General features: G+C 35.0%; 57 protein-coding genes, 1 tRNA gene and 3 pseudogenes (1 of these 61 running past the window's edge). 38 read left to right on the top strand and 23 right to left on the bottom strand.

Annotation, left to right across the window (positions count from 1 at the left end; translation table 11 throughout):
* The 10 genes and pseudogenes from mog to CCZ01_RS02860 form a co-directional block, all read left to right on the top strand.
* Positions 1-73 (top strand): annotated as a pseudogene (gene mog, locus CCZ01_RS10225) (molybdopterin adenylyltransferase) (its annotated part extends 455 nt beyond the left edge of the window); the annotation flags it as partial.
* A 33-nt stretch (positions 74-106) separates the two neighbouring features.
* Positions 107-652, top strand: a complete 546-nt coding sequence (gene moaC / locus CCZ01_RS10220; protein ID WP_146745210.1) for a cyclic pyranopterin monophosphate synthase MoaC — start codon at positions 107-109, stop codon at positions 650-652.
* 10 nt (positions 653-662) lie between these two features.
* Positions 663-860: pseudogene (tatB, locus tag CCZ01_RS11000) on the top strand (Sec-independent protein translocase protein TatB); the annotation flags it as partial.
* Between the two features lie 418 nt (positions 861-1,278).
* On the top strand, positions 1,279-2,034 hold the full coding sequence (gene tatC, locus CCZ01_RS02890) for a twin-arginine translocase subunit TatC (RefSeq protein WP_112051734.1): 756 nt from the start codon (positions 1,279-1,281) through the stop codon (positions 2,032-2,034).
* On the top strand, positions 2,034-3,068 hold the full coding sequence (gene queA, locus CCZ01_RS02885) for a tRNA preQ1(34) S-adenosylmethionine ribosyltransferase-isomerase QueA (RefSeq protein WP_112051733.1): 1,035 nt from the start codon (positions 2,034-2,036) through the stop codon (positions 3,066-3,068). Before tatC ends, queA begins: the two co-directional genes overlap by 1 nt.
* Before the next feature lie 10 nt (positions 3,069-3,078).
* Positions 3,079-3,693, top strand: coding sequence for a 16S rRNA (guanine(527)-N(7))-methyltransferase RsmG (rsmG, locus tag CCZ01_RS02880; RefSeq protein ID WP_181566286.1), 615 nt, complete (start codon positions 3,079-3,081; stop codon positions 3,691-3,693).
* A complete protein-coding gene (locus CCZ01_RS02875; protein ID WP_220106532.1) occupies positions 3,686-3,898 on the top strand; it encodes a PP0621 family protein in 213 nt (70 codons plus the stop codon). The genes rsmG and CCZ01_RS02875 overlap by 8 nt, the downstream gene beginning before the upstream one ends.
* 3 nt (positions 3,899-3,901) lie before the next feature.
* Entirely contained in the window at positions 3,902-4,276 is a 375-nt protein-coding gene (locus CCZ01_RS02870) for a hypothetical protein (RefSeq protein WP_112051731.1), read from the top strand.
* Between the two features lie 101 nt (positions 4,277-4,377).
* On the top strand, positions 4,378-5,850 hold the full coding sequence (locus CCZ01_RS02865) for a hypothetical protein (protein WP_112051730.1): 1,473 nt from the start codon (positions 4,378-4,380) through the stop codon (positions 5,848-5,850).
* The gene (locus tag CCZ01_RS02860; protein WP_112051729.1) at positions 5,847-6,599 is read left to right on the top strand and encodes a tetratricopeptide repeat protein; all 753 of its coding nucleotides are present in this window, start codon (positions 5,847-5,849) and stop codon (positions 6,597-6,599) included. Before CCZ01_RS02865 ends, CCZ01_RS02860 begins: the two co-directional genes overlap by 4 nt.
* Here CCZ01_RS02860 and CCZ01_RS02855 read toward each other — a convergent pair.
* The 10 genes from CCZ01_RS02855 to CCZ01_RS02810 all read right to left on the bottom strand — a co-directional run bounded on the left by CCZ01_RS02855 (position 6,488) and on the right by CCZ01_RS02810 (position 16,582).
* Positions 6,488-6,829 (bottom strand): FAD-dependent oxidoreductase, encoded by a 342-nt coding sequence (locus CCZ01_RS02855; protein ID WP_112051728.1) that lies wholly within the window; start codon positions 6,827-6,829, stop codon positions 6,488-6,490. The two genes, CCZ01_RS02860 and CCZ01_RS02855, sit on opposite strands and share 112 nt — an antisense overlap.
* A 510-nt stretch (positions 6,830-7,339) precedes the next feature.
* The gene (locus tag CCZ01_RS02850; protein ID WP_112051727.1) at positions 7,340-7,906 is read right to left on the bottom strand and encodes a tetratricopeptide repeat protein; all 567 of its coding nucleotides are present in this window, start codon (positions 7,904-7,906) and stop codon (positions 7,340-7,342) included.
* A gap of 2 nt (positions 7,907-7,908) precedes the next feature.
* Positions 7,909-9,225, bottom strand: a complete 1,317-nt coding sequence (locus tag CCZ01_RS02845) for a TolC family protein (RefSeq protein WP_112051726.1) — start codon at positions 9,223-9,225, stop codon at positions 7,909-7,911.
* Entirely contained in the window at positions 9,215-10,561 is a 1,347-nt protein-coding gene (locus CCZ01_RS02840) for an HlyD family type I secretion periplasmic adaptor subunit (protein WP_112051725.1), read from the bottom strand. Before CCZ01_RS02840 ends, CCZ01_RS02845 begins: the two co-directional genes overlap by 11 nt.
* Before the next feature lie 8 nt (positions 10,562-10,569).
* Entirely contained in the window at positions 10,570-12,288 is a 1,719-nt protein-coding gene (locus tag CCZ01_RS02835; RefSeq protein ID WP_112051724.1) for a type I secretion system permease/ATPase, read from the bottom strand.
* A 117-nt stretch (positions 12,289-12,405) separates the two neighbouring features.
* Positions 12,406-12,930, bottom strand: coding sequence for an adenylyl-sulfate kinase (locus tag CCZ01_RS02830; RefSeq protein ID WP_112051723.1), 525 nt, complete (start codon positions 12,928-12,930; stop codon positions 12,406-12,408).
* Complete coding sequence (locus tag CCZ01_RS02825) at positions 12,927-14,042, bottom strand: DegT/DnrJ/EryC1/StrS family aminotransferase (protein WP_112051722.1); 1,116 nt, start codon at positions 14,040-14,042, stop codon at positions 12,927-12,929. The genes CCZ01_RS02830 and CCZ01_RS02825 overlap by 4 nt, the downstream gene beginning before the upstream one ends.
* Entirely contained in the window at positions 14,033-14,695 is a 663-nt protein-coding gene (locus CCZ01_RS02820; protein ID WP_112051721.1) for an O-methyltransferase, read from the bottom strand. Before CCZ01_RS02820 ends, CCZ01_RS02825 begins: the two co-directional genes overlap by 10 nt.
* A gap of 24 nt (positions 14,696-14,719) precedes the next feature.
* A complete protein-coding gene (locus tag CCZ01_RS02815; RefSeq protein WP_112051720.1) occupies positions 14,720-15,886 on the bottom strand; it encodes a pyridoxal phosphate-dependent aminotransferase in 1,167 nt (388 codons plus the stop codon).
* 132 nt (positions 15,887-16,018) lie between these two features.
* Entirely contained in the window at positions 16,019-16,582 is a 564-nt protein-coding gene (locus tag CCZ01_RS02810) for a Crp/Fnr family transcriptional regulator (RefSeq protein WP_112051719.1), read from the bottom strand.
* Positions 16,583-16,648: 66 nt separating this feature from the next.
* On the opposite strand from CCZ01_RS02810, the gene asnB reads away from it, so the two are divergent.
* Both asnB and CCZ01_RS02800 read left to right on the top strand, forming a co-directional pair.
* Positions 16,649-18,331: an asparagine synthase (glutamine-hydrolyzing) gene (gene asnB / locus CCZ01_RS02805; RefSeq protein WP_112051718.1), complete on the top strand. Its 1,683-nt coding sequence runs from the start codon at positions 16,649-16,651 to the stop codon at positions 18,329-18,331.
* The gene (locus CCZ01_RS02800; protein WP_112051717.1) at positions 18,328-19,416 is read left to right on the top strand and encodes a DUF354 domain-containing protein; all 1,089 of its coding nucleotides are present in this window, start codon (positions 18,328-18,330) and stop codon (positions 19,414-19,416) included. The genes asnB and CCZ01_RS02800 overlap by 4 nt, the downstream gene beginning before the upstream one ends.
* A 313-nt stretch (positions 19,417-19,729) precedes the next feature.
* On the opposite strand, the gene CCZ01_RS02795 is transcribed toward CCZ01_RS02800, so the two are convergent.
* On the bottom strand, positions 19,730-21,355 hold the full coding sequence (locus CCZ01_RS02795; protein WP_181566285.1) for a sulfatase-like hydrolase/transferase: 1,626 nt from the start codon (positions 21,353-21,355) through the stop codon (positions 19,730-19,732).
* An 86-nt stretch (positions 21,356-21,441) separates the two neighbouring features.
* Positions 21,442-21,852, bottom strand: a complete 411-nt coding sequence (locus tag CCZ01_RS02790) for a hypothetical protein (RefSeq protein ID WP_112051716.1) — start codon at positions 21,850-21,852, stop codon at positions 21,442-21,444.
* A gap of 79 nt (positions 21,853-21,931) precedes the next feature.
* Between CCZ01_RS02790 and CCZ01_RS02785 the strand changes: the two genes are divergently transcribed.
* The 11 genes from CCZ01_RS02785 to CCZ01_RS02735 all read left to right on the top strand — a co-directional run bounded on the left by CCZ01_RS02785 (position 21,932) and on the right by CCZ01_RS02735 (position 33,859).
* Positions 21,932-24,151, top strand: coding sequence for an RNA ligase (locus CCZ01_RS02785; RefSeq protein ID WP_146745208.1), 2,220 nt, complete (start codon positions 21,932-21,934; stop codon positions 24,149-24,151).
* 98 nt (positions 24,152-24,249) lie between these two features.
* Positions 24,250-25,191 (top strand): ferrochelatase, encoded by a 942-nt coding sequence (gene hemH, locus CCZ01_RS02780; RefSeq protein WP_112051714.1) that lies wholly within the window; start codon positions 24,250-24,252, stop codon positions 25,189-25,191.
* 3 nt (positions 25,192-25,194) lie between these two features.
* Positions 25,195-25,794, top strand: a complete 600-nt coding sequence (locus CCZ01_RS02775; RefSeq protein WP_112051713.1) for a SoxW family protein — start codon at positions 25,195-25,197, stop codon at positions 25,792-25,794.
* Positions 25,791-28,586: a c-type cytochrome biogenesis protein CcsB gene (gene ccsB, locus CCZ01_RS02770; protein WP_112051712.1), complete on the top strand. Its 2,796-nt coding sequence runs from the start codon at positions 25,791-25,793 to the stop codon at positions 28,584-28,586. The genes CCZ01_RS02775 and ccsB overlap by 4 nt, the downstream gene beginning before the upstream one ends.
* The gene (locus CCZ01_RS02765; protein ID WP_112051711.1) at positions 28,579-29,307 is read left to right on the top strand and encodes a tRNA1(Val) (adenine(37)-N6)-methyltransferase; all 729 of its coding nucleotides are present in this window, start codon (positions 28,579-28,581) and stop codon (positions 29,305-29,307) included. Before ccsB ends, CCZ01_RS02765 begins: the two co-directional genes overlap by 8 nt.
* A gap of 12 nt (positions 29,308-29,319) precedes the next feature.
* The gene (locus tag CCZ01_RS02760) at positions 29,320-29,697 is read left to right on the top strand and encodes a YkgJ family cysteine cluster protein (protein WP_112051710.1); all 378 of its coding nucleotides are present in this window, start codon (positions 29,320-29,322) and stop codon (positions 29,695-29,697) included.
* Positions 29,673-31,043 carry a tetratricopeptide repeat protein gene (locus CCZ01_RS02755; RefSeq protein ID WP_112051709.1) on the top strand — a complete coding sequence of 457 codons (1,371 nt, stop codon included), beginning with the start codon at positions 29,673-29,675 and terminating at the stop codon, positions 31,041-31,043. Before CCZ01_RS02760 ends, CCZ01_RS02755 begins: the two co-directional genes overlap by 25 nt.
* The gene (trpC, locus tag CCZ01_RS02750) at positions 31,044-31,823 is read left to right on the top strand and encodes an indole-3-glycerol phosphate synthase TrpC (RefSeq protein WP_112051708.1); all 780 of its coding nucleotides are present in this window, start codon (positions 31,044-31,046) and stop codon (positions 31,821-31,823) included.
* Between the two features lie 3 nt (positions 31,824-31,826).
* Entirely contained in the window at positions 31,827-32,474 is a 648-nt protein-coding gene (locus CCZ01_RS02745) for an amino acid ABC transporter permease (protein WP_112051707.1), read from the top strand.
* Positions 32,467-33,123 (top strand): amino acid ABC transporter permease, encoded by a 657-nt coding sequence (locus CCZ01_RS02740; protein ID WP_112051706.1) that lies wholly within the window; start codon positions 32,467-32,469, stop codon positions 33,121-33,123. The genes CCZ01_RS02745 and CCZ01_RS02740 overlap by 8 nt, the downstream gene beginning before the upstream one ends.
* 1 nt (position 33,124) lies before the next feature.
* Entirely contained in the window at positions 33,125-33,859 is a 735-nt protein-coding gene (locus CCZ01_RS02735) for an amino acid ABC transporter ATP-binding protein (protein ID WP_112051705.1), read from the top strand.
* A 77-nt stretch (positions 33,860-33,936) separates the two neighbouring features.
* Here the strand turns inward: CCZ01_RS02735 and CCZ01_RS10995 are convergent.
* Positions 33,937-34,276 (bottom strand): annotated as a pseudogene (locus CCZ01_RS10995) (5-methyltetrahydropteroyltriglutamate--homocysteine S-methyltransferase); the annotation flags it as partial.
* 43 nt (positions 34,277-34,319) lie between these two features.
* On the bottom strand, positions 34,320-34,631 hold the full coding sequence (locus tag CCZ01_RS10990; protein ID WP_112051704.1) for a hypothetical protein: 312 nt from the start codon (positions 34,629-34,631) through the stop codon (positions 34,320-34,322).
* A gap of 234 nt (positions 34,632-34,865) precedes the next feature.
* Here CCZ01_RS10990 and CCZ01_RS02715 point away from each other — a divergent pair, with 234 nt between their 5' ends.
* Positions 34,866-35,279, top strand: a complete 414-nt coding sequence (locus CCZ01_RS02715; protein WP_112051702.1) for a TOBE domain-containing protein — start codon at positions 34,866-34,868, stop codon at positions 35,277-35,279.
* A gap of 187 nt (positions 35,280-35,466) precedes the next feature.
* Complete coding sequence (locus tag CCZ01_RS02710; protein ID WP_112051701.1) at positions 35,467-36,165, top strand: sulfite exporter TauE/SafE family protein; 699 nt, start codon at positions 35,467-35,469, stop codon at positions 36,163-36,165.
* On the opposite strand, the gene CCZ01_RS10920 is transcribed toward CCZ01_RS02710, so the two are convergent.
* Complete coding sequence (locus tag CCZ01_RS10920; RefSeq protein WP_112051700.1) at positions 36,162-37,496, bottom strand: methyl-accepting chemotaxis protein; 1,335 nt, start codon at positions 37,494-37,496, stop codon at positions 36,162-36,164. The genes CCZ01_RS02710 and CCZ01_RS10920 overlap by 4 nt on opposite strands.
* A 335-nt stretch (positions 37,497-37,831) precedes the next feature.
* On the opposite strand from CCZ01_RS10920, the gene CCZ01_RS02700 reads away from it, so the two are divergent.
* Genes CCZ01_RS02700 through CCZ01_RS02690 form a run of 3 tightly spaced genes read left to right on the top strand, consistent with a single transcriptional unit; the run spans position 37,832 to position 40,791 of the window.
* On the top strand, positions 37,832-39,109 hold the full coding sequence (locus tag CCZ01_RS02700; RefSeq protein WP_112051699.1) for a potassium/proton antiporter: 1,278 nt from the start codon (positions 37,832-37,834) through the stop codon (positions 39,107-39,109).
* Entirely contained in the window at positions 39,109-40,257 is a 1,149-nt protein-coding gene (tgt, locus tag CCZ01_RS02695) for a tRNA guanosine(34) transglycosylase Tgt (protein WP_112051698.1), read from the top strand. Before CCZ01_RS02700 ends, tgt begins: the two co-directional genes overlap by 1 nt.
* Positions 40,258-40,791 carry a hypothetical protein gene (locus tag CCZ01_RS02690; protein WP_112051697.1) on the top strand — a complete coding sequence of 178 codons (534 nt, stop codon included), beginning with the start codon at positions 40,258-40,260 and terminating at the stop codon, positions 40,789-40,791.
* Here CCZ01_RS02690 and CCZ01_RS02685 read toward each other — a convergent pair.
* Genes CCZ01_RS02685 through napA form a run of 5 tightly spaced genes read right to left on the bottom strand, consistent with a single transcriptional unit; the run spans position 40,748 to position 46,073 of the window.
* Positions 40,748-41,146 (bottom strand): 4Fe-4S binding protein, encoded by a 399-nt coding sequence (locus CCZ01_RS02685; RefSeq protein ID WP_220106531.1) that lies wholly within the window; start codon positions 41,144-41,146, stop codon positions 40,748-40,750. The genes CCZ01_RS02690 and CCZ01_RS02685 overlap by 44 nt on opposite strands.
* Positions 41,147-41,161: 15 nt before the next feature.
* A complete protein-coding gene (locus CCZ01_RS02680; protein WP_112051695.1) occupies positions 41,162-41,695 on the bottom strand; it encodes a nitrate reductase cytochrome c-type subunit in 534 nt (177 codons plus the stop codon).
* The gene (gene napH, locus CCZ01_RS02675; protein WP_112051694.1) at positions 41,682-42,488 is read right to left on the bottom strand and encodes a quinol dehydrogenase ferredoxin subunit NapH; all 807 of its coding nucleotides are present in this window, start codon (positions 42,486-42,488) and stop codon (positions 41,682-41,684) included. The genes CCZ01_RS02680 and napH overlap by 14 nt, the downstream gene beginning before the upstream one ends.
* Entirely contained in the window at positions 42,488-43,273 is a 786-nt protein-coding gene (gene napG, locus CCZ01_RS02670; protein ID WP_112051693.1) for a ferredoxin-type protein NapG, read from the bottom strand. The genes napH and napG overlap by 1 nt, the downstream gene beginning before the upstream one ends.
* 13 nt (positions 43,274-43,286) lie before the next feature.
* Positions 43,287-46,073, bottom strand: coding sequence for a nitrate reductase catalytic subunit NapA (gene napA / locus CCZ01_RS02665; protein WP_112051692.1), 2,787 nt, complete (start codon positions 46,071-46,073; stop codon positions 43,287-43,289).
* Positions 46,074-46,432: 359 nt separating this feature from the next.
* Here napA and CCZ01_RS02660 point away from each other — a divergent pair, with 359 nt between their 5' ends.
* The 4 genes from CCZ01_RS02660 to dapF all read left to right on the top strand — a co-directional run bounded on the left by CCZ01_RS02660 (position 46,433) and on the right by dapF (position 49,387).
* Complete coding sequence (locus CCZ01_RS02660; RefSeq protein WP_112051691.1) at positions 46,433-47,521, top strand: glycosyltransferase family 8 protein; 1,089 nt, start codon at positions 46,433-46,435, stop codon at positions 47,519-47,521.
* 111 nt (positions 47,522-47,632) lie between these two features.
* Positions 47,633-48,013 (top strand): class I SAM-dependent methyltransferase, encoded by a 381-nt coding sequence (locus CCZ01_RS02655; protein ID WP_112051690.1) that lies wholly within the window; start codon positions 47,633-47,635, stop codon positions 48,011-48,013.
* A complete protein-coding gene (gene coaE, locus CCZ01_RS02650) occupies positions 48,010-48,630 on the top strand; it encodes a dephospho-CoA kinase (protein ID WP_112051689.1) in 621 nt (206 codons plus the stop codon). The genes CCZ01_RS02655 and coaE overlap by 4 nt, the downstream gene beginning before the upstream one ends.
* The gene (gene dapF / locus CCZ01_RS02645) at positions 48,620-49,387 is read left to right on the top strand and encodes a diaminopimelate epimerase (protein WP_112051688.1); all 768 of its coding nucleotides are present in this window, start codon (positions 48,620-48,622) and stop codon (positions 49,385-49,387) included. Before coaE ends, dapF begins: the two co-directional genes overlap by 11 nt.
* Positions 49,388-49,449: 62 nt before the next feature.
* Here dapF and CCZ01_RS02640 read toward each other — a convergent pair.
* Positions 49,450-49,526 (bottom strand) — tRNA-Met (locus CCZ01_RS02640).
* A gap of 131 nt (positions 49,527-49,657) precedes the next feature.
* Entirely contained in the window at positions 49,658-50,092 is a 435-nt protein-coding gene (locus tag CCZ01_RS02635) for a hypothetical protein (RefSeq protein ID WP_112051687.1), read from the bottom strand.
* Positions 50,093-50,253: 161 nt separating this feature from the next.
* Here CCZ01_RS02635 and ilvD point away from each other — a divergent pair, with 161 nt between their 5' ends.
* Genes ilvD through CCZ01_RS10300 form a run of 6 tightly spaced genes read left to right on the top strand, consistent with a single transcriptional unit; the run spans position 50,254 to position 56,510 of the window.
* On the top strand, positions 50,254-51,948 hold the full coding sequence (ilvD, locus tag CCZ01_RS02630; protein WP_112051686.1) for a dihydroxy-acid dehydratase: 1,695 nt from the start codon (positions 50,254-50,256) through the stop codon (positions 51,946-51,948).
* On the top strand, positions 51,911-52,951 hold the full coding sequence (locus tag CCZ01_RS02625) for a DNA cytosine methyltransferase (RefSeq protein ID WP_343216158.1): 1,041 nt from the start codon (positions 51,911-51,913) through the stop codon (positions 52,949-52,951). The genes ilvD and CCZ01_RS02625 overlap by 38 nt, the downstream gene beginning before the upstream one ends.
* Positions 52,932-53,945 carry a DNA adenine methylase gene (locus CCZ01_RS02620; RefSeq protein WP_112051684.1) on the top strand — a complete coding sequence of 338 codons (1,014 nt, stop codon included), beginning with the start codon at positions 52,932-52,934 and terminating at the stop codon, positions 53,943-53,945. Before CCZ01_RS02625 ends, CCZ01_RS02620 begins: the two co-directional genes overlap by 20 nt.
* A 9-nt stretch (positions 53,946-53,954) precedes the next feature.
* A complete protein-coding gene (locus CCZ01_RS02615) occupies positions 53,955-55,058 on the top strand; it encodes an HNH endonuclease (protein ID WP_112051683.1) in 1,104 nt (367 codons plus the stop codon).
* 14 nt (positions 55,059-55,072) lie between these two features.
* Positions 55,073-56,251, top strand: a complete 1,179-nt coding sequence (locus CCZ01_RS02610; RefSeq protein WP_112051682.1) for an Eco57I restriction-modification methylase domain-containing protein — start codon at positions 55,073-55,075, stop codon at positions 56,249-56,251.
* A gap of 46 nt (positions 56,252-56,297) precedes the next feature.
* Positions 56,298-56,510: a hypothetical protein gene (locus CCZ01_RS10300; protein ID WP_181566284.1), complete on the top strand. Its 213-nt coding sequence runs from the start codon at positions 56,298-56,300 to the stop codon at positions 56,508-56,510.
* Positions 56,511-56,699: 189 nt separating this feature from the next.
* On the opposite strand, the gene CCZ01_RS02605 is transcribed toward CCZ01_RS10300, so the two are convergent.
* Positions 56,700-57,671, bottom strand: a 972-nt coding sequence (locus tag CCZ01_RS02605; RefSeq protein WP_146745207.1) for an RNA-guided endonuclease InsQ/TnpB family protein, incomplete at its 5' end; no start/stop codon positions are given.

The following is a 57,671-nucleotide window of genomic DNA, read 5'->3' as shown; positions in this document are numbered from 1 at the left end:
TTGCATAGATTTGATTGGCGGTGCTTACATTGAAGCTAACGAAGATGCTATCACCGTATTTCGCCCAAAACAAAAATCTACATTTGCAATCAAGGAACGCGGAAAAATGGAGGTAGCCCCCTTTATAAATTCTCCCACAATACCACAAACGATCCAAACACCAAAAAAATTAACCCATTTGAATGCAAACCTACATCCAACAATGGTTGATGTCAGCCATAAAGAATCCACCATTCGCAAAGCAACAGCTTGCGGAAAAATCACAATGAGCCAAGAGGCTTTTTTAAGTGTTGTTGAGGAAAAAAATAAAAAAGGCCCAGTGTTGCAAACCGCTATCATTGCAGCAATTATGGGTGCAAAAAAAACAAGTGATTTAATTCCTATGTGCCATCCCTTGCTTTTAAGTGGAATTGAGTGCAATATCAAAGAAGATAAAGAATCTTGTGCATTTTGGCTCTTTGTAGAAGTCAAGAATCAAGGCAACACAGGAGTGGAAATGGAGGCATTAAGTGGTGTCAGTATTGGACTTTTAACAATTTATGATATGGTTAAAGCGATTGATAAGGAAATGTGTATCAGCGATATTATGCTTTTACAAAAAAGTGGTGGGAAAAGCGGAGATTTTGTGAATACGCACATTCAAGAAAGATAAAGGGGCATTTATGTTTGGAATGGGTTTTACAGAAATTCTTTTGGTTGCAGTTGTCGCCATTATTGCTTTGGGCCCTGAAAAGCTACCTAAAGCAATGGTGGATATTGTACGTTATTTTCGTGCATTCAAGAAAACATTAGATGATGCAAAACAAACTATTGATAATGAAATGCGCTTGAGTGAGTTAAAGGAAGAAGCATTAAGTTATAAAAATAGCATCCAAAAAAGTTTAACAAATGTTACGCAACAAATCAATTTAAATGAAATCAAAGAATCTGCAAATCTTAAAGAAATTATGCAAGAAAAAATCGATATTTCCCCTTCAACACAAGAATCAAATCATATCAAAACAAAAGATGCAGAGATTTTGGAAAGCCATTCTCAATCCCAAATGTCCGCCCAAACAACGCACCCACAAACGCAAAATATTCAAGAATCTACCCCAAATAAGATTCAGCAACAAGTTGTGAATATTCCACAAACACCAAAATCTATAGGATTCAAGACACCAAAGCCCTCCATTTCCACAGAATCATTCGCTAATTCAGCCATTACGACAGGGGCATTGCACTCAAGCCTTGAATATTTAAACCAGGAGGAAAACTCCAACAAACAAGAGGAAAAAGATGTTTGAAGATTTAAAGCCTCACATTCAAGAGCTACGCAAACGGCTTGTCATTACCCTGATTGGCTTTGTGGCTGTTTTTTTGGTTTGCTTTGCTTATTCACAGATTCTTATTGACTGGATTAGTGCACCTCTTAGCAGTGTTTTACCAAATGGTAGTGCAATTATTTATACTGATATGCCCGAACCTATTTTTACTGCCTTGAAAGTTTCATTATTTGCAGCTTTTATTTTTTCTCTCCCTTTGATTTTTTGGCAAACTTGGCTTTTTGTTGCACCCGGATTATACCTGCATGAAAAACGGCTTGTGATTCCTTTTGTCATCTCCGGAACAGGAATGTTTGTTGCTGGAGCAGCATTTGCGTATTATATTGTTTTCCCTGTTGGCTTTCATTATCTCATCTTATTTGGAGCTGATTATAACTATACGGCAATGCCTAAAATTGGCGAATATGTCGAATTTTTTACTAAATTAATGATTGCTTTTGGTATCACTTTTGAACTACCTGTCATTACCTTTTTCTTGGCAAAAATGGGTTTAGTAACTGAAAAAAGCATGAAAAGCTTTTTCCGTTATGCTATTGTCTTAATTTTTATTATAGCAGCAATCTTAACCCCTCCTGATGTCATTTCGCAATTCTTAATGGCATTACCTTTAATTGTGCTTTATGGCGTTTCCATTATTGTCGCGTGGATTGTGAACCCATCATCAAAGGAAGAAGATAATGAAGAAGAAGCACAAGAGGAGAATCAGTAATGGGTACTTTGAATCCAAAAAGGTTAGATTCCTATGATTATGCACTCCCAAAAGAACAGATTGCATTATATCCGCTACCCAACAAACAGGAAGCAAAATTACTTGTTTATGAAAAGAGTAGTGAAAAAATTATACATTCGTCTTTTCGCCATTTTGTATCTTGGATTCCAAAAGATACTTTAATTCTTTGTAATGATACACGTGTTCTGAAAGCAAGATTTTATGCACAAAAGCCACAAACTCAAATACAGCGGGAAGTTCTTTATCATGAGCATCTTGATGATGTTTATTTTTTAGCACAAATCCGCAAGAAAGTTTCCGCTGGTGATTCTTTTTGCCTCCCCTATGGATACCAGTTGAAAATTGTAGAACTTTTTGATTCAGGCTTACGCAAAATGTGTATTTTGGATTCAAGGGGCAATCAGATACAACAAAATACATTTTTGGAACTTTTAGAAAAAATTGGAGAAATGCCTATTCCACCCTACCTAAAACGCAAAAGTGAGGAAATAGATAGCAATGAGTATCAAAGTGTTTTTGCAAAAAATATTGGAGCAGTTGCCGCACCCACCGCTTCCTTGCATTTTAGTCAAGAGGATTTTTCAGAACTACAACAATGTTTTGAGATTGCGTTTGTAACATTACATATTGGGGCAGGAACATTTATGAATGTTGAATCTGAATATATTACAGAACACATTATGCACAAGGAAAGATTCTTTATTTCCAAACAAACATTACAAAAAATTAATGATTATAAGCACATTCTGCCTATTGGAACAACAGCAATGCGTGTGCTAGAAGAATGGGCTAGAAGCCAAAAAACACAGGGACAAACACAATTATTCTTAAATCCACAAAATCCACCACTAAAAACACAAATGCTCCTCACAAACTTTCACCTACCCAAAAGTAGTCTTTTTATGCTTGTAAGTGCGTTGGTAGGTTTAGAACAAATTCACAGAATTTATGCAGAAGCCATTCAGTATAACTACCGATTTTACTCATACGGCGATGGAATGCTTATATTATGAAAGAATAAAAATGTTAAAAAATATAAAACGGATTGAAGAATTTTTATATCAAATTCAACTCCCTAAAGATACTATAAATTCAGGATTGGAGCATTTAGAAAAGTATCGCCAGCACTTCTTTAAATGGAATCAAACACATAGCCTAAGTCGCATCCAGACACAAGAAGAATGGGTGGACTACTGCCTTGACTGCCTGTATCCTCTTTCTTTTATCTCCCCTTTAGAGTCAGTATTAGATGTAGGTTCAGGCTCAGGAATTCCCGCCCTTGTATGGGCTGTTTTCTTTCCTCATATCCCATTTGTGCTTGTTGAATCTAAAGGAAAAAAAGTAGCATTTTTAAAGATAGCTACCTTATCTGCAGGGCTAAAAAATGTAAGCATTCAGCATTCACGTATTGAGGATTTAAATTTTTCAAATAGTTTTAAATTAATTACATTTAGGGCAGTAGGTAGCATACAGACTTGTTTACAGCTTATTGCTCATCTGCGACAACGCGATATTTTACTATTCAAAGGACAATCAGCAATGCAAGAAACCTACAACTCAAAAACGCATCATTTTAAATTTTATCCGCATGGACGAATGCTCTATTTGTATCATCAAGAAGGAGAGAATTATGGTTAAATGGTTATTAGTTGTTGTTATTATTTCAGGAATTATTTATTTTTTTATGCGCAATAAAACTATAGGATCAAAAAAAATGGACAGCTTCGAGGGCGATAATATGTATGAATGTAAACAATGTGGTACTTATGTCAGCGAACGAGAAGTAATTGCAAAAGGTGGATACCATTATTGCTCCCCTGAATGCGCCAAAAGCAAAGGTTGAAAAATGTTAATGTTTGGATTTAGCGGAATTCCTTCCCCAGTCTTTTTTAATATCAACTCACCAGTACAAATACAAGATAGCCCCCCAAATAGTGTGATTACCTTTAATTGGGAACTCCAGCTTGCAGGAGAATGCTTAAAGCAAGAAATATCCTTTGCAACAAGAATCAGAAAAGATATAGAATTAATTTATGCCTTAAATCTAAAAGCGACATACATCATTGCTCCCTACGATACTCCCCTATCAACTCTAAATAGATGGCAGAGTATTTTACAAGATTATGTCTGCGACATGCGATTACTGAGAGAAATTCACACAGATGATGAGATATTAGAATCTTTGCATAATCGTTTAGATGGTGTTATCAAAATAAAATAATAAAGTATTTTTTATAAGATTTTTTCAAGAATTCATTTTTTAAATTTTATTCCAGCTTTAATTTGTTACAATAGCGACACAATTAAAAATAAGGAAAATCCATGCATGGAAAAATTGTAAGCTTTCAAAATGCAACAGGCAGAGGAGTTGTGACGACCGTTTCAAAAATGTTATTTGAATTTAACAAAGAAACTTGGCATGACAAAAGGGTGATTCCTGCCATTGGAATGTTTGTTGAATTTCGTGGTGACAATAAATATATTACAGATGCACACGCATCCAAATTCCAAATTTTTGACGAAAACAGTCTTGTTAGCGAACGTGATTTTTGGCACACAAATAGTGATGAAGAATTAGAAACCCTTGAGGAAAAGGCACGTTTTGCGACGGTACAGAATATTTTTTCTTCTACAAACTATGAAACAATACGAGAAGTTCCAGTAACAATTAATGTCGCTGAAGCAGCAAAAAACTATTTTTTTTCAGAAGCAACAGCAGTGAACGCTATTGATGAATTAAACCATGACTCAAACATTTTACTACTTGATTATAACCAACTAAAAAGGTTTATTGCAAAAACACTTGAAACGCTTTTGTTTGCAGATAAATCCATCACACGCGATAAATTCTCCGAATATTTAGGTATTTTAACACGTCTGGAGAATTCTTATGAGGGGATGCTCAAATATCAACATGTAAATATGGAAAATTTATTTAATGATTATTTTTTAAAATTTCAATGCCATTATCAGGCATTATGTTCGGCTATTGAGGGGAGAAAAGAAAAAATTACTCTTTTCACAAGGCAAGAAAAAGGCTTTAGCAGTGAAATTAATATGCTCTTAGGAAGAATCGAAACAAAAAGAGGCGATGAGGCAAAAAATAAAGAAAAGCTACAAAAAGTACAGGTTGCTTTGCAAAGTAGTATAAAAGAACATGAACGTATTAAAAAAAGTCTGGAACAACTTGAGAAAATTAAGGAGGATTTTTACAAACAACATTTTGACGCATTTAGCGTTGTATTTCAAAGCACTTTCAATCGTTTTTTTAAAAAAATTAAAGATGGGCTGGATATTTGTGGCACATTATTAGATGAGCAAATCTGGAAATTTTCTGTCAACTCTGTCGCACTCAAAAACTATCATTTTAAAAATGGGGCTGAAGAAAACTTTTGTGCAGTGAATTTTGCGTTACAATATTTAAGTCGCCTTAATAAAAGTTTATTGCACGGTGCTGACCAAGATTTATATAATTATTGTCACAAACTACAAAAGGGTGTTCGCAAGTATTTCTTGATTGTTTCGGAAAATATTGAGATGACAAAAGAGCTAAAAGTAATGATCTTAGCAAAAGAAAAATATTATGTTGTAAAACATGCACCTAAGATTATCAATCTACAAAGTTTGTTACGCGACTTTAGTTTTGAACAAATCTATATTGATGAAAAACTAGAATGGGGAAATAAGGACACGATTAAAGAGGAAATCAAAGGATTCAAAAATAATATTGGTGTTGAAATTCTTATTACTTCTGAACAAGAAATACGCAAAATCCTAAGGGAGAGAAAGAAATGAAAAAATGGCTTATCTTTGTAATGTTGATTGGTATAGCCCATACTGAACCAGGAGATATTGTTTATAGTAGTTCTCCAGAGGAGAATTCTACAGAACAGCCAACTCTAACCCTCACTCCAGAACAAATGCTCCAAAAAGTGGGTGAGGCATATAAGTCCCATCATTATGATGATGCAATCGCTTATGCACAAGCAGCTTGTAATGCTGGGAATGCAACCGCTTGTGGAGCATTAGGGAACTTATATTCTAGCGATTTAGAAGAAATGAAAAATAAGAAAAATTTGAAACTTGCCGCTGATGCTTATTTTAGGGCTTGCCAGGGTAATGTAGGAGCAGCTTGTTTTTACTTAGGCGTTTTTCACTCTAATGGAACAGGCGTACAACAAAATTATCATTCTGCTAAAGGTTTTTTTGCAAGGGCTTGTGAATTAAACGATCCAGAAGGTTGTGATGCTTTAGGAAATTTCTTTGCAAATCCTGATCCAAAAATTAATCCAAAACAGGATTACACACAAGCAGCAACATATTATCTGAAATCTTGCAATAGCGAAAAAGGGGCAATGTCTTGTTTTAAATTAGGCACACTCTATGAGCTAGGACAGGGTGTTAAAAAGGATATTACCATTGCGAAAGATTTTTATGGAAAATCTTGCAAACTTGGTAACACCAATGGCTGTGATGCATATTGGAGTATCGACGGGTCACAAAAAGGGGGGAATATGACACAGGGAAATAGCCAACGCAGATAGAGGATACGGATAAATTCAGCAGAGCGTTTCATATCAGTGCGTGAATCTCCCCAGTCAAGCTCATGTAATCCTGCATCAATCAACATTCCCTTGCGTTTGAAGCAAGTCGCACAACCCCCAATAAGATTGTGTTGTTCTAAAACTAATACTTTTTTACCATTTTTTGCTAGAGTGGCCCCGCAAGTAAGTCCGCCTAAGCCAGAGCCAATAATTATTGTATCATATTTCATAAATTGCCTTCATATTTGTAAAATAAGTGCTTAATTGTATCTTAAAATATCATAAACTAATAAATAGCAAACACATTGTGATATTCTATACAAAACTTACAATATTCCAATCAATAAATAGGTATCATTCTTAAATAAATTAACTCCTCTAACAAAAATATATTTTATAGACTTTTTTATTTGTGAAGCTCATTATTAATTATAGATTTGTCTTCCATCCTAAATATTTGCTTACAAAACAATTACACCATTCTCCATATTTTAACAAAGCTATATCACTTTAGATAAATACCATAGATATGCAAATTTTTATTTTGAAACACAGAGCTACAAAAATATTACAAATATTTCTATATTGAGGAATCTAAACTAAAAGCTAAAATTTTTACCCTCAAAAACTTCCAAATTATATTTATTTTAATTTTATAAATATATTAATATCTCTGCCTAAACAACCTCAATCCACAAAGTAGGCTATTTATTTCATAGATTTAAATAAAGAGTAAACTCCTAATCACTTTGCTTTTGTTCAGCGACAGTGATATTTTTGAGAGCATCCTCGTAACTTGGCTTCACATCTAAGGCTTTTTGAAAATAAGCTTGTGCAATATTCCATTCTCCTTTTTGTGCATAGATTACACCAATATTGTTGAGTGATTGTGAATGCGAGGGATTTGTTGCCAAAATAATTTCATAGCAATGCAGTGCTTTTTCATTCGATGCAAGCATTTGATATAAGAGAGCAATTTCAAAAAGGGTTGTGTGACGTGGAGAAATTTCATAGGCATTCAAAAAGTGTTCTAAGGCTTTTTTATGCTGCCCATAGTGCTTATAATGATGGGCAATATTAGAATAAAAAAGGGGGGAATTCGGACAAAGCCGAATAGCCTTTAAAATCATTTCAAAACCCTCTTCTCTCCCCTCTTTCAATTCAATCAACCCAAGTAAATGCCAAGCATCAGCATTATTCTCATCATCAATTAAAATATCCATATACAAATCTCTTGCTGCAGCTAAATTTCCCTCTTTATGATAAACAATAGCTTCCTGCATTCTCTCTTTACTAGTAGAATTCAAAACTAACTCCCCAATAGATTCAATTTACGCTCAATCTCATAAATACGTTCGCTACTCAAAGTACCTGTTACATCCATTAAACTAAGCTGATTTACAACCAAATTATAAACAGCATCGATTAAATCCCTACGTGCTTGATAAAGCTTAGAACGTGCTTCTAGTAAATCAAATAAACTCTTTAAACCACGCTCATAACCCTGCTCCACGCTTGTTAAATAAAGTTGTGCCGAATATTCTGTTTCGCGAATAGCCTTTACAGACTCAATCATCAATCTTTGTTCTGAAAGATAGCTTTCCAATTTTAATTTTGCTTCTCGTTTATAATAATTTAATTCTTCGATCGCTGCACTCTCTAGCTTCATTCCCTCACGTATCCGTGATTGTGTATAGCCTCCTTGATAAATCGGTACACTCAAGACCAACAAAGCTCTTAAGTCATCTTCACGTAAACTTGTATCTTTTGTTTCTGTTTTACGCCCAGAAATTTGAAAATCTGCAACCGGATAATGCGACCAGCGACGAATAGAAAGATCGTCTTGTGTAACTTTTAAATTCTGTTCTGCAAGCTTAACATCAGGATTTGACTCTAAACCTTGATTCCAATCATAGGCTGCGATTGTTAAAGCATCAGGATTCAGCCCTTCTAAAGGAATTTCAGCAATACGATTATCTGTGATTTTCTCACCAATCATAAACTCTAAAGTCATTCTTGCAACACGGTGACGTTGTTCTTCTGCAAGAAATTCTGCCCTTGATTGGTCATAAGCCACTTTTGATTCTAACGCGTCCATACGCGTACTTAAACCACTTCTTAGCATATTATTAAGTTGATTATATTTTGCTTCATTCGCCTCCATTAATGAACGTGCCAAAACAAGATTCTTCTGTGCACGTACAAAATTAAAATATGCCTTTGCAAGCTCCAATCCCAATGTATTTGCATAACGTTGATACTCATATTTAGCACCCTCATAGCGATTCTTTGCTTGCCTTAAACCCACATAAAGCTCTGGACGAAAAACAGGGATATAGGCACTCACACCAATATCCTGGTAAGGTTCACTCACTTCTGGTGTAGGATAATTAGGCTGATATTTATTGTATCCAACAGAAATATCGGCTCTAATTTGTGGATAAAGTTGTGCATAAGCCTGCTCAATACCTTCTTGTGCCGCCTCTGTACGATACTGCTGTGCAAGAATTTGGGATTCATTCTTCAGGGCTTTTTCATAAGCCTTAGAGAGTGTAAGAATATCTGTTTGGGGTGCTGCAAAAAGGTGGGCGGTACAAATCACCCACAAAAAAAACTTATTGCTCACGGAACCCCCTAATAAACATATTTCTGAAAGGTTGAGTAATATATTCTAAAAGAGTACGTTCACCCGTTACAATCATCGCATCAGCGGGCATACCAGGTTTAATTTCTAAATGATTACGTTTTAATTCTGCTTCACCCTCCTTGGTGACTCTAATTTTTACTGCATAATAAGGAACTTGCGTACGTTCATCAACCAGAGAATCAGCTGAAACCTCATATAATGTACCCTTCACAACCTTTAATGAACGAACATGTGCAAAACCTGCAAAATGTATATCGGCAGACATTCCCTCATGAATGTAATTCACCTCGTGTGTCGCTACGCGTCCATCAATAATCAGCATTTCACCATCAGGTACAATATCCAAAATAGGGCGTCCAGATCCAACAACAGCACCGATTGTATGAACTTGCAAATTCACAACAATACCGGCAACAGGGGAACGGATTTCACTTCTGTCTAATGAATCCTGCAAAGTAATTTTTCTTGCCTTCAATTCAGCCAAACGTCTTTGCGTTTCACTTAATTCTGCAAGAACACTACGCAAAAACTCCTGCCTCTTTACAATCATTTGTGCTTCAATTTCACTCACTTGTACGCCAATTTTTGCAATTTCTGCTTTTTGGCTTGCAATTTCACCCTCAGAACGTGTTTTCTCGCGCACAACATCACGCAAACGTAATTTATCAATTAATTGCTGCTCATATAAATTTTCCCACTCAGAAATTTCCTCAATATACGAATTTAGTAAATCTTGCTTACTAATAACAATTGCCTCGATTCCACTACTTTGATTGCGTAATTGCTCAATGCGTTGCTTAGATACAATTTCATCATCTTCTAATAATTTGCGCCTTGCATTAAATTCACTCTGCTGGGCAACAATTAAACGTTCTGTAAGGGGATCTTGACTTTGCAGTAATTCTTCAGATAAAGCAATTTCAGGTAAATTATCCCTTTCAGCTAGTAACCGTGCTTCCTTAGCTAAAGATTCAAGATACTGTGCAGAAACAATTTCTAATTCTGCTTTAAAACGTGTCTCATCAAGTCGGATTAGAGGTTGATTTTCTTGTACATGTTCACCATCTTTAACAAGAATCTCACTTACAATGCCACCTTCAAAATGCTGAATGATTTTTCTATTTCCTGGCACACTCACCTGCCCAACCGCTGGAACTGCACTCGCTAAAGGTGCAAAAGCCGCCCAAATACCAAAGATAAAGACAAAAATTCCTAAAATAATTGCTGCAAGACGACGATAAGGGCGATCATCAAGTGATTGTAACTCTCCCTCCTCACATTCAAGCGGAAACGGAACTAATTCATACTTTCCCATATTTTTTCCTATTTTGTAATTGCATTCTGCTGTGCTTGGGCAGCAAGCATTTTTAAGATTTCTTCTCTTGGTCCATAACCTTGCAATGTGCCATCTTTCATTAAAGCAATTTTATCTGTTGCATTCAATACTGCCATTCTATGCGTAATCAACACAACAGTAATTCCCCTTTCTTTGAGATTTAAAATCGCCTGCAACAATGCACGTTCCCCTGTATCATCAAGGTTAGAATTGGGTTCATCGAGTAAAATAAATTGAGGAAACCCATAAATTGCTCTTGCAAGAGCAATACGTTGACGTTGCCCTCCTGAAAGTGCAATTCCACCCGGTCCAATGGGCGTATCATAACCATTAGGAAATTGCAAAATCATATCATGAACACCTGCCATTTTTGCAGCATCAAGCACCATTTTTGAGTCAACCTCTCCATAACGAGCAATATTTTCTGCAATACTACCTTCAAATAATTCAATATCTTGCGGTAAATATCCAAGATGCTCCCCCAATTCAATGCGATCATAATGTTCAATATCCGCACCATCATAGCGAATTTTTCCTAAATAAGGCTTCCAAATTCCAAGCATAACACGTGCCAAAGAACTTTTACCTGCAGCACTAGGTCCAATAATCCCTACAATTTCTCCCGAGTGAATCTCTAAGGATACATTTTTGACAACAATCTGGCGTGAATTTGGCGGAATAACACTAATGGCTTCAACACTTACATTACCTTGTGGCATAGGCAAAGCCATCGGCTTTTCTGTTACGGGAATCTCTGCTAAAAGACCAACTAAACGCTGATATGCAGCTCTTGCGGCAATAAATTGCTTCCAACTTCCTGTAAGCAAGTCCATTGGAGCTAATGCCCTTCCCATCACAATAGAACCCGCAATCATCATTCCGGGCGTCAATTCTGATTGAATCACTAGATACGCCCCTAAACCTAAAATCAGTGATTGGAACATTAAACGCAATGATTTACTCAAATTTGTCCAAATTCCCGCCTCATCACTTGCTGCTGTTTGCACTTGATGATAATCCATATAACGTTCTATCCAACGTTTGCGGATATGTTCACGCATACCCATAGCTTCCACAACTTCAGCATTTCTTAAGCTGCTATTTAAAAAGCCAGTGGACATTTGATAAAGACGATTAGATTCTTCTAGCCCTTTTCTTGTTCGCCACTCATTCACTAATGTTAATGAAAAAATAACAGCTCCTGCAAAAATTGCAAAAAACCCAAAATAGGGGTGAAAGAGAAATAAAATACCTAAATAAATAAAAACCCATGGAAGGTCAAAAAAAGCAAAAATGGGTGTTCCTGTCATAAATTGTCGTACCTGTGTTAAATCATTCATCGCTTGGGTGTTACCCATACCAGGATGCAAGTTTGCAAAAGTGAATGTAAGATTAAATAAACGATTCCTTAAGCGATTATCAATTTGGTTACCCGCACGCACTAAAAGCCTCGAACGCACAAATTCTAGACAACCCATCACAATAAAGAAAAACACTGCAACAATTGTTAACATCAATAAAGTCTCAACACTACGACTTGCTAAGACACGGTCATACATTTGCAACATATACAATGTTGGCGTCAACATCAAAAGATTAATAAAAAAACTAGCTAACATGACATACATGAATGCCTGTTTGGAAGCTTTAATTACCTCCGTTAACTCATTACGAGGAATATTAACTTGATTGATTTTTGCTAACATAAACCACCCTCAATTCTCTAAAATATTAAAAGTCTATCACAAAACAATAAACAAAAATCGCAGAGTTATGAATTCTGAAGCTTAGGGCAGGTATTCTACCAAAACATAACTTAAAAGTTATTGTATTTTCTCTTTAATCTGCTCAAGAATACGCTGAATGTTACTTTCTAATTGTTCTTTTGTGTGATTTTGGATAATTAGGTCAGCCTGTGGTTCATCAAAGGGAATATCAACACCGACGACATTAGAAGTTTCTCCATTCAGTGCTTGAGTATAAAGCCCCTTCTGGTCTCGTTGAATAAGCTCCTGCAAATCGCACTGCACATATATTTCCAGATAATTGGGCATATTTGCACGATTTAATTTATAAATTTCTTGATACAAAGAAACTGTCGAAGCAATTACAATAATCCCTTGAGAACTCAAAAAGGAACAGAGCTTAGAACGTTTCCTAGAAACCTCTACACGTGCAGAACGATCATAGCCAAAACTTTCAAATAACTCGCGAAATTCATCACCATCAAGATAAACAATATGTTTGATTCTTTGCCTTAAATGTTGATATAATGCCCTACCAATCGTACTTTTTCCACTCCCTGCAAGCCCTGTCAGCCAAACAACCAAACCATATTCTTGCTTCATTGTTCATACTCAAAAAAAGATAAAATTTTTGTAACAACCTCTTCTATATCGCCATCACTCAAATGTTCTCCCATAGGTAAGGAAAGAATTTGTCTTTCCCACTTTTCTGCATTCGGGTTTTGCGTATCCTTAACGTAAGGCTTTTTCTGGTAGGCGGGAGAATGTGGCAGACAAATTGGGTAATGCAAACCGCATTCAATGCCTTTATCTTTTAAATATGCAAAAAGAGAATCTCTCTGTTCCTCCGGTACGCGGATAACAAATAAATGCCAAACACATTCACATTCTTCTCTACAGGCGGGTAAAATGATTTTTGGGTGTTGCAATGCTTGACAATACATTCTTGCAATCTCTTGACGCCTTACATTCCATTGTGCTAAATACTGAATCTTCACACTCAAAATCGCTGCTTGCAAAGAATCAAGACGCGAATTGCGTCCAACAATCTGATGCTCATATTTTTTCAAACCACCGTGATGAGCAATTTTTATACATTTCTGCAAAAGTGGCATTTTTGCAAGAATCATTCCTCCATCTCCATACGCACCAAGATTCTTACCTGGATAAAAACTAAAAGTTGCAATATCCCCAAAATTCCCCACACATACACTCTTGTATCTTGCCCCATGTGCTTGAGCACAATCTTCAATCACCCTCAAGGAATACTGCTTTGCTAATTCTAAAATTTCTGCCATTCTACAAGGCTGCCCATATAAATGTACCGCAATAATTGCACGACTTTTAGGGGTAATTTTCGCCTTCAAATCCTTGATATCTAAGGTGTAATCATCAGCACAATCGACAAATACAATTTTTAACCCATTCCTAACCACTGCTTCAGCAGTTGCAGCAAAAGTATTTGCCGGAATAAGAACCTCAGAATCACGAGGTAAGTCCAATGCTTCAATAGCAATTTCTAAAGCATCTGTGCCATTTGCAACACCTAAAGCATAAGAATCAGTCTTTAAAAAACGACAAAAATCTTCTTCAAAATTCTTTAAAAATTTTCCACCAACAAACGCACTTTGGGAAATAACCGACTGAATCGCTGCATCAATTTCAGATTGAATAGATAAATACTGCTGATACAAATCAAGAAATTTTACAGCCATATCGCCCCCATTGTTCCAAAATCCTGCATAGATGAGTGATGCTTCAATGCAAGAATCTCCTTCCAAGCCTCTTGCATAAGCTCATTCCAAGCAATATCATCAAAAAGCATAATCGAGTTTTGTGCCATAAAAGGTAAAATCATTCTAAAATATTCAAGCGTAGCATCCTTGTCGTGATGTCCGTCAATAAATGCAAAATCAATAGGAACGATTTGAGGAAGCAAGGAAGGAAGTACAGAATCAAAACGTCCAATATGAATCTGAATGTTCTGGCATTTAAAAAAAGTATGGTTTTGCTTTGCAATTTCGGCTGTATTTGGGCTACCCTCAATTGTATGGATATATGCTTGCGGTGCAAAAAGACTCATATAAACACTTGAAAAACCACAACAAGTGCCAAGTTCAAGAATACGTTGCGGATAATATTTTGAAAATAGAGAATAAAGAATTTGTGCTTTCTCGCGTTTAACACCAATAGATGCAAGGCTACATAAAGGAACTTGCACACAAACACCCTCCTGCATTTGTGCCTTACTGCGTCTATCTTCTGGATTTCCTGCTCCATAATCTAATACTTCAATTAATGTCTTATCTTGCTTAAGTATCTCACGTCTTTGCTCAACCCTATCTGAAATTACCTGAAATTCCTGCATTCTACGCCCCATTAAACTAGTTGACTATTTTTGATGAATAAAGTTTGCAATGCGTTCAATTCCTTTTTGGATGCTTTGAATGTCTGTCGCGAACGAGAAGCGGAAATAACCATCTATTCCAAAGCCAATACCTGGGACAACGGCAACACCCATTTTTTCAAGCAATTCTTTACAAAACTTCATGGAATCTTTTTCGATTTTGCTGATATTTACAAATAAATAAAAAGCACCCTCTGGTTTGACAACAGACACGCCATCAATTGCATTAAAAAGTGAAATTGCCTCATCTCTACGCTTTTTAAATTCTCCACACATCGCTTGAATATCTTTATCGATACGTCCATCTAAAACAGACATAGACGCCTTCTGTGTAATGGAATTAATATTGGAGGTACATTGACTTTGCAGATTATCTAACATTTTTACAAGTTTTTTATCCTTAGAGGCTAAATAACCCATACGCCAACCCGTCATCGCTGCAGATTTACTCACGCCATTAACGCTAATTGTCCGCTCCAGCATATCTGTTCCTACGCTTGCCACAGAAGTAAAAGTTGTGTCATAAATCAGTTTTTCATACATTTCGTCACTCACAACCCAAATATCTGTATCTTTCAGCACTTCTGCTAATTCTTGAATCTCTTGTCGGCTATAAATTGAACCGGTCGGATTAGATGGAGTGTTTAAAATCAACATTTTTGTCTTTGATGTGATAGCTGATTTAAGCTGTTCCTTCGTAATTTTAAATGCAGTTTCATCACTTGTTTGAATAAAGACATTTTTTCCTCCAAAATAAGTAACCAGTTCTGGATAAGTTACCCAATACGGGGCAGGAATAATCACTTCATCTTCATTATTAATGAGAGCAGAAAAAATATTAAATAAGGAATGTTTTGCACCATTGCTTACGAGAATTTCATCAGGTGTATAACTTAATTGATTGTCCTTTTGTAGTTTGGCTACAATTGCTTTACGCAATTCAATAATTCCAGATACTGCGGTATATTTTGTAAAACCTTCTTGAATAGCTTTTATTGCTTCATCTTTAACTAATTGCGGGGTATCAAAATCTGGTTCTCCGGCAGAAAATGACAAAATATCCTTTCCACCTGCCTTTAAATCTCTTGCTAAAGTGCTAATGGCAATTGTGATGGATTCAGAAAGAGAGCTGATACGACGAGAATATTCCATAGCGAAATCTCCTAATTTAAGTGTATTTATCGTAGAGTGTATTTAACATTAAAATCGCTTAAAATCCTCTTATTATTACTTTTTTAGATATAAATAATTATAAATGAATTATTATTTATAATACGGCAAAAATTAATTCAAATAAATTTTTCCCTTAACAACATTAATTTTATTTTCATTTTTCAACTTCTTTAGCACTCGCGATAAAGATTCAGCCGTTGTATTCAATCGTTGTGCGATTTGACGTTGATTAAGAGAAAGAATCTCTTCTTGATGATTGCTTAAAAAAGTAAGAACACGTTGCGATAAAGGTTCTTGAGATTCTTGGATATATTGCTCTAAAATACGAATCTTTTCAAAGAGAGATTGGATAAGCAGTAAGGAAAATTGTGAATCTTGTAATTGTTTCTTAAGATCTTGAATGCAAATTCTTAAAATAATACTTTCTTTTTCACAAATTGCCGTAGCCGGATAGGGTATTCCACGAAAAGAAGGCATTTCTGCAATCAAACTTACGCTATTGAATACATGTAATGTTTTTTGTATTCCTGTTTCTTGAGTTTTGTAAATTCTTATTTTACCCTCTAACAGCACAAAGAAAAATAAAGGTTTTTCTCCCTCAAAAAATATAATTTCATCTTTTTTATATTTTTTCTGCAATCCAACCTTAAAAAGCATTTCTAAATGGTGTTGCATTATCTTACCCCTTAATTAAGTGTTGTTTGGATATAATACCAAAATTCAAAGACAATAAGGAAAATAATGTGTAGTATTTGTGGAGGGTATTATCCGCTACAAGATATTTTGCGTGCCAATGAAACTATGAAGCATCGTGGTAAAAACGCAAGTGGGTACTTTGAGCACCATAATTTTGCAATGGCACATAATCGTTTAAGCATTATTGATTTAAGCGAGGAGGCTAATCAACCATTTCATTCGCCCTTTTGCCCTCATCTATCCCTTGTATTCAATGGAGAAATCTATAATTATATTGAAATTAAGCAACAACTCATTCAACAGAATGTACCTTTTTATACAACAAGCGACACGGAAGTCTTGCTTCACGCCTATGCTTTTTGGAATGAAAAATGTGTGAGTAAATTCAATGGAGATTTTGCATTTGCCATCTACAATAAACATAATGGGGAGGTTTTTTTAGCAAGAGACAGGCTGGGAAATAAGCCTCTTTTTTATTCTCTCATCAATCAACAACTTCTTTTTGCATCTGAAATTAAAGCAATTTTAGAAATTTTACCTCAACCTTTTTGTTTAGAGGAGGTTGCATCGTGGCTACTGTTTGGTGCTGGTAGCATTCAGCAAAGTATTTACCAAAATATTTATTCATTTCCAGCAGCACATTATGGAATATTTAAAAATCAAGAACTTAAGTGTACAAAATATTGGGATTTTACACCCTCCCGCAAATACACCCGCTTAGAAGAGGCGATAGAAAAGCTTGATGAACTCCTGCAAGATGCCGTTCGAATACGACTTCGCTCTGATGTACCCGTTGCTTTATCTGTTTCAGGTGGAATTGATAGCTCCATTCTTGCACATTACATTCAGAGATTAGGTGGGCAATGCCATTTTTTTGGTGTTAGCTTCACGGACTTTCAAGAAAGCGATGAGAGTATACACATTCAGGAACTGGGTCGCAACTTAGAGATTCCTATTCAAATTATTTCACCACACTTAAGCGATTTTAAGCAACATTTTCATCAGCTCGTATACATACAAGATGAAATCTTTAGAAGTTTTTCGGTTTATGCACAATTTTTGCTTTTTCAATCCATTGCACCTTATTGCAAGGTTACTCTAGGTGGGCAAGGTGCTGATGAGTTATTTGGTGGTTATTATCATCATGCTGGACGCTTTATTTTCCAGAATCGGCAAGAATTTGAATTTCGTATTCAGCTTTATGGTAAAGAAGCCTTAACTGAATATATGTTGGGCTTAAAATGTTCTTTAAATCGGGAACTTAAGCTACAACTTTTTCAAGAGGACAATGCACGCAATGTCCAAAAAATGCAACAATACGGAATGCCTATTCCATCTTTTCAATTCCTATTGGAACGATTTTTGCCTGACTTCAATCAGAGTTTATGGCTTGATACCACCTTATTTAATTTACCACATTTGCTTCGTTATGAAGATAGAAATGCAATGGCAGTTGGGGTTGAGAACAGGACACCTTTTACAGATTATCGTATTGTAGAATTTGCTTTTGAGATTACAGAAGGATTAAAATTTGCAAAAGGTTACAGTAAATATCTCCTACGCATTCTTTTAGAAAGGCTAGGTAGCAAAAAACTTGCCTATAGACGCGATAAGATTGGTTTTTCATCTCCAGAAGTCGCCTTAATGAAAGAGTTAGGTATGGAGTATGAATCTTTATTTGATGTGAGATGGGCAATTTTTCAAGCATTAAAGGAGATACGCAAATGATTTGGATTGATGTTGCAACGCCTAAATATGCAATGTTTTTTTCTAAGATGATTCAAGAACTCTTGGAGCTTAATTATAAAGTTTTAGTAACGACACGTTATGCACCACATTATACGGAGGCGAAAGAAATTTTGGATATTCATGGGATTGAGCATATTGTTTTAGGAGAATATGGTGGTTCAACACTCTTAGAAAAATTTGAAGCCAGAATATTCAGACAAAAAGAGATTCTTGATTTATTTCGTGCAAAAGGAACACCGGATGTACTCATTTGTGGTGCTGTTGTAGATAGTGTTCATGTTGCTTACGGAATTGGCATTCCTGTTGTCAATATCTACGATACTCCAGCCTTTACAACACCAGGCGACATTAATTGTCCGACAGAGCTTACAGCCGTTTCTCGCTTAACCCTTCCCTTTTCGCATTTATTTTTTTATCCCTTTGTTTTACCAAGAGAATTGATGCTCCGCTTTGCCCTTGATGAACATCAAGCTATCCCCTACCCCTTTATTGATGTTGCATTGTGGATTAATGATATTCAAAAAGATGATAAAAATGACTTCCGCAAACGATATAATTTAGACTTAACAAAGCCAACAATTCTCGTACGTGAGGAAGAATATAAGGCCCACTATGTCAAAGAAAAAATTCCAACAATTTATGAGGTGATTCCACTTTTAAAGCAAAAGCTGGATGCGAATATTGTGATTATGCCTCGCTATGAAAAAGATCGCTTAAAAAGAGATTTTGGACATATTGCAAGTGTACTAGAAGAAAAATTAAAACCCGAAGAATTTTATCCTTTTATTGATATTTTTATTGGTGGGGGCGGAACAATGAATCTTGAAGCAGTTTGCTATGGCATTCCAACAATATCTACACGTTCTATATGGCTTGTACATGACCAATATCTTCTTAAAAATCAGCTAATGTTTTGGAGTCAAAATGCTTCAGAAATTATTGAAATTACCAAAAATATGATAGGCAAAAGGGTGAATAGCCAAAGCTATTTTGTTCGTGGTGAATGTAATTTTAATTCCATTATCTCAAAAATTGAAGAGATTATTTTAAAGCCAAAAAAATAAAATTTTACAAAACTTTTCAAGAAAATTATACTAGAATGACTAATTTTAATCACCTCTAGCCAATACCAAAACATTCTCTACAAAAGAATTCAATCAAACAATAGGGAATACTAGAGGATTTTAAAATCCACAAAGATTTGACTAAAAGATTCTTAATGATTACAAAAATTGCCATATAAGGATACATAAATTTACCTCAATCCTTTTCTGTAGATTTATGTGCAAAAAGATAATGAATCTACACACAAAGATTAGAGTAAAATAGCTCTAAGGAATGTTTTAGGAGATCTTTGGATAAAGGTTTAATGTCAAGTTAGAATTTTTGGAATTCAATTTTGCTTTTTTCTTTGTCTTTAATTACGCGTATATGTCCCATATTTCCGGCAATATCTACCCCATTAATAAAAAAAACATTCTCTAATATTGGATTAGGATTATGGATTTTATAGCCCATGACTTCAGCGATGAGCATACCAATTTCATAATGCGTAGGATAGAAAAAATCCTTAAGTTTTTGAACGTATATATCATCTTTTCCATTGTATAATGTTGCAAAAAGCGGAATATTTGCAACATGCTGACTTAAAAAAGAATGCCCAAATTCTTGATAACCATTGTCTCCCACTTCTCCCATAGCTTCACCGTGGTCTGGCACAAATAAAATATAAGTAGGCATAGAAAGGGATTTGAATTTTTTAAAAATACTTGAAATGATATAATCATTAAAAATCATCGCATTGTCATAACTATTCTCACGATACACATCTTCTGTAAGATTTTCCAAAGGAAAAACTTCAGCTTCTGGATATGCACGATAGCTATTTTCATAAGGAGAATGTGGGTTTCTTTGATGAAGTACAATAAAATTTCCAGCATTTTCTGAATATTCTAATTCAGGCAAAAACTTATCGAGTTGTTCTAATAAAACTAAATCACCTATTTCATTGGAGCGAAATAGATAAGATTCTTTAGTTCGCAAGATATCGATATAATTTGATGCCATTGGAATTACTTCAGCTTCAGTTTGGTTGGAAATATAATAGGTTGTAAATCCAGCCTCCTTAGCCAGCTTAAAAAGATGAAAATTTTGTTGCGAAAGATGAACAATATTGTCATATTCATAAACAAGATTAAAAAACATAGCAGTTGATATTCGCGTAAGAACAGAGCTAGAGATTGCTTTCTTAGCTACAAAATAAGGATCTTGTTGCATAAGTTCAGAGAGCAAAGGAGTTGTATTCCTCTTGTAACCTAAAATGCCAATATTATTTGCATTCACACTTTCTGCTAAAATAATCACAATATTTCGTGGTGGAAGAGTCTTTTTCTCTACTATCTCATAAGGTTGATATTTTTTAATTGGGCTAGAATCTTTGGGGAGATAAATCAAAAAATATGCAGTGAACACGCGTAAACTATTATACAAGCTAACACTATCATTGCGTGGCAAAAAATTATTAATACTAGGAGTTTTAAAAATTGCTTTGTGTGGCAAGACAGAAAGCAAGATAACAATACCTACTAACGCAAAATAGTTTTTAGAGCATTGCAATTTTAAGTAGGCAAGAATTAATCCACCATAAAAAACAAGAATGGCTATCACATAAATAATACCACGAAGACTACCTTGTGCAGTATTAAGAATTTCGTGCCATTCTTTAGAAATGAGTGCTAAGCTAAAAACGCTAAGAGGTGTTCCAAACCAAAAGAGATGGCAAAACTGGAAGATCTCCATTACAGCAAAAACGATAAGAATACCAATAGAGATGATGCGAGGTTTAACTAGTGGCAATAAAAGTGCAGCAGGAATAAAAGCAACAAGAAAGACAATTTCTATTCTAAAAATATAATTTTGATTCAATAAGCTAAAAAATATACCTGGTGCAAGAAAGGTAAAAAAAGTTGCTACCGATAGAATTAACCAGTTTTTCAATCGCATTAAAAACTCCCAAAATAAAAGTTTAACATTAATATAAAGTAAATATTAAATTACAATATATTTATTCAAGCTATCATTGCATTCAACTATAAAAATGGGGTTATAGCATAAGTTACAATCAATAAAATTAAATCAAGAGCATATTTTTGTTTTGCAAATAAACGATAGGTTTTCTGCAGATCAATATCATAACTTGCAATAACTCTTTGTTTCTTGTATCGTTTAATTTCACCCATAATAAGGAAAATTGAGACAAGAATCATTAATGCTATTTTGAGATTAAAGGTTTGCAAAATAAAGCTAAAAATAATCCCCGTAAAGATGGTAGTCGCGATAAAGAACCCATACATTGGAGTAAGAAGACGAATTCTGCGAATCATAAAAGGAAAATTTTGACTTAAAAACAAAATAATCAGTGCAACAATTGGCACAATCAATAAGCAAATTGAAAAAAAATGATGATAAAATAACATTTCAGCAATAATATGACTCGGCATTACCTCTCCATTAGTAAAAGTTGGATAAAGTTTCCCGTCATTATAACAAATTAGATTGAATATAGGAAGGGGGATAAAATTGCGCATTCTTCTTGTTACACGTGGTTTACCTGCAAGCGGAAAAAGTAGTTGGATTAAAGAAAATAACTTAAGTTTATTTACTTTGAGCCCCGATGCCTTAAGGATTCTTGCCCAAAGTCCAACGCAATGCATCGATGGTTCTCTATCTGTAAGTCAAAAAAATGACTCTTTTATTTGGGATTTTTTTTATAAACTTTTGGAATCTCGCCTTAAAAATGGCGATTTCACAATTATCGATGCAACAAATACAGTTTTAAATAATCTTAAAATCTACCAAAAACTATGCCAACAATATGCATATGAAATGCACATTGTTGATTTCACTGATGTTAGTCTTGAAGAATGCCAAAAACGTAATTTATTGCGTCGACAAAATGGTAAATTTTTCGTACCTAACGAAACTCTTGTCCGTATGCATAAACAACTCAAAAACAATCCTTTGCCCCATCAATATTCTGTTATTCATAGGAAAAATTGGAGGCAAGTTTTATACTCACCGATGGATTTAAATGCTTATGAAAAAATTTATCATATTGGGGATTTACAAGGTTGCTATTCTGTCCTGAAGAATCTAGGTGAGATACAACCACAAAACTTTTATATTTTTTTGGGAGATTATATTGACAGGGGTATTGAAAATGCAGAGGTCTTAAAATATCTTTTGAGTATTTGTAATCTTCCTAATGTTTACTTAATTGAAGGTAATCACGAACGGCATTTACGCACATATGCAAGAGGTGAAGAATCTCAATCATCAGAATTTAATCTTAATACAAAAGTTCAGATTGAAGAAAATTCTCTCTCCAGGCAAGATATAAATTATCTATGCAGTCAACTTAAAACACTCATTGTCTATTCCTATGGGGATAAGCAAGTTTTTTGTAATCATTGCGGAATGCCAAATTTTCCCTCTGATATCAGCCAGTTAAGCTTTATTCCAAGTAGTGCAATGATTCATGGCATTGGCAATTACAGCGATACAGCCTTAATAGCAGAATATTTCTATCAAAATACACACGCAAATTTATACCAGATTTTTGGTCATCGCAATCGACAAAACTTACCTACACAAATCAACTCACGCGTGTTTGTATGTGAAAATAAAGTTGAATTTGGTGGATATTTACGTGTTGTAACACTTGATTGTCATGGATTTGAATGCCTTGAATTTAAAAATGAAGTATTTAAGCAAAGTAGCCCTATTGTTTCGACTCAAGTACCAAAATCACCCTCGAATGTATGCGAGCTATTAAAAGAATTTCGCAAAAGCCAGTGGGTTCAAGAAAAACAATTTGGTCATATTTCTAGTTTTCGCTTTTCACGCGAAGCCTTTAGTAAAAAAAATTGGGATACAATTACATGTAAGGCAAGAGGACTTTTCTTAGACACACAAAATTTCAGCATTGTTGCACGTAGTTATGATAAATTTTTTAATCTCAATGAGCAAGATGCACTCAAGCTTAATTCTTTGCAACAAACCTTGAAATTTCCTCTGCAGACTTACATTAAGGAAAACGGATTCTTGGGGATTATTGCATTCCACAATAACTCTCTATTTATTAGCTCCAAAAGTGATTGGGGTGGGATACATTCAAAACATTTTGCCCATCTCATCAAACAACTAGATGTCGAATCAAAAATCTTATATTTTTTAAGTAAAAATATAAACTACTCTTTAGTATTTGAAGTGATTGACCCTATCTTTGACCCCCATATTATTGAATACCATTCTCCAAAGATTGTCCTACTAGATGCTGTTGAAAATTCTCTTATTTTTTATAGAAAATCTTATGAAGATTTACAAAACATTGCAAATGAAATAGGTGTTCCTTGTAAGAGACATTTTTGTTCTATTAATGACTTTCAAACTCTAGAAAGCTTTCTCGTTGAGAATAGCTCAGGAATCCTACCTCATTCAGAGGCAATTGAAGGTTTTGTGATTGAAGATACAGAATCATTTATGTTTAAAGTAAAAGGTAGCTTTTATGTGGAATGGAAGCAAAAACGTTCGGCAGTCCATCATTTTGTTAGCCAAATTCAAAAATCAAAAAATCAGGCAAAATACATTCAAACCTTGCTTTCAAAATGCCAACAAAACCCTTTCTTAGAATGGTATTTTAAACAAGCACTGACAATATTAGAGATGGGTAATTTGCAGGATTTTTTGGGCAAAAATATCATCGACTTAAGAAATCTATTCTTAAAAAATCAACATTAAGTTACAAAACAAGAAGTTACTTTTTATTAGGAATAATAATATAGAATTCTGGTTCATAAAATATTATTCTTAATAAAGGAGAGACCATAAAAGCCGTTATGCTTTTAAATATGGGAGGACCAAACAACCTTGATGAAGTAAGGACTTTTCTAACTAATATGTTCAACGACAAAAACATCATAAGTGTTTCATCTTCTTTTGTACGTTCCTTTCTTGCAAGTTTGATTGTTTTTATGCGACTAAATAAAGCAAAATCAAACTATGAGGTATTGGGAGGAAAATCACCCATTATTACACATACAAAAAATCTAATTCAAGCCTTGCAGAAGGCGGATTCGAGCCGTTTATACACTTATGGTATGAGTTATACCACTCCATTTATTAAACAACAACTCGCTTTATTACAACAAAAAAATATTCAAGAATTGGTTTTGTTTAGTCTTTACCCTCAATATTCTACCACTACGACACTGACTTCTTTAGAGCATGTAAAAAAGGCTTGTTTTGAGCTTTCCTATATGCCAAAGACTTTTATCATTGATCGCTATTTTGATAATGAATTTTACAATGAGGCCATTGCTGAAAAAATTATAGAAGGCACAAAAAAACTCAAAAAGCCAAATCATAATATTGTGCTAATTATTTCTGCTCATGGATTACCTCAATCTATTGTGGACAAAGGCGATCCTTACGAAAAAGAAGTTCTTGCAAACATTGAAACACTTAAAACAATATTACAAAAAAAAGGAATAGAATTCAAAGAAATTACGCATGCTTTTCAATCGCGTATTGGACCAAATAAATGGCTAACACCCTCCTTAAAAGAAAAGTTAAAATCTCTAAAGGGTGAGTCTGTGCTGATTTATCCTATTTCATTTACACTTGATAATTCAGAAACAGATTTTGAACTTTCCATAGAATATCGGCACGAGGCACAGAAAATAGGCATTTCATCTTATGAGGTTTGTGAGTGCCTAAACCATTCAGAAAGTTTTGTTAAGACAATCTTAAATCTTATTGTACAAAAAGAAAAGGAGTAAGCAATGTACTGGAAGAGTTTTATTGTTTGTTTATTGTTGATTCTTAGTGGCTGTGGAAATGAACAAGAGCACGACAAGATTGTTTCGTTAGGAACACAAACCTCTCAAGAAGTTTTGGATAAAATTAACAACTTAGATAAAGCCTCTTATGCAGAGCTAGAAGGAATTGTCAAGGATAATGCACGTATTGATCCAGAAGGCAAGTATTTAATGATTATTTTTGGTGCAAATGGATGCACTTATTGCGATATGCTAAAAAAGGAAATTAAATCTTCACAAGCAATTCAGGATAAATTAAAGGCGGATTTTAGCCCTTATTATGTGAATTCCAGCTATCTTAAAACGCATTATTTTGTCAATGGACTTCAACCCGCAGAATTGACAACAAATGATTTAGTGATGTTATACCGTATTGGACCAACGCCAACAACAATTTTTGCAACACCGGAAGGCAAAACAATTTTAATTCGAGCAGGGGCTATAACGGGGGATAAATTCCTAGCTACTCTTGAGTTTATCACTGACAAAAAATGGGAGGGAGCACAGAGCGATAAAGAAATCAATCAACGTTACCTAGAGTTTTTGCAAGGGGTTGAACAATGAAATTTCTCCGCGATAATATTGGTTCTTTTTGGCTTACCTACTTATTGTTGGCAATTTATGCAGCCTCTTGTGCAAGAGCAACTTTCATTGAAAATGACTTTGGCACAGAGGCAGCAGTAGCACTGGTATATGCCAGTTTTTGGTTTAAGGCATTGCATATTTTTCTAGCCATTAATTTAATAGTTGTATTGATACGTTTTCGTGTATTGGAACGCAAAAGGTATTCTGTTTTTTTACTTCATTTTTCTTTTTTGGTTATTTTAGTGGGTGCGGCATTAACACAGAATGTTGGATTTGAAGGACGTTTGCATATCCGAGAGGGAGAGAGTTCCTCTGTAATGGAATCACGAGAAAATTACCTCATCGTACAAACTTTAGAAGGTGATGTTTTGGGTGAACATAGCATAAAAAAAGAAGAATTTCCTGTGCGTTTGGCATCTGTTGGTTCACAACCTTTTGAATTTTCTATTCCGCTTTCTAAGGGTAACTTAAGTTTACGCTATAAAGACTTTATTCCTAATGAAGATTTAAAAAGTGGACAAGCGTTAGTCAGCCTCTCTTACGATAACAATCAAGATGACATAGCATTACAACAAGGTGTTCCATCGCGTTTTTTACTAGGTGATTTAAAAATGGCAATAATGTGGGGACCCAAACAAATTCAACTTCCTTTTACAATTAAACTTGAAGATTTTGAGTTAGAACGTTATCCTGGTTCTCACGCTCCATCATCGTATTCTTCTCGTGTTATTGTTGAGGATACAGTAAATAATGTGACAATGCCTTACCATATTTACATGAATCATACACTTGATTATGGTGGCTATCGATTTTTTCAAGAATCTTACGACAGAGATGAACTGGGGACATATTTATCTGTCAATAATGATCCAGGTAAAATTCCAACCTACATCGGATATTTTTTGCTAACTCTTGCATTCATTTGGATACTCTTTGATAAGAAAGGACGTTTCTGTAAACTTTCGACATTCGTAAAATCTCAAAATACAATGGGAATGATATTAGTGTGTATACTATCTCTTGGAGTTTCTGCCTATGCTACTGAAGAGCAAAATAGCACTCAGGCAGAAACACAAATGCTTAATGATGTTGTTCAAAAACTTGTAGACTTACAGAATAATACAAAAGAACATTCAAAAATTGCAGGTACTTTGCTCGTGCAAGATTTTGGTGGAAGAATAGAACCACTTGACACTCTTGCTAGTGATTTGGTACATAAAATTACAAAGAAAGATGGTTTCTTAGGCTTGTCTAATATGCAAATATACTTGAGTATGGTTGCATATCCTGAATACTGGAAAGGGGTTAAGATGATACGCATAACAACTCCAGCCTTGCGTAAGATTCTTGGTTTATCACCAAACGATCCTTACGCCTCATTCTATGACCTTTATACAAGCAATGGAGTCTATAAGCTCTACAATTTAGTCACAGACACAAATATGAAAAAACCTGCTGAAAGGGGTACATTAGACAAAGATATTTTGGCAGTTAATGAAAGATTTGAGGCAATGTTTCAGATTCTTTCTAGCAATTCCTTACGGATTTTTCCAGACCCAAATGGCACGACACAAAAGTGGTATGCACCAATCGAGTTAGAGCAATTAAGCGAACAAGATGCTAACTATGCCTTAGGGCTTGTTGTGCAATATTTTAGAAGTTTTGATTCCTTAGTCGTAAATGGTGACGAAAAGGCTGCCCTTGATGCACTAAAATCTCTAAAAGCCCATCAAGAGCATTTTGGTAAAGATTTAATTCCATCAGCAATGAAAGTAGAAGCAGAGTTATTACTGAATCATTCTTTAATTTTTGTTAAGCTTTACTACGCCTACTTATTGTTTGGTATTCTATTGTTTGTAGTTTCTTTGGCGAGGTTATTATTAAAACCATCTGTTTGTAAACAGCGATGGTTCAGTAAAAAGCTGGATTTAATTTTACTAACTTTAATCAGCTTAATTTTGCTTTTACATACTGGAGCGTTGATTTTGCGTTGGTATGTGAGTGGGCATGCTCCTTGGAGTAACGCATATGAATCGATGATTTATGTTGCATGGGCGAGTGCATTGAGTGGCATACTATTGCTGCGACATTCAAGTCTTGCATTTTCTGCCTCATCAATGATGGCAGGAATCGTACTATTTGTTGCGCATTTGAGCGAAATGGATCCGCAGATTAGCAATCTTGTTCCTGTCTTAAAGTCATATTGGCTTAACATTCATGTGTCTATCATTACAGCGAGTTATGGATTTTTAGCTCTTTGTTTTATGCTGGGCATTATTACCCTGTTTCTCTTTTTATTCCGCAAAGAAGTACCGAAAGATTCTCCAGATTATGAACGTCATTTACGTCTTGACTCCTCCATTCAATCTTTAAGTGCAATTAATGAGATGAGTATGATTATAGGCTTAGCTATGCTTTCTATAGGAACATTTTTGGGTGGGATTTGGGCCAATGAAAGCTGGGGACGTTACTGGGGGTGGGACCCTAAGGAAACCTGGTCATTAATTTCGATGATTGTCTATGCAATTATTTTGCATATTCGTTTCGTAAAAGCTGGAAATACGCCCTATGTATTTGCTAGCTTCAGTGTTTTAGGATTTTATTCAATTTTAATGACTTACTTTGGCGTTAATTATTATCTATCTGGAATGCATTCTTATGCAGCCGGAGATCCTGTGCCTGTGCCTGTCTTTCTTTATTATTTTGTTGCCGCAACTATTCTTTTAATTGTTGTAGCCGGCTGGAAGGGAAAATTAAAAAGCGGTGTGTGAGAATCGGCCCTATCGTCTTTTGCAAATTGCCCAACCTGCAAAAGGTTATGCTTACAATAGCGATTCTTTGTTTCTGTACGCATTTTCTATTCCTCACATTCCTAACCATAGTCAAGTTTTAGAAATTGGTGCAGGCTGTGGTGTAATTGGGCTTTTGTGTGCAAGAGATAAACCGCTTAAGCTAACAATGGTAGAAAAAATAGAAGAAATGGTTTTTTATGCACAACGCAACCAAAGAGTTGGGGGTTTTGATGTAGAAATTATCCATAGTGATTTTTTAGAATTAACCCCAAAAAGCATGAATTCTTTTGATGTTGCTATTTCTAATCCACCTTTTTATCATTCTCATCATCTTAAAAGCCCAAATTTGTTAACATACAACGCAAGATTTGAGGAAAATCTCCCTTTTGAAAAACTACTAAAGCATCTTAAACGTTTTTTAAAGCCAAAGGGATTATTTTTATTTTGTTTTGATGCACGTGAATGTGAGCGGATTTTGTATTTGTTAAGGCAGGAACATTTCAAAGTAGAAGAATTGCGTTTTGTATATCCAAATTGTTTCAAGGATGCAAATCTATTGCTTTGTAAGGCAAGATTGAATTCAAAGGCAACTTTAAGTATCCTTCCTCCTTTGTTTGTGTATGAGCATGGGGATTTCAGTCAAGAAGTACAAAAAATATTTAAACAAGCCAACACGCATAGCATTAAAGCAGAGAAGTAAACAGGAACGAGAATGAAAGATTTTTATTTTAATTTTGATTCTAAAAGTTGTGAACAATGCAATGGGTTTTGTTGTCGCGGAAAAAGTGGGTATATTTTTGTTCGCTATGCAGAAATTGAAGCTTTAGCACAATGGCTAAAAATAGACATTCAAGAATGTATGCAAAAGTATATTAAAAAAGTTGGATACCGTTTTTCTTTTATTGAAAAACAAATCATTGGCGAGAATGGAAGTGAATTTGCCTGTATTTTTTTTGATGAGCAAAAAGAAAGATGTAGCATTTATGAATCTCGCCCATCACAATGTAAAACTTTTCCTTATTGGGAGCAACTAAAAAAGATTACAATAAAGGAGGCACAAAAAGAATGCCCTTATATCCAGTCGCTCTAATCCTGTCTATTTTATTGTTTGTTGGTTGCGGTGATATTCAAAAAACACAAAGTATGAATGTGGAAATCGCACAAAATGCCTGTCGATTTGAGAACGGAGAAAATTGTGTGCAAGTTGCAACTTTTAGACAACAAGAACGTGAGGAGGATAAAAAAATTATAGAAGCATTTGTAGCACTTGATAATAATGATACAGAAACAACATTAAAAATTTTTGATGAATTATGGCAGACAACAAAAGATCCAAATTACTTAAAAGAGAGTATTGGCTTACTCTTATCTTTAAATCAATTCACCCCTGCTTTGGAGAAAACTCAACAATTTTTAGAAATCCGTCCAGATTCTCAAGAGATTCAACGCACCCTTATTGCAATTTTAATTACTTTTGGTGACTTAAATAACGCCACAAAGCAAGCAAAAAAACTTATTCAAATTGAAGAGAACGAAGAAAATTATAATTTAATTGGTTCTTTGTATCTTGTCAGTAAAGAATATCAAATGGCTGCAGACTCTTTTAAGAAAGCATATAGTTTTCAGCAATCTCCGCTTATTCTTGACCGCCTAACAAATACACAAGTTTTTTTCCTAAAACAAGTCAATGAAGCTATTGCAATGCTTGAAACACACACACGCATTCGGGGTTGCGAAGAAAATTTATGTTTAAGGCTTGCAAGAATTTATCGCGACAAGGGAGACATTAAGCAACTTGAAAAAACACAAATGCGCCTATATCAAGAACAACCGAGTAAGGAAAATTTTGAGCTTCTTATTCAAGTTCTCCTTTTTAATAAAAATTACACACAAGCCATTACTTTTTTAGAAGAAAATATAGATTTTAATCCCCCGCTTTTACTTGACCTCTATCGAGAAACAAAACAATATCCAAAAGCATTAGAATTTGCAAGACATCTATACAATCAGACACAAGACCCTAAATATATCGGGGTTGAAGCTATTATTGAATACGAAACACTCAAGCCGCCCATTAATGCAAAAATGCTAGAAGGAGTCATTAAAAAGTTGCGTTTAGCACTTGCGAAAACAGCAGAATTAGAATCTTCAGGCGACCCAATCAAGGGAAGTGATTTATTGTATAACTTCTTAGGTTATTTATTGATTGACCATCAGGTTGATATTCAAGAGGGTGTAAGACTTGTCCAGAAGGCTTTGGAGTACGCTCCACATTCTCCTGCTTATTTAGATTCTTTGGGGTGGGGTTATTATCAGCTAAAAAATTGTAAAAAAGCATTGGAAGTTTTTGAGAGTATTCCCAAAGAAGAGCGCAAAAAAGAAGCAGAGATAGAAGAACATTATCAAAAGGTTAAACAATGTACAAGGAGGCACTGAATGCTTTTAGATGAAATCCTTAAGTGTAAAAAAGAGCGATTAAAACAAGCACAAAAAAAGATGAGCATAGATTGGCTTGGACGTTCTTTGCCTTATAATCCCTTTGTACCACGCAATTTTAAAGGGGCAGTGTGTCAAAATAGAATCAACATTATTGCTGAAATTAAAAAAGCAAATCCAAGCAAAGGTATCACCAAAGAATATTTTAATCCATTACAAACTGCTCAAGATTATGAATTAGGTTTAGCAACAGCCATCTCTATCTGTACGGAGGAAGATTTTTTTCAAGGAAGCTTAGAAGATTTGAGTCAGATTAAGCGGTTTTTAAGAATACCAATTTTACGCAAAGATTTTATTTTTGATTCTTATCAAATTGTGGAATCAGCAGTGTATGGGGCAGATTCTTTACTATTAATCGCAACAATTTTATCAAAAAAGGAGTTACAAGAACTTATTACATTTTCACGTCGTTTTGGAATAGAACCACTTGTAGAAATCCACTCAAAAACAGAATTGCTCAAGGCTATTGCGGCAGGGGCAGATATGATTAGCATCAATCATCAAAACTGGGAGGATTTGAGTATAGATATGAAATTAAGCCAAAAATTAGCCCCATTGATTCCAAAAGGTAAGGTTGTTGTTACGGAGTCTGAACTGCATTCTTCAGAACAGATTCAAGAATATCTTAAAATAGGCATTGATGCTTTCTTGGTGGGTGAATCTTTTATGCAACAAGAAAATCAACAAGCAACAATCCTTGCTTTAAACTCTATGGATTAACCAATGGATATTGACTTTATTATTCGTTTCATTCCCGCTTTTGTCAAGGCGGCTCTCCTGACACTTGAATTAAGCTTTTATGGTATATTTTTTTCTATTCTAATTGGATTATTTTATGCATTAATGGTTTTTTTAAACATTCATTTTGTGAGTAAAATTTATCGAGTTTATATTGAATTTTCACGCAATACACCTCTACTCATTCAGCTTTTCTTCTTATATAATGGTTTAGTTAAGCTTGGTATCGACCTTTCTGCTTTCACTTGTGGAGTCATTGGGCTTAGTTTTTTAGGAGGTTCATATATGGCAGAAAGTTTTCGTGCTGGACTTGAATCTGTTAAAAAACAACAATATGAGGCAGGAGCAGCGTTAGGACTAACGCCATTTCAAAATTTTCGTTTTATTATTTTACCTCAAGCCTTAGCGGTTGCAATGCCTAGCATTAGTGCAAATATTATCTTTTTATTTAAAGAAACTTCAGTGGTGACGATTATTGCACTACCTGATTTGGTGCATACAATGACAAGCATTCAAGCCATCACATCAAAAACAAATGAATTATTACTAATGCTTTTTATAAGTTATTTATGTATCATTCTTCCTTTATCTTTGATATTAAATCGTTTTGAAAAAAGGCTTGCACATGTTTGAAATTTTTTCTTTGCCTGTCATAGAAAGACTACTGAAGGGACTTTATAGTACTTTAGAAATTTCTTTTGTGAGTATTGCTGTTTCATCTTTTTTTGGATTGATTTTGGGAATTTTAATGAATAGTCAAAAACAATGGCTTTATCTCATGTGTCGTTTTTGCTTAGAGTTTGTCCGCATTATGCCTTTGATTGTTTGGTTATTTTTAGTTTATTTTGGTTTTTCTCGCTGGTTTGGTTTAAATTTGAGTGCAATAAGCTCAGCGATTTTAGTATTCAGCCTTTGGGGAACTTTTGAAATGATGGATTTGGTACGAGCAAGCTTAAAAAGTATTCCAAAACATCAATTCGAAGCTGGGTTATCGCTTGGATTACATTCCACAGAAGTTTATTTTTATGTGATTATCCCACAAGCTTTTCGACGTTTAACACCCATGAGCATGAACCTTTTTACAAGAATGATAAAAAGCACAACCTTTGCCTATTTAATTGGGGTTGTAGAGCTTGTTGCGGTAGGAAAACAAATTATTGAATTTAATCATAAATATGTTTACGCCCCCTTGATGGTTTATGGATTAATATTTTTTATTTTTTTCTTAATTTGTTATCCTATCACACTCTATTCAAAAAAATTAGAACAAAAATGGAGCTAGAATGAATATATTAGAAATTAAAAATTTACACAAATATTATCATACCCATCATGTATTGAAAGATATTTGCTTAGAAGTAAAACAAAAAGAAGTTGTGGTCATTTTAGGACCCAGCGGTTGCGGAAAATCAACATTATTGCGTTGCATTAATGGACTAGAGGAAATTGCAGAGGGTAGTATTCAGATTGAGGGACAAATCATTACAAAAGATTTTAAGGATTGGACAAAAATTCGTCAAAAAGTTGGTATGGTTTTTCAATCTTATGAATTGTTTGATCATCTTAGCGTGCAAGATAATCTCTTATTAGCTCCAATGAAAGTACAAAAACGCCATAAACAAGAGGTATTAGAGGAAGTAAAATACTGGCTTGAGCGAGTGGGGCTTTTACATAAAATTCAATCTTTTCCAAAAGAGTTAAGTGGCGGACAAAAACAACGCATTGCAATTGTACGAAGTTTATGTATAAATCCTAAAATTATGCTGTTTGATGAAGTTACTGCCGCCCTTGATCCAGAAATTGTAAGAGAAGTGCTTGATGTTATATTAAATCTAGCAAAAGAAGGGATGACCATGTTAATTGTAACACATGAGATGGGGTTTGCAAGGGCAGTTGCAGACAGAATTATCTTTATGGACGAGGGGCAAATTATCGAACTAGCCAAACCTGATAACTTTTTTGATGCCCCGCAAACACAACGTGCTAAAAAATTTCTTAATTTATTTGATTTTCATTAGGGATAAAAACTATCCCTCGCTATTTATCTTTGTTTAAATTTAAGTATTAACACACAAATTTTTATTAAAAAAATAACTTAACCTTCAGATCGAATCTTTTTTGTAGCTTCAATCATATTCTTAAGACTTGGCTTGACTTCTTCCTGTTTTCTTGTTTTTAACCCACAATCTGGATTGATCCATAATTGTTCTTTTGGTAAAACTTCAAGTAAAAGCTTGATCTGCTTGTATATTTCATCAACACTTGGGATTCTTGGGCTATGAATGTCATACACACCCTGTCCAACTCCATTTGCATATCCAACTTACTTAAATATCTTTTAGCAATTCATTACCACTTCTTGCAGTCTCAATACTAATCACATCAGCATCCATTGCCTCAAATGTATTCCTTGATTCCATTTTCGTATGCATCTGTATCAATCTCACCTTTTTTATATTTTTGTCGCAATGTACGCAACTATGGAGTCTGTGGAAAACTTCTAATCGTAGTCGTTACAAGATCTAGGTAGCCTAATTCTTTTCTTTGAATTTTAATTCTTGCTTGAAAAGATTCTTTTCGTTCAGCGATAACAAGATTCGCAATTCTTTCTCGCACTTTTGTATCATAAATTTTTTGTGATTGTTTGCGTCCATCATTGATAGTTTTATTGAATTCGTATGCTTCCTTATTAGAATCTACTATCCCATTTCTAAAAAGGGATTCTAAAAGTTCTAATTCTCGCACTTTTTCTTTTGTAAAGTTCAACCAACTTAAAATTTCTTTATCCATTTTTATTTTAGAATCTTTAAAGATTCTAAAGCCTTTTTTAATTCTCGTTTTTCACCAATTCTTGGAAATCCTATTGTATTCATATATTTAACCTCAGATTAATTTTGTGATTTCTTTCAAGAAATCACATCCTCCGTAGACGCGACATTATACAAATTGTTGCAATCACCTCACATTTTCAGTAAGGTCATGGTATAATATCAGTTTAGTAGTTATTAAAAGGAGAGCGTTACAATGAAAATTAGTGCGAGAAATCAACTAGAGGGCAAAATTATACGTATTCAAAAAGGAGCAGTTAATACCGAAGTCTGCTTGGAAATCGGCAATGAAAAAATAACAGCAATTATTACTAATAGTTCATGTCAGAATCTTGCTTTACAAGAAGGTGCAAATGCTGTTGCAATCATTAAGGCATCATCTGTGTTGATTGGTCTTGGCGAATTCAAAATTAGTGCAAGAAATCAATTCAGTGGTACAATTGAATCTATTCAAAGAGGGACAGTTAATGCTGAAGTAAGGATTAAGGTCGGCACACAAACCATTACAAGCATCATTACATTAAATGCTCTTTCTGACTTAAATCTTAAAGAAGATGATGAAGTAAAAGTGATTGTTAAAGCAAGTAATATTCTTATTGGTATCAGATAAGGTAAGCCTCTTGAAGAAAATTATTCCTGCTACTTTTATCATTAAATGTCTTTTATAACACCAACAATCATACAATAACGGATAGACTTTGATATATACAAAATTAAGAAGGATACATTCATTTTAATGAAATTGCACAAGGAGTATACAATCCACACGACAAAAATCATAATACTAGGAGACGAACATGGATGTCACCATTAACCTTTGGGCGTTGATTATTCTTGGTTTTGGCGGTAGCATAGGGCATTGCATTGGAATGTGTGGTGGTTTTGTGCTAAGCTATAGCCATGCTTTGCAAAATCGCCAAATTTTAGGGCATACTCTCTATTCGCTGGGACGTTTAAGCTCCTATACTTTACTAGGCATTATTGTTGGGGGATTAGGACAAGCACTCACCATTAATATACACATTAAGGGTATATTTTTTGTCGTGCTAGGCATTATTTTATTGCTTATTGGTGTTTCTTTGCTAGGAAAAAGTCGTTTTTTACTAAAAGTCGAGAATTTTTTAAAAGATATTCTTCCTGTTGAGACATTTTTTCAATATGCTTTTTCACAAAAAGGTATGATAGGAATTTTTCTGCTTGGTTTAGCTAATGGCTTACTGCCATGTGGACTTGTTTATACGGCACTTTTAACAGCAGCCGGAAGCGGTAGCTATATTTGGGGAGGCATAGGTATGTTTGCTTTTGGTTTAAGCACCCTACCTGTTATGCTATTGTTAGGCTTTTTTTCTAGCAAAATTAGCTCTATGCGTTACCGCAACACCATTCTTAAAATCATAGCCATTTTACTCATTGCTTTTGCCTGTCTAATGATTTATAAAGGATCAATGTTCCTACTAATGGATGCAGGAACATCTATGATGATGAAACATCACTAATTTAGGCACTGTCGCCCTTCATCAGCCAACTGCTCCATGAGTACAAAAAGATTTTGGGAAGCCTCTTCCATCACAGAAAAGTGCTGGATAACTTTATTGTTTCCAGATTGATCATTAATACAATTCAATGCTGCCTGTGCGTTATCATGCACCTTTGCATGGTGAGGGTCAATATTTTTGAAAGTTTGACTTTGCCCAAAAATCTTCTGCCCATCTCCCAAATACCATTTTCCAAAACGACACTCTGTATGCAAAGGTAGGGTAACTTTGTCTTTATTACCTGCTGTTGCTATTGCATAGGCATTATTCTTAAAGAGAATATGGTCAACCATAATCAAATTCAAAAATAAACGATTCTTAACGCATGACAAAGAAAGATTCACTTCCTTTGTAGAATCATTCAAGTTAATGAGTGTTTCCCTAAAAGAATGCATGACTGTATTAAAAGCCTCAATATGCTCTTGCATTTCTTCAGAGTTGCTATAAATATCACCACTATCTTGTTGAAGTATTTGAATAGAACTACGAATTTCACTTGTTGCCTTCTGTGTATGCTCTGCAAGCTTACGCACTTCCTCTGCAACAACTGCAAATCCTCTACCATATTCTCCAGCTCTCGCCGCCTCAATTGCCGCATTTAGAGCTAAAAGATTTGTTTGGTCGGAAATATCGTTAATTAAATCAATTACAGAATTAATTTCAGCTGAACGACTCATTAGCATTTTAGTTGCTTCATTATTCGCACTAATAAAACCTGTTAATGTATCCAAACTACCTACAACTTCTTCAATATCTTGCAGTCTTGAATTTGTACTTTCTGCAGCGGAATGAATTGATGAGCCAATTTCCTCCAGATTATCTACACTTGTTTTAAAACTCGTTTGAAGATAAGTTAACTGCTCCTTATTTTGATTGACCTCATTTAAGCGGCAAACCAGTGGCATTGAAGAATCCTCTTCAAGTGAACCATGTTGCATATTGCGTACATCTTGATTAATTTCCTGACTTGCGTTCACAAACATCGCACTCAAGCCTGTTGTCGCAATTTCTTTAAATGTTTTATCCTGCACAGCACACTTAATTGTTGCATTCACTTCCTTCAAATACAATTCAAGTTGATCCAGTAAAGTATTAACTTTAAAGCCAACCTGATCTAGTTTACTTTGCCCTTCTATATATGTAACTCTTGCCTGAAAATCCCCATCTAACGCTTTTTGAAGTGTATCGTGGATTCTGTTCACCTTTGCCTCTATTTTATTTAAGCGAATAATCATAAAAAAAGAAACAATCACCGCTAAACATGCAAATATACTTATTAGGGTTATCAACATTCGTCTAACTCCTTTGTCCCTAAAATATATCCGACTATATCGAAAAATGGCATAAATTCTAATTAAAAAGAATTTATTTTTTTGTGTAAAAGCAATTATATTAAAAATTAATAAATTTAATTACTATTGATGAAGTAAAAATTATCTAACAATTATTAATAACTACTAGGACCAAAGAATCAAATTTACCGATTACAATATAAGAATTTAAGGCGTTATAGGATAAAATAAATTCAGTTTAAATTGAACTCATAATACAATGCAACATTTTTTAAAAGTGCCTACCTTGTATATTGAGAACAAATGACTTCCAAACTTTATAAAGGCGGGCTTATATGGAAAGTATCAGTGCAAATTTGCATATCTATATCATCGTTGTGGGCATTATTCTGGCGGTAAGCGTTTATGCAAGTCGCCTCTCTGAACGTTTTGGTGTCCCATTACTCATCATATTCCTTGCATTGGGAATGTTTATGGGAAGTGAAGGATTTTTGGGCATCTCCTTTGATAACCCCATACTTGCACAAACAATTGGTTCGATCGCTCTCCTTTTCATCTTATATGACGGTGGGCTTGCAACCGTCTTCAGCGAAATTAAACCCGTCATCAAGGAAGGTGCAATTTTAGCTACTGTTGGCGTTTTGGTTACCGCACTCGTTGTTGCCCTATTCTCTTTTGTGATTTTAGATTTTGACTTTTTAGAATCCCTACTTTTAGGAGCCATCGTATCTTCAACAGACGCGGCAGCAGTTTTTGCAATCCTACGTACGCAAAATTTAGCATTAAAGAACAATATTAGTCCACTTTTAGAGCTTGAATCTGGAAGTAATGACCCTATGGCGATCTTTCTCACCCTCACTGTTTTACAAATTATTACCTTAAGTGCTGGAGAAACCTTACCTATTGCAAGTATGTTATGGAAATTTGCGTGGCAGTTCATCATAGGCGGTGCACTAGGAATTCTGTTTGGCTATTTATTTCCACGCGTTTGTCAAAGATTTAAGGTTAGTCAACCCGGATTATACCCTCTTTTAAGTGTAGCGTGGCTACTTGTCATTTATGGGTGTAGCACCGCACTGGGTGGAAATGGATTCTTAACAATTTACCTTGCAGGAATAGTAACAAATCGCTATATTTTTCCGTACAAGCAAAATATCATGTCATTTCATGACGCCATTGCATGGATGATGCAAATTATTGTGTTTTTAACATTGGGGCTACTCGTATTCCCATCTCAACTCCCATCAGTTGCTATTCAAGCATTATTATTAGCATTTTGTTTGATATTTATTGCTCGTCCCATTGGGGTATTTTTACCGCTGATTCGTAGCAAATTTAGCATAAAAGAGAAACTTTTTATTTCATGGGTCGGACTTAGGGGTGCCGTGCCAATTGTGCTTGCTACCTACCCCTTTGTAGAGAAACTACCTAGTGCGAGCTTAATTTTTGATGTTGTTTTCTTTATGGTTATTGTGTCTGTGTTATTGCAAGGAAGTACATTACCTCTGTTTGCAAAACTCTTTGGCATTATCGAAAACCCGCAAGAAAATCAAAAAATTGCGGCTCTTCCTCCACCAGCCCCTAAAAATACTTCGGATACGGAAAAGAATTGATGGAAGTTTGCGTTCAGCAGGAACTTACAGAACAAACAAAAGCAAGGGCATTAAGCATAAAAACTGCACATGGTGAGGTTCTCACCCCTATTTTTATGCCTGTAGGAACACAAGCAAGTGTAAAAGCTCTTGATTTTAATGATCTTTTGAGTCTGAATGCACAAATTATCTTAGCAAATACTTATCATCTTTATTTGCGACCGGGTGAAAAAATTATCCAAGAGTTAGGGGGTTTGCACTGCTTTAGCGGTTTTCCACGCAATTTTTTAACAGATAGCGGAGGATTTCAAGCCTTTAGCTTATCTAAAAATATCACTCATCAAAAGGAAGGTATTTTATTTAAAAGCCACATTGATGGTTCTAAGCATCTTTTCACACCCCAAAAAGTATTAGATATACAATACCACCTTAATAGCGATATAATGATGGTTCTTGATGACTTAATTAGCTTGCCTGCAACACAAGAAAGAATCAAACAGTCTATTGAACGTACAAACTATTGGGCCGAATCTTCTATCCTCTATCACCAAAAAATGCAACAACGAGGTATGGGTTTGCAAAACAATATTTTTGCTATTATTCAAGGTGGAACGGATAAATATTTTCGAAAATCTTCTGCACAAGCTTTAACTTCTCTCCCTTTTGACGGGTATGCTATCGGTGGATTGGCTGTTGGTGAATCCAATCTTGAAATGTATGAAACCATCGCATTCACAACTACTTTTATGCCCCCCCATAAACCGCGTTATCTAATGGGTGTTGGTACTCCTGAAGATATTATTGAGGGCATACATCAAGGCGTTGATATGTTTGATTGTGTGATGCCTACACGTAATGCAAGAAATGGCACACTTTTCACACATGAGGGTAAACTATCAATCAAGAATCAAGCATACAAAAGGGATTCAAACCCTATTGATTTACAATGTTCATGCTATACTTGCAAAAACCATAGCAGAGGCTACCTTAACCATTTGTTTAAGGCAGGGGAAATGAGTTACTATCGCCTTGCTTCTATTCACAATTTACATTATTATTTAAATCTAGTTACTCTTGCTAGAGAAGCTATTTTAAACCATCAGTTTTTAAAGTTTCGCTTGAATTTCTATAATCAAAGAGGAACACTCCCTCCAAAATATGATGCTTAGATGATTTATTTTAGTGATTTTTTTCTTGAAAATGAATTTTCAATTTTTGAACCCCTAGAAGTATTATGCCCACATTTTTACGATGTGATTGGTTTTGGATGTGGTACACAAAAAGCATTGGAATATGCCTTGCACTCAACAAAACGTATTGATCGCCTTTGCTTACTTTCCCCTTTGTTTTTTCAAAATCAAAGTTCAAAACAAAAACAACGAGAATGTGAACAATTTACTCAAAATCCAACAAAATATATTCATAGATTCCTAGAAAGATGCCATTTTTCAGATAGAATGCAACCCTTTCTAAAAAAAACTCTTTTAAGTCCGCAGGAATGGAGTGCAATTGTTACATATCAGTTTCAGCAACAACATTTCAAAATATTAAGACAAAGGGGCATTCAAATAGAAGTATTCTTAGGTAAGAATAATGAAATTATTCCATCAAACCAAATCTTAGAATTTTTTCTGCCACTTTCTCATCGCCTTTTTTTCTTTAATCAGGCGGGGTATTTTTTAACTCACATTCCTCAAAAATAATCGCATTTGTAGGGCATTTAGGAATACAATCGCCACAAAAAGTACATTGCGACAAAATAATTTCAGGGTAAAATAATCCACCATTGAATGTAATGGCATTTTCTTGACATATATCTTTACAAGCATAGCAAAGGGTTTTATTCCATGCAAGGCATAGCTCAATACGCAAGATAATTTTTTTTGTAGGGGCAAGAACGGAAGTGGAGCGAATATTGTCCTCCCGAATAATCGCTCCATCTCCATCCTTAACCCCTTCTGCTTGAGATTCAAGCAAAAATTGTTCCGCATTAGAAATATGGCGAACACGACGAAAATCCCCCTTTGGGGGAATGGCACACATAAGTCTTCTATACATCGTCCCCATTATGCTTTACTTAACTCCCTCATTCAAAATCTGAATCAGATTTGATTTTTTACTTCCATCAATATTTCTAAAATTTGGCTGAAAGCTATTCCCAACAAGTGGTGAGAGTTTTGCTTGTGGGACATGGCATGCTGAACAATTAAATCTTGCTTCATCAAGTTGCCCTTTTAAATCTTTATTTCTTCTTAAATCTGTTAAATGCGTTTTAGGCACGGCTACCGCCATTGTCATTGCTGCATTTTCTGGCAGATGGCAAGCCAAGCAGGTATTATTGTCTTTCGTGATAGGTAACATATCTGTTACATCATGTGAAATCATCGGTGGTGCATTCTCAAAAGAACGTTCAATGAGTTGTGATGACCCAGCCACTTCCGTATTGTATTCATACGGAGCGACAAGCGTTTTAGACTCACTATAAATGCTACTTTTACGCAACCCTAATTCCTCCTCACTAATTCCAGCACCACCAAAACAACCCCATAAAAATGCAAGACTCAAAACTCCCAAAACTGACACAATGTAGATTCTACTTGTTTTCATTGCTTTTTTCCTTACTTATAAATTCTCTAATACCAAAACAAAGAGCATCATCACCGCAAACTTCTATACAACGTCCACAGTTACAACACTCTAAACCACTAATCACTCCACTTTCTTTCCCAATCAATCCCAAGACATGCTTTTCAGGACAAACTTCCTTGCAATGCATGCACAAGGTGCATTTATCTTTATTGTAGCGAACACGTAAAAGCGAAAAACGGCTAATCAACGAATAAAATGCACCGACTGGACAAAGATGAGAACAAAATCCATTTTTTACGAACAACAAATCAAAAAGCCAAATTGCTATCACAATAGAAATGCCATAGCCAATTCCAAAAATAATACCACGATGAATGAGTGCAACTGGATTGCTTAGTTCTAACAGAGGTAACCCAACAATGGGGGTAAAAACAAGCACAATTGCCAAAACATAATAACGTACCGAGACACTTATATTCCAAAGATTTCCCTTAATTCCAAGTTTTCTGCGTAAAAAATTCGCATTATCTGTAACCAAATTCACAGGACAAACAAATGCACAATACGCACGTCCAAATAACAATCCATAAACCATAAGAATAATTAAAGCACCTAAAAATGCTTGCCCCCCCAATGCTCCACCAGATAAAACGAGTTGCAAAACTGCTAAAGGATCGCTAAGCGGAATTGTGCCAAAGATGAGTGAAGAGCTTAAATTTCCTTCAAGAATTTTGAATCCTGTATAATGTGCTAATATGTAAAGAACAATCAAGCTAATTTGAACACAACGTCTCAAAATCAAATAACGCATTATAACTCCTCATTCAAATAATCTTCAACTTGATGAATCGTGCGATTTGTCGTATTCTTATTAGGTTGTTTCACATTCTCAAGACGTTTTTCGTCATTCTTATCCCAACCCTTAATATAGTGCGTATCCGCAATTCCTAAAACTTTTTCGCGTTCTACAATCGTAATAGATGGCTTTTGCGTCACACAAGCTCTCTCACACATTCCACAACCTGTACACGCCTCATTATGCACAACAGGCAATAGATAAGCATGTTTTTGAGTCCTATCATTACTACGATATTCAAGGCTAATTGCAGAATCGATCAAAGGGCAAGCACGATAACAAGCATCACACTGAATCCCCCAATACGCGATACACGCATAAGAATCAACAACTGCAACACCCATTCTTGCTAAAGCAATATTAAATTGATTCTCTCCTCGATAACGCAAAAGATTTTCATCAAGAGCATCTGTGGGGCATGGAGGCACACAAGGTATATCCTCACACATCTCACAAGGCACCTCTCTTGCAACAAAATAAGGTGTCCCTAAAGGGATATCAGATTCTATTGTAGCTAAACGCAAAGTGCCATAAGGACAAGCATTCACACACAAACCACAACGAATGCAACTTCTTAAAAAATCCTTTTCCATTCTTGCACCCGGTGGACGTAACAATGTGGTTGTTTTTGCTTGACTAGAAGAAAAAGCACTCCATACAACTCCACCCATTGCCACTGCACAAGCTCCGCGTACAATATTTAAAAATACTTGTCGCCGATTAGGGTTCTTTGGATTCATCGTTCAACCTTATTTAGGCAAGATAGACTTTCACGGCACATTTTTTAAAATCTGTTTGACGACTGATAGGACATGTCGCATCAAGGCATACTTTATTAATAAATACCTTTTCATCAAACCATGGCACATAAACTAATCCCATTGGTGGTCGGTTTCTCCCTCTTGTATCAATCCTTGCTTTAACCTTTCCACGTCTTGATTCTACCCAAACAACATCACCCTGCTTTGCCTGAATTTTTTTCGCATCTTCTGGGTGCATATAACAGAGTGCCTCTGGCACAGCACGATAAAGCTCTGGCACACGCATTGTCATCGTTCCACTATGCCAGTGTTCTAATACTCTTCCTGTAGAAAGCCACATTGGATATTCCTCATTAGGCATTTCGGGTGGATCCATATAAGGGCGAAAGAATATTTTTGCTTTATTTGTAAGTTTAATTTTTTGTTCTGTAGGTGATTGCAAATTTCCTACAGGAATTTCCTTCTGTAAAGGTCCATAGAAAGCAAATTCATCTCCTCTTTTTGCCGCCTTTCTTGCATAGGGGTCGTATTTTGTATTAAATCGCCACTGGGTTTCTTTCCTATCTACAACAGGCCAACGCAAACCGCGCACTTCATGATAGGTTTTAAAATCTGCTAAATCATGCCCATGTCCAACCGTGAATTGACGATATTCCTCCCAAAGATACTTTTGCACAAAAAATCCATATCCTTTAAATGGTTGTCCGTCACTCCCAGTAACATTGCGTTTATCGCCAAATACTTCTGTATTAGGCATATTTTTTAATAAAGCATCTTTTGTGTTGAATTTCTGTGCGTTCTTATTAGCATACAAAACCTCGAACAGTGTTGTATCTGCATTAAAGCCCATCTTTTTCCATTCCTCTGAAGTATCTTTAAGAATCAATTTGTCATCGATTTTCTTTTCACCCCACACATCTTTTAGCTTAAATCGTTTTGAGAATTCCATCATTTGCCAAGTATCACTCATTGCCTCGCCAACAGGTAAAACCTGTTGTTTCCAGTGCTGTGTCCGCCTTTCAGCATTACCATACGCACCCCATTTTTCATAAATCATTGCCGTGGGTAAAATCAAGTCTGATACCTTAGCACTAATACCCGGATAAGAATCAGAACAAACAATAAAATTATCCATTTCTCTAGCGGCAGCAATCCAATGATTTGCATTCGCAGTATTCTGCCAAGGATTATTAACGTGAATCCACGCAAATTTAATAACTCCATCTTCTAAGTTACGCATAATATCCATAAAAGTCGCACCGGGCTTAGGATTCAATGTTCCTGCAGGAAGTTTCCAATATTTTTCAGTAATTTCACGATGTTTTGGGTTTGCAACAAGCATATCAGAAGGTAGGCGATGAGAAAAAGTTCCTACCTCTCTTGCCGTACCACAAGCACTCGGCTGTCCTGTAAGAGAGAATGCACCATTACCCGGTTTTGCTTGTTTGCCTAATAAAAAATGCACCATATAACTCTGTTCATTCACCCAAGTTCCCCTTGTGTGTTGGTTCATTCCCATTGTCCAAAAACTCACAACTTTGCGTTTCTTTTCAATATAATAATCTGCTAATTGCTGTAATTTTTGCTTAAAAGATTCAATGGATTCAGAGTCATCACCTTTTGCAAGATTTGCTACAAAATCAAGTGTATAGGGATTCAAAGCTTTTTTGAATTCATCAAAACTAATTTCCCAATGATTTCCTGCAGCTGCTGAATGCTTCATTTCTAAGTTATCTCCACTCTTCAAGCCAAGATACGCTAAAGTAACACCTTCAGCATCACTTAAAATTTTAGATTTCTCCTTAGCTGCCGTGTCTAGTTCCTTCGAATCATATTTAGAATGTTTAACATCCTTTCGCATTCCATAACCAATATCGACAAACCCTGTCGTAAATATACAGTGCTTTTTAACAAAATTCATATCAATACTATTAGGATGATTGTAGACAATTTCCCTTGCAATATAATTCCAAATTGCCAAATCTGTATGTGGTTTAAAAATAATTTCAATATCTGCTAAATCGGAAGTGCGATTTGTAAAAGTAGAAAGATTAATTACCTTAACTTTGTTGGGATTATTCAGCTTACGGTCACTCACTCTTGCCCATAAGATGGGATGCATTTCTGCCATATTTGCCCCCCAAGTGATAATTGTATCTGTTAGCTCAATATCGTCATAACAACCTGCAGGTTCATCAATTCCGAAAGTTTCAATGAATCCCACAACAGCACTTGCCATACAGTGTCGTGCATTTGGATCAATGTTATTGCTTCTAAAACCGCCTTTCATCAGCTTAACCGCCGCATACCCTTCTTGAATCGTATACTGTCCAGAACCAAAAACAGAAATTGCTGTCGGTCCATCTTGATACGCCTTACGAAATTGTTCTTCCATCACATCAAAAGCTTTTTGCCAACTCACTGGCTGAAACTTACCTTTTTTATCAAATTCTCCACGGCTATTCACACGTAATAAAGGTTGAGTCAGACGATCGGCACCATACATAATCTTTGCATTAAAATAACCCTTAATGCAGTTTAAACCACGATTCACCGGTGCAGCAGGATCACCCTTAATTGCAACGATTTGTTCATCTTTTGTTGCCACCATAATTCCGCAACCCGTACCACAGAATCGGCACACAGACTTATCCCATTTCCAGCCTTTTTCACCCTCTTTTGCTGCTGCTAATAACTCTTGTGGAAGAGTGATACCTGCCACGCTTGCAGCACTTGCAATAGCAGCACTCTTCAGAAAATCACGCCTTGAGGCTTCCATAGTCTTCCTCCTTGTCAATTTTTGATTAAATTACATCATAATGTGGAAAAAATTTTAATTATTTTGAGAAAAAGAGTCCTTGACCTATATCAATTTTCTTATTTTTTATTTTTAGTACATTGTAACTTTTAAACACAAGAACTAAAAGTTTCAGAATATAAGGAATATTTAATATTGATTTTCAAATTTTTTTGCTATAATGACTATATAAATTTTATTATGGGAGGGTTTATTTTTTATGAAAGCACTGGGTTTATTTTTTATTGTATGTCTTACAGTGGCAGGTTTTATGAGCGGTTGTGAAAAAAATGACTATCAACATCCTATGCATAGAAGTACGCAAGGATAAGGGATTTTAATTGGACGAATATTTTTATGTTGTGTTTGCAGCTGATGAGGGGTATATCCCCTATACAGCAGTCGCAATAACAAGCATTATCAAAAATATTCAACCCCCTATTCAGGATAGAGAAAAGGGCTTTTACTTCCATATTCTTAGCGACAATATTGGAGAGGCGACTCTTCAGAAGCTTAAACAATTGGAGTACGATTTGTCCCTTACTTATCCTTGCAAAATTGAGTGTCACCTCTTAAGTGATAGAGATTTTCAGGAATTACCAAAGGTCAAGGGACATAGTAATTATCTCGCCTACTATCGTTTAAAATTTGCAGATTATTTGCCGAATTCCACACAGAAATGCCTTTACTTGGACAGCGATATTTTAGTCAGGGCGGACATTCGAGAACTTTTTGCAACCCCTCTGAACTCTAAGATTGTTGCTGTGGTAAGAGATAGGGCAGTTACAAATCACATCTTTAAACCAAAAACGCAGGGTATTCACATTCACCTTTCAGAATCTCACCCTTACTTTAACTCCGGTGTGATGCTTTTTAATGTTCAAGCGTATAAAGAACAAAATATTGCACAAAAAACTTTGGATTTTTTGAAAAACTACCACACTCGTTTTCACGATCAAGATGCATTAAATGCAATAATTGGCGATTCATCTACCATTTTACCTTTTAAATGGAATTGTATACTTAGTTTAAAAAAGGAAATTACCGGCAGGGATTTATGCTTTATTGGGGAAAAAGGAAGCATTAACAAAGTGCCACTAACACGCGAAGAATATGAACAAGCTAAACAAAATCCAAGCATTATTCATTTTACCTGCAAACCATGGCACTCTATCTATAAGTATCTTGATAAAAATTATCTGCCTATTCGTTACCCTTATCGCGATGAATGGTGGGAGATGGCATTGAGCGTATCTGTATTCAAGGAATACTTCAACACATTACTCAAGAACCAGCATCAAAATGACCTAGAATGCAAGGTAGATTCAATGTTGCTAAAAATACAAGAACTCGATAAACGTTTAAATAGGCACTTAATCCTTTTTCGATTTTTTAGCCAACTTTGGAAAAAAATACGTTTTTGGAAATAATAAAATTATAAAAATAATATAATATTTTTCATTTTTATCTTGTTTTTCAAGCCTATTTTAGTTATAATGGGTAAGTTTGAGATTAGTATATATTTTTAAGGAGTAGGAGTAATGTGGATGACTCAACATAATAGCCCACACTTTCAGCAAGAATACGATACTTCTAAAGAACCTTTAGGCTTACATAAAGATGGGATTATGTTAGGAGTTTTTAAATCTATTTTATCTGGTGAAATCGCTCTCTTTAATGAAAATTATTTTGTTTTAGAAAATGAGGTTATGACTAAAAATGAAGCCATCACATATATATCTAGCTCCTCTCACTCTAATCCTGCAACAGCCCTTTTGATTTGCTATAACCACATTCTTGCCAGAGAATTAATCAAACGCAAATACTTTGAAAAAATTTATTTATATATCAATAGTTCTTTTGCACTTCCTAAGAATCTTGCTGACTCGCTCGCAGTCATTATTCAGAGTAAATCAAAATGAGAGAGAATATAGATGTACTACATTACGGCATTGCCTTAAGTGGTGGGATAGCAAGTGGAAAAAGCACCGTAAGTTCTTTACTAAAATCCTATAATTTTGAAGTTATTGATGCCGATTCTATTTCTCATCGCATACTAAACGAACAAGAAAAATCTGTCCTTCAATGCTTTGGAGACTCTATCTTGAATCAAAATGGAAATATTGACCGAAAAAAGCTTGGAGCAATTGTCTTTGCTAACCAAATAGAAAGAGAGAAGCTAGAGGAAATTCTTCACCCACATATTCGCGAGGCAATATTACAAGAATCTATCATACTCAACCAAAAAAATATTCCTTTTTTTGTAGATATTCCAATTTTTTTTGAAAAACCACATCTCTTTTCCTTTTTTAAAAAAAATCTTTTGATTTATGCACCACAATCTATGCAAATCACACGTCTTATGCAACGCAACCAACTTTCAAAAAAAGAGGCTTTACAAAGAATTGAGGCACAAATAAACATTGAACAAAAATGCTTAATGGCACAATTTATCATCAAAAATGATTCAAGCTTGGATAACCTTCAGCACCATCTACAACAATACATACAACTTTTAAGGAGTGAATATGGTTTATGAAAAGTATGTTGCAAGCGGAAATGATTTTATCATTTTTCACACCTTTCACACTCAAGATAGAAGTAATCTTGCAAGACAACTTTGTCACCGGCATAATGGAATTGGTGCTGATGGGCTGATTGTTTTACTGCCAACGCCCAAAAAACATTTAGCTTATCAATGGGAATTTTATAATTGTGATGGTTCTGTGGCTACAATGTGTGGAAATGGTAGTCGTGCAGCTGCACTCTATGCATTTTTAAATAAACTTGCACCCCAACAGCACACATTCCTAAGCCTTGCAGGAGAAATTGAAATGAAAATTTATGACCACTCCGCACAACATGGCATTGTTGAAGTCTGCTTTACTCCTCCACGCATTATTCAAGAACATATTTACGCTCAAAATTTAGAATGGGCATTAATAGACACAGGGGTTCCCCATTTAGTCCACATTATCGAAGATTATACAAACCTCTACCAAATTAAAAAAGAAGAATTAGCAGCCCTTCGTCACCAATACAATGCAAATGTAAATCTAATTACACAAAAAGGGCAAGAATGGGTTATTCGTACTTTTGAACGTGGAGTAGAAGATGAAACCCTTGCTTGTGGCACAGGAATGGCAGCCTCATTCTTCGTACTTTTGCACAAAAAACAGCAACAAGGGCAAGCCACCATTGTCCCTGCAAGTGGCGAGAGACTCAATTATCGTTTTAGCGATGGGCATATCTATGCTAAGGGTGGAGTAAAAAAAATCGGTATCATCACACAATAGGAAACAAAGCAATCAAATACTAATTATAAGAATTTAAAAGATAAGAATAGGAAAACCGATAGTGGTGTCAAGGGGGAGACTTGAACTCCCGACCTCCGGCTTATGAGACCAGCGCTCTAACCAGCTGAGCTACCCTGACATACAAAAAACAATCTCTAGGGGGAGGATTCTAACCTAAACTTCCTTAAAGTTAAGTTATTTTTCAATATGCTCCATCGCAATCCTTTGCATGGTTGCACTCCAGTTGCAGCATTCACTAAGTGTTCATGATTAGATTCTCTTATCCATTGATGTATCACCCCACCAAATGGCTTTAGCAAATTTTTCACCAAACTTTAAAGTATTACCATACGCATTTTTTTGTTCTTGCGGATAAGGATTCACCTCTCCTTCAGGAATAGTCAAGCGATACAATGATTGAGCTGCAAGCATTTTCTCACCCGGTGTCATCGCAGCTGTAATGCGTTCAAAAGCAGCATACTCAGAATCACTCATAACTTCAAGAATCGTTAAGCCAAAAGTGTTGCGTTTCTTCTCTATCTCATAACTCTCTGATCCACTAGATTCAAGTGTAAGATTTTCAACGAGATTCACATTAGATTCTCTTTCAAGCATTGCACCTTGAGGATTATATCTTTTTTGTTCGCTGTCATGAACAATATTTTGCTTCACTTGAGAAGCAGCAGTATTGATATTATTAACCATATTCCACTCCTTTTTGTCTAAATGTTTTAACCCAAAAAAGCAAAAATAGTTCCAACTTCAGAATTTCCCACACATAAAAACAATCTCCTTAATTCTGTAACTATAAGCAAGACTTCAATATTTTTGGTTATACTTTGAGATGATTTAAGCAAGGAGACTCTATGCGAAGTGATATTATCAAAAAAGGTTACCAAAAAGCCCCGCACAGGAGTTTATTGCGTGCCACAGGTTTGAAAGATGAGGATTTTTCTAAACCTTTTATCGGTGTGGCAAATAGCTACATTGACATTATTCCGGGACATTTCTTTTTGCAAGAATATGGACGCATTATCAAAGAGGAAATCCGCAAAGCAGGAGCTGTGCCATTTGAGTTTAATACGATTGGTGTCGATGATGGTATCGCTATGGGGCATAGTGGAATGCTCTATTCGCTCCCTAGTCGCGAACTCATCGCCGATAGTATAGAATCTGTAATGAATGCCCACGCACTTGATGCGATGATTTGTATCCCAAACTGCGACAAAATCGTGCCGGGTATGATTATGGGTGCGTTGCGTGTGAATGTGCCGACAATCTTTGTGAGTGGCGGTCCTATGCTCGCTGGACGCTTAGAGGACGGCACTGCACTTGATTTGAACTCTGCATTTGAGGCAGTAGGTGAGTTTGCAAGTGGCAAGATTGATGAAAAAAGACTGCATGAGATAGAATGCAAAGCCTGTCCGAGTGGTGGGAGTTGTAGCGGAATGTTTACTGCAAACTCAATGAATACGCTTTGTGAAGCGATGGGTATCGCCCTACCGGGCAATGGCACGATTCCCGCCCTTACGAAAGAGCGTGAGGAATTGCTCCGCAAAGCCGCAAGAAGAATCGTCCAAATCGCCCTAGATTCTACCTTAAGCGAGAAATTCAAACTCCGCAATATTTTGAACTTCAAAGCCATTCACAATGCCTTTGTCGTGGATATGGCGATGGGCGGAAGCACCAATACCGTGCTTCACATGCTTGCCATTGCCAAAGAGGCAGAGACAGACTTCGAGCTATCAAATATTAATGACATCGCGACAAAAGTCGCCCATATCGCCAAAATCGCACCGGCACTAAGTAGTGTGCATATGGAGGATATTAATCGTGCGGGGGGAGTGAATGCTGTCATGAATGAAGTCAGTAAAAGAGGAAATTCTATCCTCCACCTTGACGCCCTCACTATCACGGGCGAGACTTTGGAGGAGCGGATTAAAAACGCGGAGATTCTAGATTCTCATATTATCCGCCACAATGAAGAGGCATATTCGCAAGTGGGCGGATTAAAAATCCTCTATGGCAATCTCGCCACACAAGGTGCGGTGCTCAAAGTCGCTGCAGTTGCAGAATCTATGAAGGAATTTGAGGGCAAAGCCGTGTGCTTTAACTCGCAAGATGAGGCGATTAAAGGTATCGCAGGGGGAAAAGTCAAGGCGGGTAATGTCGTGGTTATCCGCTATGAGGGACCGCGTGGGGGACCCGGAATGCAAGAAATGCTAAGCCCAACAAGCCTTATTATGGGAATGGGGCTTGGCGAATCTGTCGCCCTCATCACCGATGGGCGATTTAGCGGAGCGACAAGGGGAGCGTGTATAGGGCATATCAGCCCGGAAGCTGCGGAAGGAGGCTTGATAGGACTTATTCAAGATGGCGATACTATCCGCATATCTGTATCGCAAGGAAGCCTTGAATTGCTCGTGGATTCTGCAACCATAGAATCTCGCAAAGCGAAGTGGAAGCCTATCAAAAAGGAGGTGCAAGGCAAGTGGCTCAAACGCTATGCTTTGCTTGTAAGCAATGCGGCAAATGGTGCGGTGCTCAAAACGGAGTTGTGAGAATATGGGCAAGTGTAGAATATTAGATTTATTTAGTGGTGCAGGTGGATTTTCGCTTGGATTTTCACAAGTAGAACAATGTAATATTTTGCTATCTATAGACAATAATCAGAAGTTAAGCGAAACTTATTGTAAAAATTTTCCACATATTCAACATTTAGATAGAGATATATCAAGTTTCACTTCAGAAGAGATACAAGAATTGCAAAATACATATCATTTTAATGTGATTATTGGAGGACCACCTTGTCAAGGTTTTTCACTTGCTGGGAAAATTGGCAGACGAGAAATAAAAGATTCTCGCAATGATTTGTTTCTATCATATTTGGAATTTGTAAAGATAATAAAACCTCAAATTTTTATCATGGAAAATGTAGCAACACTCAAACGACACAATAGAGGAAAAACATTAAATTCAATAAAAAGTGCTTTTTTAGATTTAGGATATATTTTACATGTTGACATTTTAAATGCTAGTGATTATGGTGTGGCACAAAATCGCAATAGAATTTTTATTGTAGGGACCAAAAATAAAGGATTTAATTTTCCAAAAAAGCACAATAAAAAAATTAGCATAAAAGAGTGCATAGATGATTTGCCACCACTAAAAAGTGGCGAAAACTCTACAATTTCAAATCATAATGCAATGGTGCATTCAAAACAAATGTTAGAAAAAATGAGTTTTGTCAAAGATGGCTGTGGCAGAGAGTGTATACCAAATGAGCTACGACCAAAAAGCGGCGATATAAGAAAATATATAAGATATAACAGCAAAGAACCATCAATACCTATAACAGGAGATATGAGAAAGGTATTTCACTATGCTCAAAATAGGGCATTAAGTGCTAGGGAGTTAGCCAGAATTCAAAGTTTCCCTGATAATTTTATATTTTATGGCAACTCTATTGATATTCAACAACAAATTGGTAATGCAGTGCCACCACTTCTAGCCAAACAAATTGCAAATCAAGTAAGGATTTACTTTGACAAAACTCTATCCTAAGGTAAACTACATAGGCAATAAATTAAAAGTTGCTAGTTGGATTATTGAGAATTTACCTATAAAAAATGGAAAGGTGCTAGATTTATTTTGTGGTGGTTGCTCTGTGTCTTATGTACTTAAAAAACAAGATTTTCATGTGTATTCAAATGATATTTTATATTCAAATTTTGTTTTAGCAAAGGCGTTAATTGAAAATAAGAATGATAAATTAAAGCTAGACTTAAAAAAAATAGATGACTTTTTTAATATTAAAGATTTTGAAAATCTAAAATGGATGATTGATAAACTTTATTTTGAACACGAAGTAAGAGAATTGGTCAATCTTATCAATTATTCTAAGACATTAAAAGAATATCAAAATTACTTATTTTTGGCATTACTTCGACGCTCTATGATACGAAAAATACCCTATTCACGAATGACAATAAAGTGGGAGGAAATAGTGAAATTTAGAGATGAGGAACTAAGCTACAAAAAATATAAAAGACGCAGAGCATACCATAATCAACCATTTTTAACACATATAAAAAAAGAATTGAGTGATTACAATAATGCTATATTTGATAACAATCAAAACAATAAAGCATTTCATTTGGATTCGCTAAGCTTGCTTAAAAATTTATCGGTAGGCAATGAAAGAATAGATTTGATTTATATTGACCCTCCATATCCATCTACAATGAATAATTATATTGGGTTTTATGGTGGATTTGATAAAATGTTAAATAAAAATATTAGCAATTTTTTAGATTTTACAAAAACTGAAAATTTTTTACAAAATATAAAAATGTTAATTATAGAATCTAAAAATATTACAAATCTTGTGGCAATTAGCTTAAATAATAGATGCAAACCAAGTGTTTATGAGCTACAAAATTTTTTACAAAATGAATGTAAAAACATAGAAATTTTTCAAACCACACATACCTATAAGGTAACAGGTAAAGAAAATAAAAACATACACAATGAAATACTTATGATACTTGAAATTTAAGGGGCAGAAATGATAACGCAAAGTTACGAAGATTATTGGCAACTTACTCTTGAGTATAGTGATTTTACAAGCGATAAATTTAATCAATGTTTGCAAATTATAGTAGATTTTATAGATAATAATGATATGAATAAATATGCCAATTTAAATAAACAAAATAAAGCACTTTATAAAGAATTTCAAAGTCTCTATAAGGTTTTACAGAATCAAGTTTTTAATTTTAATCCAAAAAATAATTATGCCTCAACAAGAAAATCAATAAATCAATTTTTAAAACTTGGTTTTATAAACAATTTTTTACAATCCTATCATTACAAAACAAAAGAGTTTTTAAATGAAAATGATAAAGAAAGAAAACGCCGAATCTACTCTGAAATAATGTATGATAACGCTAGTTTTTGTCGCTCTGTTAGTAAACCTAGCAATGCAAAAGAAATAAACTTTTTGATTAAAACAATGCAATACTGCAAAACACTAACAAAACAAAATCTTATGGCTTTAATGGAACAAGATGTAAGCCAAAAAGAATATATAATGCAAAATGAGTTGGATTTAATAACTCAAAAGACAATAGACAAAAACACAAGTGACAAAAAATACAATCAGCTTAATTATTTGTGGAATATATGTGTTAATGTGTTAACAGGTATTTATATAAACGATAAAAATGAAATAACACTAGAAAAACAAAAAATTACTGATAGTGAAGTAACAAAAGGCAGGGATCCGTATAAGCAACTTTTATATAAATTTGACCTTTTTAATGAAAGTAAAATTGTAAACAATGATATTGTATGCTTTGTAGAAAATTTAAAATACCCAAGCCTTATAGCGTCACATATTAAGCCATTTATAAGTTGTAATGAAATAGAACAATTTGACTATAATAATGGGCTTTTATTGTCTAAAAATATGGATTATTTATTTGATAATGGTTGGATAAGCTTCGATGATAGTGGCAAAATTATCTGTGCTAAAAATTTAGATTCAAAGTTAAAAGAGTATTTATCAAACAAGAAATTAAACTCAAAGTATCTTACCCAAAAACGACTGGAATACTTACAATATCATAGAAATAATGTTTTTAATGATAATAAAAAATACAAATTTTAACTGACTGGATTTTTATGAATCGTAATATCGAACGCTTAGGGCAGGTTTTTACCCCGCCACATATTGTAAGTGATATGCTCACCCTTGTGAAAAATAATGGGCGATTTTTAGAGCCTAGCTGCGGAGATGGAGCGTTTTTGAAGAATCTGCCTAGTAGCAATACAATAGGACTTGAGCTAGATTCTCGTATCGCTTGCAAGGAATCTTTGCGACTTGATTTTTTTAGCTATCCTGTAAGTGAAAAATTTGACACTATTATCGGCAATCCTCCTTATGTGCGATTCCAAGATATTATAGAATCTACAAAAGAGCTTTTAGAGCCTTATATGTCCTTGTTTGATGAGAGGAGCAACCTCTATCTATTTTTTATTTATAAGTGTATTTTGCATTTAAATAATGGCGGGGAGCTTATTTTTATCACGCCAAGAGACTTTCTAAAAAGCACTGCAAGTGTAAAGCTGAATGAATTCCTCTATCAGCAAGGAAGTATCACGCACTATATCGAGCTAGGAGATAAAAAGATTTTTCACAAAGCCCAGCCAAACTGCATAATATGGCGATTTGAAAAGGGTAATTTTATGCGTAAAACGCAATGCCTAAAGGATTTCTCCTGCATAAATGGGCAGATTCTCTTCACTAAGAAATCCTATACAATCCCTTTTTATTCTTTATTTTTCGTGAAAGTTGGGGCGGTGAGTGGGGCAGATTCTATCTTTGTGAGTGAAAAATGGGGGAATGTAGAGTTTGTAGGCTCACAAACTTGCAAAAATGGCACAACTAAGCGAATGATTTATGGCGAATATGGCAGGGAGTGCGAGTATTTGCAAGGGTTCAAAGCGCGTCTTATGCAGCGAAAAATCAAAAAGTTTAGTGAAACAAATTGGTGGGAATGGGGGAGAGATTATTTCAAAAGCGACTTGCCACGCATTTATGTTAATACCAAAACACGCAATACTAAGCCTTTTTTCTTGCATTCGTGTAAGGCTTATGATGGCTCGATTCTAGCGATTTTTCCAACATTTCAAGTGGATTCTATAATATTGCAAGATGTGTGTGATAAGCTTAATAATACCGATTGGCAGGAGCTTGGCTTTGTGTGTGATGGGCGATTTTTGTTTTCACAAAGAAGCTTGGAGAATACAATGCTAGATTCTAGCTTTCATATATTTCAATCCAAAAATAAGGAGAAATAATGCAAAATCACTATCAAAACTATGATAACAAAGCTAGATTCTAAGATTGTGGAATCTCAAAATTAAAGAATCTATCAATCAAAAATATAGCAATCAAGATTCTCCAAATCAAAATTTTCATCAACACAACAAGCAAATAAAGGTAATAGAATTTATCTACTATGAGAGTTTGCGTTCCAAATGGGCGAAGATTATCTCTATCATCGTGCTTCATCTCGCAAGTATTGGATTTATACTTGCTTCATTTCTCTTGACTTAATCTTAAGCCAAAAGAAATGATATACTTTAAGGTTTTATAAATATATCAGGGTAGCCAAAAAGATTTTCTCGTCCTAATGAATCAATTTCTATTTCAAAATAATTTCCATCACGCATACAAGCTTGTAAATAAGATTATGGAAGTCTTACTTTTGCATATCCAAAACTCTTACCGTGAATCACCCACCCGCTAAAGCAGGTGGGCTTCTTGTTTCAACGATAGATAGCTAGTATCTAGTATATTTCCATAGTTTGATGCCCCGCTAGAGCTATCTCCACAAGCGTAACTTCGGGTAATCCCTACCCTAGATTTATCTAATTTTATTTTATACCTATCATCAATGATTCCTAGTGCATAATTTCTTATATTTATACTAGCATTTAAGTCTCTATGATGTTTTGTGTTGCAAAATGGACAAGTGAAGTGCCTTATATATAAAGGCTTTTTACCTGTATTACTACCACAATGACTACATATTTGAGAACTAGGAAAAAACTTATTAATTTGCATAAGTGTTTTTCCTTTTTGCTCTGCTTTGTATGTTAGCATTTGTAAAATTTTACTCCAAGCAACATTAGCAATACTTTTAGATAAGTATTTGTTTCTAATTAAGCCTTTTACATTGAGAGTTTCTACACCGATAAAATCATATTGATTGGTTATCTCATTTGTGATTTTATGTAAATAGTCTTCTCTTGCCCTTTTGATTTTTAAGTGAGCTTTCGCTACTTTTTTAATTGCTTTAACTCTATTGTTTGAGCCTTTTTTCTTTCTGCTTAATCTCCTTTGTAATTTGATAAGTTTAGATTCTTTATCTTGTAAGAATTTTTTATTAGGATAAATAATCCCATCACTTCTTATCAGTAAAGATTCTAAGCCCATATCTAAGCCAACAGCATTTTCTACTACTTTTAGATTAGGTATAGGCTCATTTGTTTCATAGCTTAGGGCTATATAGTATTCCTCTGCTACACAAGATATAAAAGCTTGTTTGATAGTCGCATTATGTGGCAATTCTTTATGTATTATAGTTCTTATACCCTCTTTGAATTTAGGATTAACCACTTTCTTTTTATCTTTATCAAGGATTATATTTTGCGGAATAGCATAAGATTGTCTAGCATTTTTCTTTGATTTGAATCTAGGATATTTGGCTCTTTT

The organism is Helicobacter monodelphidis, from assembly GCF_003288845.1.
GTDB lineage: Bacteria > Campylobacterota > Campylobacteria > Campylobacterales > Helicobacteraceae > NHYN01.
This window is presented reverse-complemented; position numbering and strand designations above follow the sequence as displayed.

What these genes read in the sequence shown, in the direction of transcription:
- CCZ01_RS02790 (WP_112051716.1), bottom strand. Translation starts at nt 21,852, where the DNA reads ATGCCGAGTCATATTATTGCTGAAATGTTATTTTATCATCATTTTTTT.
- CCZ01_RS02715 (WP_112051702.1), top strand. Translation starts at nt 34,866, where the DNA reads ATGAAAATTAGTGCGAGAAATCAACTAGAGGGCAAAATTATACGTATT.
- CCZ01_RS02635 (WP_112051687.1), bottom strand. Translation starts at nt 50,092, where the DNA reads ATGGTTAATAATATCAATACTGCTGCTTCTCAAGTGAAGCAAAATATT.
- CCZ01_RS02815 (WP_112051720.1), bottom strand. Translation starts at nt 15,886, where the DNA reads ATGGAATATTCTCGTCGTATCAGCTCTCTTTCTGAATCCATCACAATT.
- CCZ01_RS02710 (WP_112051701.1), top strand. Translation starts at nt 35,467, where the DNA reads ATGGATGTCACCATTAACCTTTGGGCGTTGATTATTCTTGGTTTTGGC.
- ilvD (WP_112051686.1), top strand. Translation starts at nt 50,254, where the DNA reads ATGCGAAGTGATATTATCAAAAAAGGTTACCAAAAAGCCCCGCACAGG.
- moaC (WP_146745210.1), top strand. Translation starts at nt 107, where the DNA reads ATGGAGGTAGCCCCCTTTATAAATTCTCCCACAATACCACAAACGATC.
- CCZ01_RS02615 (WP_112051683.1), top strand. Translation starts at nt 53,955, where the DNA reads ATGATAACGCAAAGTTACGAAGATTATTGGCAACTTACTCTTGAGTAT.
- CCZ01_RS02825 (WP_112051722.1), bottom strand. Translation starts at nt 14,042, where the DNA reads ATGGCTGTAAAATTTCTTGATTTGTATCAGCAGTATTTATCTATTCAA.
- CCZ01_RS02835 (WP_112051724.1), bottom strand. Translation starts at nt 12,288, where the DNA reads ATGTTAGCAAAAATCAATCAAGTTAATATTCCTCGTAATGAGTTAACG.
- CCZ01_RS02690 (WP_112051697.1), top strand. Translation starts at nt 40,258, where the DNA reads ATGATTTATTTTAGTGATTTTTTTCTTGAAAATGAATTTTCAATTTTT.
- dapF (WP_112051688.1), top strand. Translation starts at nt 48,620, where the DNA reads ATGGTTTATGAAAAGTATGTTGCAAGCGGAAATGATTTTATCATTTTT.
- CCZ01_RS02625 (WP_343216158.1), top strand. Translation starts at nt 51,911, where the DNA reads ATGCGGCAAATGGTGCGGTGCTCAAAACGGAGTTGTGAGAATATGGGC.
- CCZ01_RS02800 (WP_112051717.1), top strand. Translation starts at nt 18,328, where the DNA reads ATGATTTGGATTGATGTTGCAACGCCTAAATATGCAATGTTTTTTTCT.
- tgt (WP_112051698.1), top strand. Translation starts at nt 39,109, where the DNA reads ATGGAAGTTTGCGTTCAGCAGGAACTTACAGAACAAACAAAAGCAAGG.
- CCZ01_RS02865 (WP_112051730.1), top strand. Translation starts at nt 4,378, where the DNA reads ATGCATGGAAAAATTGTAAGCTTTCAAAATGCAACAGGCAGAGGAGTT.
- CCZ01_RS02745 (WP_112051707.1), top strand. Translation starts at nt 31,827, where the DNA reads ATGGATATTGACTTTATTATTCGTTTCATTCCCGCTTTTGTCAAGGCG.
- rsmG (WP_181566286.1), top strand. Translation starts at nt 3,079, where the DNA reads ATGTTAAAAAATATAAAACGGATTGAAGAATTTTTATATCAAATTCAA.
- napG (WP_112051693.1), bottom strand. Translation starts at nt 43,273, where the DNA reads ATGAATCCAAAGAACCCTAATCGGCGACAAGTATTTTTAAATATTGTA.
- CCZ01_RS02700 (WP_112051699.1), top strand. Translation starts at nt 37,832, where the DNA reads ATGGAAAGTATCAGTGCAAATTTGCATATCTATATCATCGTTGTGGGC.
- CCZ01_RS02860 (WP_112051729.1), top strand. Translation starts at nt 5,847, where the DNA reads ATGAAAAAATGGCTTATCTTTGTAATGTTGATTGGTATAGCCCATACT.
- trpC (WP_112051708.1), top strand. Translation starts at nt 31,044, where the DNA reads ATGCTTTTAGATGAAATCCTTAAGTGTAAAAAAGAGCGATTAAAACAA.
- CCZ01_RS02685 (WP_220106531.1), bottom strand. Translation starts at nt 41,146, where the DNA reads ATGTATAGAAGACTTATGTGTGCCATTCCCCCAAAGGGGGATTTTCGT.
- CCZ01_RS02810 (WP_112051719.1), bottom strand. Translation starts at nt 16,582, where the DNA reads ATGCAACACCATTTAGAAATGCTTTTTAAGGTTGGATTGCAGAAAAAA.
- CCZ01_RS10990 (WP_112051704.1), bottom strand. Translation starts at nt 34,631, where the DNA reads ATGGATAAAGAAATTTTAAGTTGGTTGAACTTTACAAAAGAAAAAGTG.
- CCZ01_RS02875 (WP_220106532.1), top strand. Translation starts at nt 3,686, where the DNA reads ATGGTTAAATGGTTATTAGTTGTTGTTATTATTTCAGGAATTATTTAT.
- CCZ01_RS02735 (WP_112051705.1), top strand. Translation starts at nt 33,125, where the DNA reads ATGAATATATTAGAAATTAAAAATTTACACAAATATTATCATACCCAT.
- coaE (WP_112051689.1), top strand. Translation starts at nt 48,010, where the DNA reads ATGAGAGAGAATATAGATGTACTACATTACGGCATTGCCTTAAGTGGT.
- CCZ01_RS02855 (WP_112051728.1), bottom strand. Translation starts at nt 6,829, where the DNA reads ATGAAATATGATACAATAATTATTGGCTCTGGCTTAGGCGGACTTACT.
- CCZ01_RS02840 (WP_112051725.1), bottom strand. Translation starts at nt 10,561, where the DNA reads ATGGGAAAGTATGAATTAGTTCCGTTTCCGCTTGAATGTGAGGAGGGA.
- CCZ01_RS02830 (WP_112051723.1), bottom strand. Translation starts at nt 12,930, where the DNA reads ATGAAGCAAGAATATGGTTTGGTTGTTTGGCTGACAGGGCTTGCAGGG.
- CCZ01_RS02680 (WP_112051695.1), bottom strand. Translation starts at nt 41,695, where the DNA reads ATGAAAACAAGTAGAATCTACATTGTGTCAGTTTTGGGAGTTTTGAGT.
- napH (WP_112051694.1), bottom strand. Translation starts at nt 42,488, where the DNA reads ATGCGTTATTTGATTTTGAGACGTTGTGTTCAAATTAGCTTGATTGTT.
- tatC (WP_112051734.1), top strand. Translation starts at nt 1,279, where the DNA reads ATGTTTGAAGATTTAAAGCCTCACATTCAAGAGCTACGCAAACGGCTT.
- CCZ01_RS02795 (WP_181566285.1), bottom strand. Translation starts at nt 21,355, where the DNA reads ATGCGATTGAAAAACTGGTTAATTCTATCGGTAGCAACTTTTTTTACC.
- CCZ01_RS02760 (WP_112051710.1), top strand. Translation starts at nt 29,320, where the DNA reads ATGAAAGATTTTTATTTTAATTTTGATTCTAAAAGTTGTGAACAATGC.
- CCZ01_RS02775 (WP_112051713.1), top strand. Translation starts at nt 25,195, where the DNA reads ATGTACTGGAAGAGTTTTATTGTTTGTTTATTGTTGATTCTTAGTGGC.
- queA (WP_112051733.1), top strand. Translation starts at nt 2,034, where the DNA reads ATGGGTACTTTGAATCCAAAAAGGTTAGATTCCTATGATTATGCACTC.
- CCZ01_RS02870 (WP_112051731.1), top strand. Translation starts at nt 3,902, where the DNA reads ATGTTAATGTTTGGATTTAGCGGAATTCCTTCCCCAGTCTTTTTTAAT.
- asnB (WP_112051718.1), top strand. Translation starts at nt 16,649, where the DNA reads ATGTGTAGTATTTGTGGAGGGTATTATCCGCTACAAGATATTTTGCGT.
- CCZ01_RS10920 (WP_112051700.1), bottom strand. Translation starts at nt 37,496, where the DNA reads ATGTTGATAACCCTAATAAGTATATTTGCATGTTTAGCGGTGATTGTT.
- CCZ01_RS02610 (WP_112051682.1), top strand. Translation starts at nt 55,073, where the DNA reads ATGAATCGTAATATCGAACGCTTAGGGCAGGTTTTTACCCCGCCACAT.
- CCZ01_RS02820 (WP_112051721.1), bottom strand. Translation starts at nt 14,695, where the DNA reads ATGCAGGAATTTCAGGTAATTTCAGATAGGGTTGAGCAAAGACGTGAG.
- CCZ01_RS02740 (WP_112051706.1), top strand. Translation starts at nt 32,467, where the DNA reads ATGTTTGAAATTTTTTCTTTGCCTGTCATAGAAAGACTACTGAAGGGA.
- ccsB (WP_112051712.1), top strand. Translation starts at nt 25,791, where the DNA reads ATGAAATTTCTCCGCGATAATATTGGTTCTTTTTGGCTTACCTACTTA.
- hemH (WP_112051714.1), top strand. Translation starts at nt 24,250, where the DNA reads ATGCTTTTAAATATGGGAGGACCAAACAACCTTGATGAAGTAAGGACT.
- napA (WP_112051692.1), bottom strand. Translation starts at nt 46,073, where the DNA reads ATGGAAGCCTCAAGGCGTGATTTTCTGAAGAGTGCTGCTATTGCAAGT.
- CCZ01_RS02755 (WP_112051709.1), top strand. Translation starts at nt 29,673, where the DNA reads ATGCCCTTATATCCAGTCGCTCTAATCCTGTCTATTTTATTGTTTGTT.
- CCZ01_RS02655 (WP_112051690.1), top strand. Translation starts at nt 47,633, where the DNA reads ATGTGGATGACTCAACATAATAGCCCACACTTTCAGCAAGAATACGAT.